52 protein-coding genes and 1 riboswitch (2 of these 53 cut by a window edge) are annotated in these 57,671 nt (G+C 35.8%); of the genes, 15 read left to right on the top strand and 37 right to left on the bottom strand.

Annotated features, from left to right (window positions below):
• Positions 1-122, bottom strand: the 5' portion of a protein-coding gene (locus NST63_RS05565) for a hypothetical protein (RefSeq protein ID WP_341041535.1). The gene continues 46 nt to the left of window position 1, outside the view; 122 of the gene's 168 nt are visible here — the first part of the coding sequence; the start codon lies at positions 120-122; its stop codon lies off the left edge, out of view.
• 209 nt (positions 123-331) lie between these two features.
• Here NST63_RS05565 and NST63_RS05560 point away from each other — a divergent pair, with 209 nt between their 5' ends.
• Entirely contained in the window at positions 332-1,636 is a 1,305-nt protein-coding gene (locus tag NST63_RS05560) for an S-layer homology domain-containing protein (RefSeq protein ID WP_212944716.1), read from the top strand.
• Between the two features lie 99 nt (positions 1,637-1,735).
• Here the strand turns inward: NST63_RS05560 and NST63_RS05555 are convergent, their stop codons facing one another.
• From NST63_RS05555 to NST63_RS05530, 6 genes are all read right to left on the bottom strand, one after another.
• Positions 1,736-3,745, bottom strand: a complete 2,010-nt coding sequence (locus tag NST63_RS05555) for an S-layer homology domain-containing protein (RefSeq protein WP_212944717.1) — start codon at positions 3,743-3,745, stop codon at positions 1,736-1,738.
• Positions 3,746-3,931: 186 nt separating this feature from the next.
• Positions 3,932-4,099 (bottom strand): aspartyl-phosphate phosphatase Spo0E family protein, encoded by a 168-nt coding sequence (locus NST63_RS05550; protein WP_078110326.1) that lies wholly within the window; start codon positions 4,097-4,099, stop codon positions 3,932-3,934.
• A gap of 144 nt (positions 4,100-4,243) precedes the next feature.
• The gene (locus NST63_RS05545; protein WP_341041528.1) at positions 4,244-6,244 is read right to left on the bottom strand and encodes an LTA synthase family protein; all 2,001 of its coding nucleotides are present in this window, start codon (positions 6,242-6,244) and stop codon (positions 4,244-4,246) included.
• A 92-nt stretch (positions 6,245-6,336) separates the two neighbouring features.
• On the bottom strand, positions 6,337-7,068 hold the full coding sequence (locus NST63_RS05540) for an SH3 domain-containing protein (protein ID WP_341041526.1): 732 nt from the start codon (positions 7,066-7,068) through the stop codon (positions 6,337-6,339).
• Between the two features lie 224 nt (positions 7,069-7,292).
• Positions 7,293-8,546, bottom strand: a complete 1,254-nt coding sequence (locus NST63_RS05535; RefSeq protein WP_341041525.1) for a DUF5068 domain-containing protein — start codon at positions 8,544-8,546, stop codon at positions 7,293-7,295.
• A gap of 344 nt (positions 8,547-8,890) precedes the next feature.
• The gene (locus NST63_RS05530) at positions 8,891-11,068 is read right to left on the bottom strand and encodes a 5'-nucleotidase C-terminal domain-containing protein (RefSeq protein ID WP_341041524.1); all 2,178 of its coding nucleotides are present in this window, start codon (positions 11,066-11,068) and stop codon (positions 8,891-8,893) included.
• Positions 11,069-11,420: 352 nt separating this feature from the next.
• Here NST63_RS05530 and NST63_RS05525 point away from each other — a divergent pair, with 352 nt between their 5' ends.
• From NST63_RS05525 to NST63_RS05485, 9 genes are all read left to right on the top strand, one after another.
• Complete coding sequence (locus tag NST63_RS05525; RefSeq protein WP_058003506.1) at positions 11,421-12,020, top strand: hypothetical protein; 600 nt, start codon at positions 11,421-11,423, stop codon at positions 12,018-12,020.
• An 84-nt stretch (positions 12,021-12,104) separates the two neighbouring features.
• On the top strand, positions 12,105-12,872 hold the full coding sequence (locus tag NST63_RS05520; RefSeq protein WP_180212067.1) for an energy-coupling factor transporter transmembrane component T family protein: 768 nt from the start codon (positions 12,105-12,107) through the stop codon (positions 12,870-12,872).
• The gene (locus NST63_RS05515; RefSeq protein ID WP_341041522.1) at positions 12,869-13,729 is read left to right on the top strand and encodes an energy-coupling factor ABC transporter ATP-binding protein; all 861 of its coding nucleotides are present in this window, start codon (positions 12,869-12,871) and stop codon (positions 13,727-13,729) included. The genes NST63_RS05520 and NST63_RS05515 overlap by 4 nt, the downstream gene beginning before the upstream one ends.
• Positions 13,726-14,562: an energy-coupling factor ABC transporter ATP-binding protein gene (locus NST63_RS05510; RefSeq protein WP_445663894.1), complete on the top strand. Its 837-nt coding sequence runs from the start codon at positions 13,726-13,728 to the stop codon at positions 14,560-14,562. Before NST63_RS05515 ends, NST63_RS05510 begins: the two co-directional genes overlap by 4 nt.
• 56 nt (positions 14,563-14,618) lie before the next feature.
• Positions 14,619-14,728, top strand: a riboswitch (TPP riboswitch).
• 115 nt (positions 14,729-14,843) lie between these two features.
• Positions 14,844-15,836 carry an ABC transporter substrate-binding protein gene (locus NST63_RS05505; RefSeq protein ID WP_341041520.1) on the top strand — a complete coding sequence of 331 codons (993 nt, stop codon included), beginning with the start codon at positions 14,844-14,846 and terminating at the stop codon, positions 15,834-15,836.
• A 17-nt stretch (positions 15,837-15,853) separates the two neighbouring features.
• Complete coding sequence (locus NST63_RS05500; RefSeq protein ID WP_058003501.1) at positions 15,854-16,144, top strand: thiamine-binding protein; 291 nt, start codon at positions 15,854-15,856, stop codon at positions 16,142-16,144.
• Positions 16,144-16,917 carry an ABC transporter permease gene (locus NST63_RS05495; RefSeq protein WP_078110335.1) on the top strand — a complete coding sequence of 258 codons (774 nt, stop codon included), beginning with the start codon at positions 16,144-16,146 and terminating at the stop codon, positions 16,915-16,917. The genes NST63_RS05500 and NST63_RS05495 overlap by 1 nt, the downstream gene beginning before the upstream one ends.
• A complete protein-coding gene (locus NST63_RS05490; protein ID WP_212944725.1) occupies positions 16,910-17,650 on the top strand; it encodes an ABC transporter ATP-binding protein in 741 nt (246 codons plus the stop codon). Before NST63_RS05495 ends, NST63_RS05490 begins: the two co-directional genes overlap by 8 nt.
• Positions 17,643-18,419, top strand: a complete 777-nt coding sequence (locus NST63_RS05485; RefSeq protein WP_341041519.1) for a TatD family hydrolase — start codon at positions 17,643-17,645, stop codon at positions 18,417-18,419. Before NST63_RS05490 ends, NST63_RS05485 begins: the two co-directional genes overlap by 8 nt.
• Positions 18,420-18,560: 141 nt before the next feature.
• Here NST63_RS05485 and NST63_RS05480 read toward each other — a convergent pair whose 3' ends face one another.
• The 6 genes from NST63_RS05480 to NST63_RS05455 form a co-directional block, all read right to left on the bottom strand.
• Positions 18,561-19,892, bottom strand: a complete 1,332-nt coding sequence (locus tag NST63_RS05480) for a 6-phospho-beta-glucosidase (protein ID WP_278890405.1) — start codon at positions 19,890-19,892, stop codon at positions 18,561-18,563.
• A gap of 25 nt (positions 19,893-19,917) precedes the next feature.
• Complete coding sequence (locus tag NST63_RS05475) at positions 19,918-20,250, bottom strand: PTS lactose/cellobiose transporter subunit IIA (RefSeq protein WP_212944728.1); 333 nt, start codon at positions 20,248-20,250, stop codon at positions 19,918-19,920.
• Between the two features lie 73 nt (positions 20,251-20,323).
• Positions 20,324-20,560 (bottom strand): hypothetical protein, encoded by a 237-nt coding sequence (locus tag NST63_RS05470; RefSeq protein WP_058003495.1) that lies wholly within the window; start codon positions 20,558-20,560, stop codon positions 20,324-20,326.
• An 11-nt stretch (positions 20,561-20,571) separates the two neighbouring features.
• The gene (locus NST63_RS05465; RefSeq protein ID WP_212944730.1) at positions 20,572-21,921 is read right to left on the bottom strand and encodes a PTS sugar transporter subunit IIC; all 1,350 of its coding nucleotides are present in this window, start codon (positions 21,919-21,921) and stop codon (positions 20,572-20,574) included.
• Between the two features lie 158 nt (positions 21,922-22,079).
• On the bottom strand, positions 22,080-22,382 hold the full coding sequence (locus tag NST63_RS05460) for a PTS sugar transporter subunit IIB (RefSeq protein WP_071975123.1): 303 nt from the start codon (positions 22,380-22,382) through the stop codon (positions 22,080-22,082).
• Positions 22,383-22,406: 24 nt separating this feature from the next.
• Complete coding sequence (locus NST63_RS05455) at positions 22,407-23,855, bottom strand: glycoside hydrolase family 1 protein (RefSeq protein WP_341041516.1); 1,449 nt, start codon at positions 23,853-23,855, stop codon at positions 22,407-22,409.
• A 186-nt stretch (positions 23,856-24,041) separates the two neighbouring features.
• Between NST63_RS05455 and NST63_RS05450 the strand changes: the two genes are divergently transcribed.
• Positions 24,042-24,773: a MurR/RpiR family transcriptional regulator gene (locus tag NST63_RS05450; protein ID WP_212944731.1), complete on the top strand. Its 732-nt coding sequence runs from the start codon at positions 24,042-24,044 to the stop codon at positions 24,771-24,773.
• A 64-nt stretch (positions 24,774-24,837) separates the two neighbouring features.
• Here NST63_RS05450 and NST63_RS05445 read toward each other — a convergent pair whose 3' ends face one another.
• From NST63_RS05445 to NST63_RS05415, 7 genes are all read right to left on the bottom strand, one after another.
• A complete protein-coding gene (locus tag NST63_RS05445; RefSeq protein WP_212944732.1) occupies positions 24,838-25,485 on the bottom strand; it encodes an SGNH/GDSL hydrolase family protein in 648 nt (215 codons plus the stop codon).
• A gap of 123 nt (positions 25,486-25,608) precedes the next feature.
• Positions 25,609-26,583 (bottom strand): bile acid:sodium symporter family protein, encoded by a 975-nt coding sequence (locus NST63_RS05440; RefSeq protein WP_373312659.1) that lies wholly within the window; start codon positions 26,581-26,583, stop codon positions 25,609-25,611.
• A gap of 192 nt (positions 26,584-26,775) precedes the next feature.
• Positions 26,776-28,266, bottom strand: a complete 1,491-nt coding sequence (gene argH / locus NST63_RS05435; protein ID WP_341041514.1) for an argininosuccinate lyase — start codon at positions 28,264-28,266, stop codon at positions 26,776-26,778.
• A gap of 22 nt (positions 28,267-28,288) precedes the next feature.
• Entirely contained in the window at positions 28,289-29,974 is a 1,686-nt protein-coding gene (locus NST63_RS05430) for an ABC transporter permease (RefSeq protein WP_341041512.1), read from the bottom strand.
• Positions 29,974-31,077, bottom strand: a complete 1,104-nt coding sequence (locus tag NST63_RS05425; protein ID WP_341041510.1) for an ABC transporter ATP-binding protein — start codon at positions 31,075-31,077, stop codon at positions 29,974-29,976. Before NST63_RS05425 ends, NST63_RS05430 begins: the two co-directional genes overlap by 1 nt.
• A gap of 14 nt (positions 31,078-31,091) precedes the next feature.
• Complete coding sequence (locus tag NST63_RS05420) at positions 31,092-32,180, bottom strand: extracellular solute-binding protein (protein ID WP_071975148.1); 1,089 nt, start codon at positions 32,178-32,180, stop codon at positions 31,092-31,094.
• A gap of 13 nt (positions 32,181-32,193) precedes the next feature.
• Complete coding sequence (locus NST63_RS05415; RefSeq protein ID WP_236036534.1) at positions 32,194-33,405, bottom strand: ROK family transcriptional regulator; 1,212 nt, start codon at positions 33,403-33,405, stop codon at positions 32,194-32,196.
• Between the two features lie 320 nt (positions 33,406-33,725).
• Here NST63_RS05415 and NST63_RS05410 point away from each other — a divergent pair, with 320 nt between their 5' ends.
• Complete coding sequence (locus tag NST63_RS05410) at positions 33,726-36,239, top strand: PIG-L family deacetylase (RefSeq protein WP_341041506.1); 2,514 nt, start codon at positions 33,726-33,728, stop codon at positions 36,237-36,239.
• A 301-nt stretch (positions 36,240-36,540) separates the two neighbouring features.
• On the opposite strand, the gene NST63_RS27765 is transcribed toward NST63_RS05410, so the two are convergent.
• Positions 36,541-36,627 (bottom strand): hypothetical protein, encoded by an 87-nt coding sequence (locus NST63_RS27765; RefSeq protein WP_373312662.1) that lies wholly within the window; start codon positions 36,625-36,627, stop codon positions 36,541-36,543.
• 124 nt (positions 36,628-36,751) lie between these two features.
• On the bottom strand, positions 36,752-37,465 hold the full coding sequence (locus NST63_RS05405) for a GntR family transcriptional regulator (RefSeq protein WP_071975150.1): 714 nt from the start codon (positions 37,463-37,465) through the stop codon (positions 36,752-36,754).
• Between the two features lie 167 nt (positions 37,466-37,632).
• Between NST63_RS05405 and NST63_RS05400 the strand changes: the two genes are divergently transcribed.
• Entirely contained in the window at positions 37,633-38,229 is a 597-nt protein-coding gene (locus NST63_RS05400) for a DUF624 domain-containing protein (protein WP_180212048.1), read from the top strand.
• Between the two features lie 10 nt (positions 38,230-38,239).
• On the opposite strand, the gene NST63_RS05395 is transcribed toward NST63_RS05400, so the two are convergent.
• The 4 genes from NST63_RS05395 to NST63_RS05380 form a co-directional block, all read right to left on the bottom strand.
• Entirely contained in the window at positions 38,240-39,118 is an 879-nt protein-coding gene (locus NST63_RS05395; RefSeq protein ID WP_139254813.1) for a carbohydrate ABC transporter permease, read from the bottom strand.
• Position 39,119: 1 nt separating this feature from the next.
• Complete coding sequence (locus NST63_RS05390) at positions 39,120-40,004, bottom strand: carbohydrate ABC transporter permease (protein WP_071975152.1); 885 nt, start codon at positions 40,002-40,004, stop codon at positions 39,120-39,122.
• Between the two features lie 145 nt (positions 40,005-40,149).
• On the bottom strand, positions 40,150-41,454 hold the full coding sequence (locus NST63_RS05385; protein ID WP_341041503.1) for an ABC transporter substrate-binding protein: 1,305 nt from the start codon (positions 41,452-41,454) through the stop codon (positions 40,150-40,152).
• A 183-nt stretch (positions 41,455-41,637) separates the two neighbouring features.
• Positions 41,638-42,573, bottom strand: coding sequence for a glycoside hydrolase family 113 (locus NST63_RS05380; RefSeq protein WP_341041502.1), 936 nt, complete (start codon positions 42,571-42,573; stop codon positions 41,638-41,640).
• Positions 42,574-42,711: 138 nt separating this feature from the next.
• Between NST63_RS05380 and NST63_RS05375 the strand changes: the two genes are divergently transcribed.
• A complete protein-coding gene (locus NST63_RS05375) occupies positions 42,712-44,061 on the top strand; it encodes an MATE family efflux transporter (protein ID WP_071975155.1) in 1,350 nt (449 codons plus the stop codon).
• 15 nt (positions 44,062-44,076) lie between these two features.
• Positions 44,077-45,294: an AGE family epimerase/isomerase gene (locus NST63_RS05370; RefSeq protein ID WP_341041500.1), complete on the top strand. Its 1,218-nt coding sequence runs from the start codon at positions 44,077-44,079 to the stop codon at positions 45,292-45,294.
• Positions 45,295-45,328: 34 nt separating this feature from the next.
• On the opposite strand, the gene NST63_RS05365 is transcribed toward NST63_RS05370, so the two are convergent.
• The 11 genes from NST63_RS05365 to NST63_RS05315 form a co-directional block, all read right to left on the bottom strand.
• Positions 45,329-46,207 (bottom strand): ROK family protein, encoded by an 879-nt coding sequence (locus NST63_RS05365; protein ID WP_341041499.1) that lies wholly within the window; start codon positions 46,205-46,207, stop codon positions 45,329-45,331.
• A gap of 80 nt (positions 46,208-46,287) precedes the next feature.
• On the bottom strand, positions 46,288-47,679 hold the full coding sequence (locus NST63_RS05360; RefSeq protein WP_212944741.1) for a glycoside hydrolase family 1 protein: 1,392 nt from the start codon (positions 47,677-47,679) through the stop codon (positions 46,288-46,290).
• A 38-nt stretch (positions 47,680-47,717) separates the two neighbouring features.
• Positions 47,718-49,958: an alpha-galactosidase gene (locus NST63_RS05355; RefSeq protein WP_341041498.1), complete on the bottom strand. Its 2,241-nt coding sequence runs from the start codon at positions 49,956-49,958 to the stop codon at positions 47,718-47,720.
• Positions 49,951-50,904 carry an acetylxylan esterase gene (locus tag NST63_RS05350; RefSeq protein ID WP_341041497.1) on the bottom strand — a complete coding sequence of 318 codons (954 nt, stop codon included), beginning with the start codon at positions 50,902-50,904 and terminating at the stop codon, positions 49,951-49,953. The genes NST63_RS05355 and NST63_RS05350 overlap by 8 nt, the downstream gene beginning before the upstream one ends.
• A 484-nt stretch (positions 50,905-51,388) precedes the next feature.
• Complete coding sequence (lacD, locus tag NST63_RS05345) at positions 51,389-52,381, bottom strand: tagatose-bisphosphate aldolase (RefSeq protein WP_212944743.1); 993 nt, start codon at positions 52,379-52,381, stop codon at positions 51,389-51,391.
• A gap of 25 nt (positions 52,382-52,406) precedes the next feature.
• On the bottom strand, positions 52,407-53,342 hold the full coding sequence (gene lacC / locus NST63_RS05340; RefSeq protein WP_341041496.1) for a tagatose-6-phosphate kinase: 936 nt from the start codon (positions 53,340-53,342) through the stop codon (positions 52,407-52,409).
• 21 nt (positions 53,343-53,363) lie between these two features.
• Complete coding sequence (gene nagA, locus NST63_RS05335) at positions 53,364-54,512, bottom strand: N-acetylglucosamine-6-phosphate deacetylase (protein ID WP_341041495.1); 1,149 nt, start codon at positions 54,510-54,512, stop codon at positions 53,364-53,366.
• Between the two features lie 847 nt (positions 54,513-55,359).
• Positions 55,360-56,208: a PTS system mannose/fructose/sorbose family transporter subunit IID gene (locus tag NST63_RS05330; protein WP_212944745.1), complete on the bottom strand. Its 849-nt coding sequence runs from the start codon at positions 56,206-56,208 to the stop codon at positions 55,360-55,362.
• Positions 56,198-56,995, bottom strand: coding sequence for a PTS N-acetylgalactosamine transporter subunit IIC (gene agaW / locus NST63_RS05325; protein WP_071975165.1), 798 nt, complete (start codon positions 56,993-56,995; stop codon positions 56,198-56,200). Before agaW ends, NST63_RS05330 begins: the two co-directional genes overlap by 11 nt.
• A gap of 27 nt (positions 56,996-57,022) precedes the next feature.
• Positions 57,023-57,511, bottom strand: coding sequence for a PTS N-acetylgalactosamine transporter subunit IIB (agaV, locus tag NST63_RS05320; RefSeq protein ID WP_341041494.1), 489 nt, complete (start codon positions 57,509-57,511; stop codon positions 57,023-57,025).
• 50 nt (positions 57,512-57,561) lie between these two features.
• A protein-coding gene (locus NST63_RS05315; RefSeq protein ID WP_341041492.1) for an SIS domain-containing protein crosses the window boundary here: on the bottom strand, positions 57,562-57,671 show its 3' end. It continues 1,051 nt past the right edge of the window; 110 of the gene's 1,161 nt are visible here — the last part of the coding sequence; the start codon falls outside the window, past its right edge; it ends in the stop codon at positions 57,562-57,564.

The following is a 57,671-nucleotide window of genomic DNA, read 5'->3' as shown; positions in this document are numbered from 1 at the left end:
TAGAATTCACCTTTACACGGGAACCTTTGTGCGCGTTTCATTACCGAGAAGATGGAAATCACCTGTGCACGGTAACTAATGAGAGGGTTTGATTCACCTGAAGGTAGAAAATACCGATTCATATAGCTAGTCCCCTATCATTCCACGAGAAAAGAATTAAAAACTCTTAAGACCTCTCTGAATCCTTTATTTGGTGTAAAACATATAGTTGGGCTTTGACAAAAGCAACAAACTATAAAATTATATTTCTGTATTTTTAAAAAATTAGAGGACTTTAGTACTTTTGTCGCGAAATATTACATTCGAATCTATTATATAGGGGGAGATATTTTTGAGAAAAAGAATATGTAGCAGTTTATTTGCTTTATTGCTTATGGTAGGTATGCTTTGTTCCCCATCTTATGCTTCTTCAAAACAAAAATTGGATTATCTTGCCTTAGGAGATTCCTTAGCCGCGGGTCAAACACCTAATAAAGGAATAGATAAAGGATACGCTGATTTTCTAGCCCAGCAACTCGATGAAGTTCAATTATTAGGAAGCTTTGATAAAAGATTCGCTGTGCCAGGATATACAACAACGAATGTTCTAGAGGATATTCAAAATAATATAAGCAAACCCGATTTATCTGGGAAAGAAGCAAATATCCAGAAGATGATTGCCGATGCCGAAATCATTACGATTGATGCAGGTGCAAATGATTTATTAAAAGAGATAAAAGTAGATTTTTCTAAAGGTACTTTAGAATATGATCCTGAGAAATTAAAAGCAGCCATTACAACTGTTGGAACAAATACCGTTCAAATCATTAATCAAATTCGTGAGCTAAACTCCAACGCTAAAATATATGTCATGGGATACTACAACCCATTTCCAAATCTATCTAAGGAACAGACTACACAGCTTTTACAATTATTACAATTATTAAATACAACCATTCAAGAGGCAACAGAAAAATTTGGTGCCATCTATGTGGCAACGGCAGAGGAATTTAATGTACATGCAAAAGACTATCTACCAAACCCTGCAGATATCCACCCTAATAAGGATGGCTATCTTGTTATAGCAAATTCTTTTTGGAAATCATTTGAAAATAATGGACAAACGATATCGTTTAAAGATACAGTGCCAAGTTGGGCAGCTGATGAAGTGATCTATTTAGCACAAAAAGGGATTATTGCAGGATATGATAATGGAAAATTTGGTGCTAACGATCTTATTCAGCGTGTACATTCTGGTTTATTAATCAAACGATCCATTATATTTGACGACACCATTGCTCCTGATCCAAACTATAAGGATGTAACCAAGAATACCTATGGCTATACTACCATTGCAAAATTAACTGAAAAAGGAATCTTCTCCGGTAATAATGGCTATTTCTATCCAAGTCAATCATTAACGAGAGGAGAAATGGCAAAAATTTTAGTAGAAGCATTCCACTTAAAGGGCTCACTTCAACATACTTTTAATGATGTAAATAAACACTGGGCAAATGAATATATTATGATTTTACAAGCAAATCAAATTACCCAGGGATATCCTGATGGATCATTTAAACCTAATGAGAAAATTACTCGTGCTGAATTTTCAACCATGCTTGCCAGGATGATGAATACGGATTTTAGAACAAAATAAACAAAAAGGGCTGAAAATGTGAAGGAAAACTTCGACATTCTCAGCCCTTTTATCTATGGCAATTAACTTCAATACAATTATCAAAGTTAATGCAGTCTCTTATTTCAATGCTCTTGTTAAGAACACACTAAACTCAGCTCTTGTAATTGAGTTATTTGGTCGATACGTTCCATCTGGATAGCCTTCAGTAATTTTCAATTTTGCAATTGAGTTGATTGATTGATAGGCAAAATGTGAACTAGGAACATCTGAAAAATATTTATTATTTTCATATGGTAATTTAAATGCACGTTGAATGAGAACTGCCATTTCGGCACGTGATAATTTACCATTTGATACAAATTTGTCCTTTTCACGACCTTTAATTAAACCTGCATTTGCAGCCGCTGCTATTTCTTTGTAATACATATCAGTTTTCGAAACATCTTTAAATCCTGGATCCTTCACATTGCTTGTATCCAATTTTAACGTTCTAGTCAGCATGACAGCTGTTTCGCCACGACTAATCGTATTGTTTGGTTTAAATGTCCCATCTGGATACCCCGTAATAATTCCCTTTCTCACTAATTCTTCAATTTCTGTTTTCCCCCAAAAGGAATTACTAACATCTTTAAAGGATGATGTACTATTATCAGCTATCTCAATATTTACAGTTGTACTAACATTCCCGTATTTAACTTTAATCGTACCCTTTCCAGGCTTCTTAGCTGTAAATGTATTGCCAGAGACAGAACCTAATTTATTGACATCTTCTAAAGATAAATCACTCTCTGAAAGTTTAACAGGATTATAGTAAGTATCTACAGCAGTACCCGGTAGAATTTTAATAGAGTCACCAACATTTAGTTTTCCCTCTTTAGACTTCTTCACTGTAATTGAGCGAACTTCACCTTTAGGAGCTGTGGAAACAGCCATTAATATCGTTGATACTGTTCTTTCCACTCCGTCAGACGGTTTATTAGCTAGACGTACTGTGTCAGTACCAGGATAACGAACCGCCATTGTTGTAGATCCACCACCATCAAGATTTAATGCACGATCAGCACCCATACTTACTAGGTAGTTTGCAAACTCTGTTAAATTCATTCCTGTACTATAGCCGCTTTGTCGTCCATCTACAGTTACAAAAAAGACTTTATCACCTGTTTTATTAATAGCGACAGCAGTTCTCGGCGCTCTCGTTACAGCTTCCGAACTGTTTGGATTCATCGAAAGGGACACACGTCCATCTTTTACAAGCATCGGACCACTAGCGACCATAAATGAGGAATCCTTCCATTTCGAATCAATATCGATCGAAAGGGTAATACTATCTCCCACCATTACATCTTTTAATTGGTCTGAGCCTTTTCCATTCCCTGAAATAACGACACCATTTTTCGGGATTATTGTTTTTGTTTTATCTCCTACATTGCGTACCTGTTCAACTGTACCTGTTACTTGGCTACCAAATTCAAGAGTAGGTGCTTCAGGAAATGTAACAACTACCTCTGTTCCCCATTCATTTGTATTTGTTGTTTCACTAGGGAAATATGGGGTATATAAAATAGTATTATTTGTTGATCGTTCTTTATTTGTACTAGTAATCTTGTATGTTTTCCCATTATGTACATAATTCATACTAAGGTCATAATGATCAATTTGACCTTTGCCATTACTATTCATTCCAAATGCAATTGGTTCATTTATGTATTTGTCTTTGCTACTTGATATCGTTCCTGCATGAACCAATTTATTATTTTGTGATACTAGATTAATAGGTGCTCCTAGATGAAAAAAGGATGCATTAATTGCGCCAACAACTAGATGCCCATCATAATGATGCTCTAATGCATGTGTCGTTGTCTTTTTGAGTTTATTCATAATACTAGATACGCCAACTTCGACATTTGTGTATGGATCATTAACATTTACCTCCATGACACGTACGGCTTGTTTTCTAGTAGATTCAGATATTCGAAAATCTGTATAATTAACTCCAGAAGATACTTTAAATTGTTCATTTACTGTGGCTGCTGAGGCTTTTAGTGGACTACCAGTCGAAAATGCCCATAATAAAAGCAATCCGACTTGCATCATACATGCTATTTTTATAATCCGAGATTTCACAAAAATTTTCTCTCCTTTCACATAGTTGTTAAAAGTTCCCTATTCTATTATAAACTTGTAAACTAGTAAAACCAATATGAAACTCGAAAAATAGCGAAAAAGAGAAAAAGGTGCTAGATGTCACCCAGTTTATGGGTAACATCTAGCACCTTTTTTGAACTTTGCATCAATAAGCAAACACTATAGTTAATTCATACTTTTCATTTGATAATGATAAATCAATTTATCAAGCTCTTTACTAAAAAACAAGGTCTCTTGATCTTGGAACCCCTTTTTCATTCCACGTTCAATCATTTTCTTTCTCAAAGATTCTATCTTCTCTTTTAATTGGAAATACGTGTTTTCACCTATCATGCATATTTCACCTATTTTCTTCTAGATTTAGGAAGTAGATAGTTCTTTTGTATTATTATGTACAATCCTGCGATAATTTAAAATAGTTTCGACAATACTTCTATTGATATTACAATTTTCTACACTAACAAAAAAAAGATGGCATCATTTGCCATCTTTTTTGAATAATTTTATTAAATTTCCTTTTAATATTGCGTCTGATATTTCTAATTGATCGGTCGCTTCCTCATAATCCTTTTTGCATGCGTCTAAAGTTGTTTTATTTTTCGTCTTTGTATCAAAGCATGTCCCATTCTCAAATTTACCATCAAGGGATGGTTGATAATAAACATGATTAGTCGTATATGCCCCCGTTCTAAAGACAACTAATCTGTTATCTTCTTGGAACAGAGGTGTACCCATCATATATTTTCCTTTCGGTGATATACCTAATAAATGCATAATTGTTGGGGAAATATCAATTTGCCCGCCAACCTGCTGATAAACTCCAGCTTTTTCGTTACCAGGTAAATGTATAAACATTGGAACTTCTCCCTTCATTTGATTGAAGGTAAGATCCTCACCTTTTGCACCGCCAAATTGAGCAATTTCACTATCTGCTTTCATTAGTCCACTATCGTGGTCACCATAGAAAATAACAATTGACTCATCCCATAATCCATCTTTCTTTAATTGTTCAATAAATGTCCCGATTGCTTTATCTACATAGTGGACAGACTGTAAGTAATTTTTAAACGTACCGTCTTGGTATCCATTTAGATCTAACTCTTGATAGTTGGACGGTAAATTATATGGATGATGACTGGATAACGTAATTAAGAAAGAGTAAAACGGACTTTTTAATTTCACCATTTTTTCAGCTGATTGTCGAAGCATCGATTCATCTGAAATAGACCATCCTAATTTTTCATCCTGCTTAAATGTATCTAGACTATAAAAAGTATCAATTCCAATGGTTTTATACATTAGATAACGATTCCAGAAGCTTGGCTTATAGGCATGAAATGCTGCTGTCTCATAGCCATTGTCTTTCAAGGTCTCTGGTAAAGCAGTAAATGTATTACCAGAATAGTTAATATAGGCCGACCCTGTATACAAAGGATAAAGAGAAGTATTATTCAAAAACTCTGCATCCGATGTTCGCCCAGAAGCTGTTTGATGATAAAAATGATTAAAATACATGCTTTCTTTTTTCAACTTATTTAGATTTGGCGTAATTTCTTGGCCATTCACCTTTTTATCAATGAAAAAGTTTTGGAATGCCTCGACTTGGACCGTTATGACATTTTTCCCTTTTGCTATACCATAATAGGGAGTTTTTTGGGAAATTTTCTTTTGATGATCCGTAAACCATTCCTGTATATGATTCTTTTCCTTTTCACTAATTGTATTTTTATGAAGGACATTTTCATTCACAAATTTATAAAGATCAAACCCATGAAAGCCTAGTAGACCCGTTACTTCATAAACTCTCATATTTGATAAGGTTTTTTCAAAAAGATAGCCTCCCCCTTTTGCAATAAAAACCTTCATCGGATAGGCGACTAGTAAGTATCCAACTGCAAATATGACAACTGCGCTAGCAGCTCTAGTTATTCGTTTCTGTTTCGATGCTTTTGTTCTTTTTACTTTTTTGAATACAAAAATCGTAATAGGAATAAGCACAAGAATATCAATAAAAAATATCCAATCAATTCCTGAAAATAAATTAGAAATACTATTTCCTAATGCACCAACTTGTCCAATTTGTAGCAGTACATTCGCTGAAATCAAATCTTCAAAGTAACGGAAATAGATTAAATCAGCAAATATCATAAAAGTAATCAAGAAATTGAGTATGACTAAAGATAAAAATCTCGCTCTTCTCGGCAAAAAGAGAATCCAGAATGATAGGAGCAGTATTGCACCTAAGCTGATCATGACGATTCCTTTTCGAAGTAGATCTAGGCTATCTCCATTCCAATGTAGGAGCCAATCGAAAAAAGTCGATAAATATTGAACTGTTCCTTGTTTTACAAACACTGTCCCCGTTAAGCGAGCAAATAAAAATAGTTTAAAAGTAATTAGAAATAGAAACAAAATGTAATCTATATAATGAAGGAAAAAATTGGACAACGCTTTCAAGATATTTTTCAAATACTTCAATGGCTCTTCACACCCCTTAAGCAAAAATTATTCGATAAAGAATAGTATAACACATCTTTTTTTGCTATAAGAGGGGTGGATTGAGCCACCCATTAATCATTAAAATTTCGTTCGTATTTATAAACCTTCCAGTTTTCTTTTGTGCTTTCCTTAAGTAGATACAGTGTACTTGTATGATTTCCACTGAGTTCATCGACCATAAATTGGGATACTTCAAGATATTCCTTCCCATTTTTTTTATAATACTTGATGGTTGGTTTTTTCGGTTGGTACTCTAGTTTCCAGTCAATCGTGTCAAGAGAATAGCCCCAAATTTCTGTTTCAATGACATGAAATAGCTGATTCCCATTTTTATCTTTCCCCGCTGTTCTCATTTGTTGCTTAAAATACTTATCTATGTATGAAGTCGTGTAGTGTGGAGACATCATGGCATAGATTTGTTTTTTTGTGTAGTTTTTTTCCCACGTTTTTCTTTGTGCTTTAATAACTTTATCGGTAATTCCCTTTGCTACAGAGGAATTCATTTGTAAGTGTACACGTAAGTACTGGCTAGAAACATAGCTTTTCTTTTTGTTATACCTTATTTCGGACCAGCCATTTTTAGTTTGGTAATAAACGGTAACAGTTGCCCCATTTTTCAGAGCACCAATACGTTTATATTGTATTCCTGGTCCACTCCTAACATTTAATGTTCCACTTTCTAAATCAACTGTTCCAACTTGAAGTGAGGCTGCCTTTGGATCACCTGTAAAAAAGAGCATTCCAATCAATGGAAAGGTTAAAACAGTACAAATTACCAACTTAAACAATCTTGAAATCTTCATTATTACCTCCACTTTACAAAATTAACATTGTGATTACTTATTTGTATTCGTGGAATAAATAAATGATTACTATATAAAAAATATAGGCTAATTCAAATGTGAATGACTTACAAATTTTCCCCAGTACAAAAGTGCCTTTCATAAAAAAAGCAGCTAATCTGTTTTTTCAAAGATTAGCTGCTTTTTAACAATGATTCTCAAAGCCTATTTTCAATAGATGTTTTTTATCGAGGTAAAGTAAATGTTACTGTCTTATCCTTAAATAAACCTTTTCCATCCTCCCCATAAAAAGGACCAAATTCTAAATCAAATTTCTTAAATATACCAAATTCATCTTTATTAAATAAGAAGACATGAAGCTTCTCGCCTTTTTCACCGGCTTTTATCTCTTTAGGGTTACTAGGCTCTACCATCCCTTGAGAAAAAACAGTTGCACGATTTTTATCAATTCTTAATTTCGAACCAATATTCCAAATGGATACTGGTTGATTGGATTGATTATCTATATTTAATTTCACGGTTAATGCAACGATACCACTTTCATTAAAATTTCTAAAACGTTCTTTGCTGGCTGCAGTTGGCGTAATATCCGTATATTGAACACCTTCAAGAGTCACTTTTACATCTCCAAGCCGCAAGGTTTTATCAATACCCGTTTTTTCAAAAATCATCTTTTTATCCGCCATATTGTCCATTGTTAAACGATCTTGATAAAATTTTGGCTGAGTAGCAATTGCTTTCTTCTGCTCACCACTATAAATAAAATCATATGCGGGAGAATCCCCTCTGAAGCTTCCTTTAAATTGGTCGTTATCAGCAACTCCGCCCTCGATAATATATTTAGGTTTTACTGTTTTCATTGTTTCAAATTGTTCATTCGTAAATAAGAAATTTAATAAACCAGTAACTTTCTCACCTGCTGCAAATAAAGATACTTCATCCTTTTCCTTTTTAATCGTATTAATTTGTTGATCTTCTGAGACAAAGGATTTCCAATTTGATGAAACATAATCATATTGATCAGTCAATTGAATTCTATGAAAATTTGTATAATACATTGGTTTACCTGTATTATTTTCTAGGGTTACCTTTGCTGTTACGACATATCCATCCGTTTGATCTTTAAATGGAATGGTTACATCAGGATTCATATCTGTTACCTTAACAATTTGATATTCTTCCACATTTACCTTGAAGCCATCCATTTCATGGCTAAAATTTGGTTGATTATTCGAATATACTACTTCAACATTACCTTCTGTTTCCTTAGCAATCGCTGGGTTTAAAATCTCTCCTGAGTCTTTAGACTCTTCTTCTTTATCTACGCTTTCCTTCTCTTTCTTCTGTATATCACTTTTTATTTCCGTAGTTTTCGGCTTCGTTTCTTTTTCTTTTGAAGCCTTTTCACTGCTTCCACATGCCGCAAATAAAAGCATGGATGAAATAATTGCCAGTGTTAAAATTACTTTTTTCCCCATACAGCTTACCTCCATAATCAAATCAATATTTTTGATTATAGAGGAAAAAATAGGTAGTTACTAGAATAAAAAGGAAGCGTTTATAGAATTAGGAAAATTAACCCAGTACTTTTGTAATCATATTGGCAGGAATGAAGTAAACACTACCAGTCATGAAAATTATTCATTGCAAATGCTGATATATCAGAGGTAAATAAAAGGAACCTTTGTTACCGAATTTGATATTAAGGTGGATGATCCGATGTATCAGATTCTTTTTACTCTATCTACTAACAAAAATATAGAGCCTTTAAAAAGAAAAAAGGGGCACCTAAGCCCCTTCTTTCTATCAATCTATAAATATTCTATGGCTTTGTAATATCAATTATCCTACCATCTGTCTTTGGTTCAATCGTTTTGTTTGGTTGAGAATCTAAGTATTCCTTAAAGATTTCCCAGTCTACAAAGCCAGGTTCACTTAATCGTCCTTCAGATGATGCTTTTTCAAATACAGTAAAGCCATCTCCACCTTTAGCCGTAAAAATATTAGTAGCTACATAATAGTTTTGTTTTTCATCTAACGGGACAAATTGCCCGTTTTTGTCTTTCACCTCAATGGATACAACTTTTTCTCCTGCATTTTTACTGCTGTCATATGTGAACTTTAAACCAGCTACTTGTAAAAAGCCACCGAATGGTTTAGGCGCATCTTTCACACTATGCTCTAGAGCCGCTTTTATCTCAGCACCTGATAGATTCAATATTCCTAACGAGTTTCCAAATGGGAGAATTTCAAGAATTTTTGCCACTGTTATATTACCTGCGTCCACTGAAACACGAACATTTCCTCCATTATGGAAAGCAATCATAGTATCCGGATTGATCTTTTTGGCCTTTTCCAAAATTCCTTCAGCAATAAAATCGCCTAAATTCGTTTCCATTGTCCGTGCAGCTGGATTTCCTCCTACCAATTCAACATTTGTTTTTCCAACTACAAGTTCCTTCTTTGCATCTACTGCTGGCTTATATTTCGTTGCTAAAATTTCAGCAGCCTCAGGATCATCCTTAATTACATATTGATCATCCTTCTTTTCATTAAGGTCTAGAAGCTTTCCAGCATATCCAATAACCTTTCCTTTTTCATCAAACTCTACATCAAGAGTTCCTAGGAAATTACTATATTCATTAGCTTGAACAATGATGGTCGGTTCAGAGCCCGTTGTATCCTTCACCGGTTCTGCTAGTTTCGTATGTGAATGCCCACCGACAATGACATCGATCCCTTCTACTTCTTTTGCCAATGTCAGGTCATTGTCACCACCGCCATCATCGAAGCCGATATGGGTAAGAGCAATAATTTTATTAATTCCTTGGCTTTCGAGCTGTTCAACCGCTTTTTTTGCTTCTTCAATATAATCTTTAAACTCTACATCCCCAGGGCTTGAAATATCCTTTGTTTCAGCTGTTGTTAAGCCGAATATCCCTACTTTTTCCCCATTGATTTCTTTAATTATACTATTGTATATTTCCCCATCATTCGCAGTAGTAGCTAACTCATTATGGTATCGATCCTTTAAGTTGACATCTTTTGAGAAATCAGCATTGGCACTAACAAACGGGAACTTTGCATTTTTTACGAATTCGGCTAAAGGCTTTGTTCCTTGATCAAACTCATGATTGCCAAATGTCATCACATCATAGCCTATAAGGTTCATAAACTCTAAATCTGCCTGTCCTAGGTATTCATTAAAATAGAGCGTTCCAGAGAAGACATCACCTGCATCTAGTAATAATGTATTCTTGCTTTGTGACCTAACTTCTTTAATTGCTGTAATTCGTTTTGCAATATTATCTAAATGAGCATGTGTATCATTTGTGTGCATTAATGTTAGCTCAAAATTTCCTTCTTTCTTATCTCCACTATTTATTGCACGAATAAGTGCCGTAATAAATTGTCCACGCGTCACTTTCGCTTTCGGATTGAAGACCTTCTCTACCGTAATCCCATTTTCGGCGAGAATGGTGATATCCTCTTGATATTCCTTTCCCGCTTTATTTAAATCGGTTACTTTTATATTAGAATCTTCCACATGTTTTAATTGAAAGGCTTGAACTAATATCTTTGCCATTTCCTCACGTGTTAATATTGCTTTATATTGAAGATTATCCTTCCATCCAGAGAAGATACCATTTTTCCTAACCTTTAGGGCATTCTCTCTTAACTCATGATCCTTTGGAAGCTGATCGACATCTTTGAATTGTTGAACTCCTGTCGTATCTACTTCTCCTAGATTGCGTCCTAAAATCAAGACAGCATGCTCACGGGTTAATTGTTGGTTTGGATAAAAATAAGTGTTTCCATTCTTATTTGCCCCTTTGATTAAACCAAGCTCGACTGCCTTTAGAATAAAGTCTTTATATATCCCAAATTGATTTTCATCAGCAAATGCTGATTTATTCTCTGCGGCCAAAGCCGGGGAAATACTTGATGCTGCAATCGCAACTGTCACCGATCCTATTAAAAATTTGTTTCGATAACCCATATATTTATTTCCTCCCATCAAAATTTAGAAATAGAATCAATTAATGTCTATTAATCTACTCTATTTCTCTTAAAAATAATATTTCAAATTGTCCTAACTTTTGCAACCACCTAAAGAAGGATTTACAAAAAATTTACACAATATAAACAAAACCAATCATCGAATGTCCAGATCCATTCTTGCATATTCTTTATTAATCAAATCCTTTTCCTATTCATAAATATCATACACTCAACAAAAGTTTTTTACTAGTGTAAAGACACTTGTCGTATATTTTTAAAAAGTGTAGTAGAATTAAATCGTCTTATTTTAGTAGATTATTTTTTCAAACATTTATAAGGGGGAAAGAAACATGAAAAATAGTATGTGGTCTTTAAAATTTTCAACTGCTGCACTAGTTCTCATTCCAGCAGCTATAGGGATTAACTATTTAGGTAAATTATTCGCTGGCCTGTTAAAACTGCCATTATGGTTAGATGCGATTGGCACAGTACTGGCAAGTATGCTTGCTGGCCCAATAATTGGGGCAATCTCTGGAATTGCTAACAATATCATTTATGGTTTTACCCAAGATCCAATCTCCTTTGTCTATGCCATAACGAGTGGAGTTATCGGTCTTATTGTTGGTATCATGGCATACAAAGGGTGGATTGCTAATATAGGGAAGGCAATTATGATTGGAATTATAGTCGGTGCGGTCGCAGCAACGATTTCCACACCGTTAAATATGATATTTTGGGGAGGACAAACGGGAAATGTATGGGGGGATGCACTGTATGCTTACTCTATCGCTCATAACCTACCTCAATGGCTTGCATCATTTTTAGACAGTATCGTTGTTGATGTCCCAGATAAAATCGCAACAGTTATTATTAGTTATCTTATTTTCAAAGGACTTCCGCAAAATTTAACAACAATCTATAACAATCAGAATAAGATTGAATCATTATAAAGTTGACAATGGATATGGCTGTCTATTAAGGTGTCTACTCTTTAATAGATGGCCTCTTCTATCATGCATTTTTGGAGGGATACTATGAAATCTATGACACTGTATGTTGAGAGAAATTCTCTCATTCATCACATTGATCCATTGACTAAGCTCTTATATGTTTTCGTATCAATTGCAGCCACATATATTATCCCTGATCTTAGAGCTGCAATCATCACAACTTTTATCAGTATCCTTTTACTATTAATAGGAAAGGTGTTTCGAAAAATTTTACCCATTCTAGGGGTCAGTTTCTTATTAATTCTTTCGATCATTATCGTGCAAAGTTTATTTCACCCCAACCGTTCTACACCTTTCGTTGAAATTGGAGGATTTACTATTTACAAGGAAGGAATCTCCTATGCATGTCTTTTGGTCCTGCGAATATTTAATATGCTCTGCGCCTTTGGATTACTCATTTTAACTACAGAGCCAGATGAATTAATTGATTCTTTAGTAAAAAAAGGCATGTCGCGGAAGATCGGTTATGTATTCTTGTCTGTCTTACAAATTATTCCTCAAATGCGTGCGACAATGGGGAAGATCATCGATGCACAAAGATCTCGGGGGATGGAAACAGAAGGACATATATTGGTTCGTTTAAAGTCCTTTTTTCCTTTAATTGGTCCTGTCGTTCTTAATTCACTTAATGATACAAAGGAGCGTGCAATTGCCCTTGAAGTCCGTGGATTTAATGCAAAAGGGAAAAAAACTCATTTTAAAAAAGCGAGGAAATACCCCTATAGTAAAAGCTTGAAATTCACCTTATTTTTGGCCTTTATCCTAATCATTGTTGGGAGGTTAACCATATGAATAAAATACGTGTAAACGACTTGAAATATCGATATCCTCACTCAGAGAAGCTTGCACTTAATGACATTTCATTCGAAATCAAGCAAGGGGAATTCATAGGGATCGTTGGAAAAAATTCTTCCGGAAAATCCACCCTTTGCTATGCGCTAACAGGACTCGTCCCACACTTTTTTAAAGGGGCCTATGGTGGACAGGTTTTCATTGATGATTTAGAAGTCATGAATACTGAAATCTGTGATCTTTCATTGAAGGTTGGACTCGTTTTTGAAAATCCATTTTCTCAAATTACTGGTTCAAAATTTACGGTAATTGATGAAATCGCCTTCGGGCTGGAAAACATGGGAATAGAGCGCGAAGAAATGAAGACTCGCATTGAGGCGAGCTTAAAATTATTAGATATTGAACATATAAAAGAAAAAAATCCCTTCAGCCTTTCCGGAGGTCAAATGCAGCGTGTAGCGATTGCAAGTGTACTCGCAATGCGACCAGATATATTAATATTAGATGAACCAACTTCCCAGCTGGATCCCCAAGGTTCGGATGAAGTCTTTAAGGTAGTTGAAAGCTTAACTAAAGAAGGAATGACAGTCATTATGGCTGAACATAAGATGGAGAAGCTCGCTCAGTATTCGGACAAAATCCTCCTATTACACGAGGGAAAGCTCATTGATTTTGACACCCCGAAAAAGATATTTTCCAAAAAAGATATATTGGATTACGGGGTTTCTCCTCCTATTTTCACAAAAATTGCTCGGGCTTTAAATATTTTTAATAAAGAGGATAGTTTACTTCCTGTGACATTAAATGAGATCTTAACAATCGGTCATATCCATAGTGAACGGGGTGAAAAAAAATGATGCGAATAATTATTAAAGATCTTCATTTCTCCTATTCACTTGAATCTCCTATTTTTCATGGGATAAATCTCGAGATTTCAAATCAAAGCACAGCTCTGATAGGTCAAAATGGAGCAGGGAAAACCACTCTTGTAAAATTATTAAAAGGATTATTGACTCCAAGTTCAGGTGAAATTTTAATTAATGGCATCAATACGAAAGAGCAGACTGCTGCAAAATTAGCAAAAACAATTGGGTTAGTCTTTCAAAATCCTAATGATCAAATTTTTAAAAATCGAGTAATGGATGAAGTGATGTTTGGGCCATTAAATATAGGACAATCAGTTAAAGAAGCAAAACAAAATGCAACAGAAGCACTTGAAATGGTTGGACTCAATGAACATGCAGAACGAAATCCTTATGACTTGAGCCTTTCACAACGAAAATTGGTAACGATTGCCTCTGTCCTTGCAATGCGAACAGATATCATAATTTTTGATGAACCGACTATGGGACAGGATCATGATGGAAAGGAAAAGCTTAAAAGAATTATACGACATCTAATTCATGAGGGAAAACTTGTCTTATGCATTTTGCATGACATGGATTTTGTAGCAGAAGTATTTGAACGGACAATTATTTTTAACCAAGGAAAAATCCTTTTAGACGGCGATACACGAACCGTTTTTTCCAACGAAGAAATACTAAATATAGCTTATCTAGAACAACCCTATATTACCCAATTAGGTAAACAGCTTGGCTTTACTGAAACATTCTTAAATGAAGATGAACTTATCGCACAGTGTAAGGCACGATACAATAATATTTCTATTGAATCGCTTTTTCACTTGTAAAAAATAAAAAGGTATGGCATAGTAACGTTGAAAGATTGAAAATTGAATATCTACTATTTAAGTTGTAGGGGGACCAGTGTTGCTGGTTGAGATTGTATCCGTAAGATACTGACTCTTTGAACCTGATCTGGTTGAGACCAGCGGAGGGAACATATTGAATATATTTATTTTGTATGTTTATATGTGCCCTAGGTTAAAAACCTAGGGCTTTTTATTTGAAAGACTAGTCTCTCAGCTACCATCCTTTACAGCTTAGTACAATCTAACAAGGAGGAACTCAATTGAAAAAGTGGTTAATGATTATTGTTAGCTCATTGCTTTTATTAACAACAGCTTGCAGTAATAACAATGATTCAGCAAACAGTAAGAAAAAAGGATTAAAGCATGTGACTGTAGTTTTAGATTGGACACCAAATACCAATCATACAGGATTATATGTGGCAAAGGAAAAAGGATATTTTAAGGATGAAGGCTTAGATGTTGATATTATTCAGCCTGGAGAAGCTGGTGCTGATCAGCTTGTTGCTGCTGGAAAGGCACAATTCGGAATAAGTGCACAAGAAAGTATTACAGAAGCACGAATACAAGGTGTACCGATTGTTTCAATTGCTGCCATCATTCAACATAATACATCTGGTTTTGCTTCTCCAAAGGAAAAAAATATTACTTCACCAAAGGATTTCGAAAATAAAACATATGGTGGCTGGGGTGCACCCGTTGAAAAAGCAGTCCTTGATTCTTTAATGAAAAAAGAGCATGCAGATGTAGAAAAAACGAAGATCATTAATATGGGTGAAACGGACTTTTTTACCGCTGTAAAAAGAGATATTGATTTTGCCTGGATATATTATGGATGGACTGGGGTCGAAGCGGAACTTCGCGGCGAGAAAATCAATATGGTCTATTTAACCGATTACTCTAACAAACTAGATTACTATACACCTGTATTAACGACGAATGAGAAAATGATAGAAAAAGATCCAGAAACGATTAAACATTTTCTTGCTGCGACTTCCAAAGGATATACATATGCCATTGATCATCCAGACGATGCAGCAGATCTATTAATAAAAGCCGTTCCTGATTTAGATTCAAAACTTGTGAAAGCTAGTCAAAAATGGTTATCACCAAAATATCAAGATGATGCCGCGCGTTGGGGCGAGCAAAAACAAGAGATTTGGGAAAACTATGCTAGCTGGATGTATGACAATCATCTATTAGATAAAAAACTAGATAGCAAGAAAGCATTTACAAATCAATATTTACCAAAATAATAGAGGAGTGATTAAGAATGGCAAATGCATTATTAAGTATTCAAATAATCCCAAAGACAAAAAACGGTGAAAATGTGATACCTTACGTAGACGAAGCGATTTCAATTATTGACCGTTCAGGAGTGAAATATCAAGTAAATCCATTGGAGACGACAATGGAAGGAGATTTGACTGAGCTATTTGCGATCGTTGAAAAAATGAATCAACGAATGATCGAGCTTGGCAGTCCAAATGTCATTTCACAAATTAAGGTTCTTTATCAACCAAATGGGGCTTCAATGGATCAATTAACGGAGAAATATCGCTAATGAAGGCGTTACTTCAGAAAGGATGGCGGCCAATTTTGGTCATCATCCTTTTATTCATCATCTGGGAATCAATTACAAAAATATTTGCTATACCAGAATGGCTTCTTCCATCTCCAACACAAATTTTACATGAAGGGGTAACTGGTTGGGATGGGTATTCTCATCATTTACTATCAACCATTCAATTAGCCATTTTAGGTTTTATTATCGGTAGCAGTGTTGGCATTCTTATTGCCATTGGCTTGCATCTTGTTTCATTTTTTAAAGAGGCTTTTTATCCGTTATTAATTATTTCGCAAAATATTCCGATCATCGTCTTAGCACCTTTACTAGTCATTTGGTTTGGCTTTGGGATGCTACCCAAAATCATTGTTATTACACTTGTTTGCTTTTTCCCAATAGCGGTTGCTGCGCTAGATGGCTTTAGGCAAACAAGTCAGGAGTTAAAGCATTACATGCAAATGGCAGGTGCATCAAAGAGGCAATTATTCTGGAAAGTAGAGTGGCCACATGCACTGCCATCCATTTTTTCAGGATTGAAGATTTCTGCAACCTATAGTGTCATGGGTGCTGTTATTTCTGAGTGGCTTGGAGCTAATAAAGGAATTGGTGTTTACATGACCTTGGCTTCATCTTCGTTTCGTACGGATCGTGTGTTTGTAGCAATTTTCATTATTATCTTTCTCGCACTACTATTTTTTGCCTTCATCGTTCTTATCGAAAAAAAAGTGGTTAAATGGCAGCCAAAGGAAGAGGGAAACCATCATGAGTAAATTAGACATACAAAATCTAGCAAAATCATTTGGTGATCTTCAAATAATAAAAGATCTTTCTTTTTCAATCAATGAAGGCGAATTTGTTTCTATTTTAGGACCATCTGGAAGTGGCAAAAGTACTCTTTTCCAAATGATCGGGGGCATTAGCTTACCTGATTCTGGTTCTATTTTAATAGAAGGCCAACAGGTGAATGGGAAACGTGGGGTCATCAGCTATACCCCTCAAACCCCTTCCCTCTTACCGTGGAGAACAATTTTGCAAAATGTTTTACTAGGGCAAGAAATAGCAGGAAAAATCAATAAAGAAAAAGCATTAGAAATGATTGAACGTGCAGGCTTAAAAGGATACGAACATGTCTATCCGCATGAATTATCAGGAGGGATGAAACAACGTGTTTCCTTTATTCGCAGTATGCTTAGTCCTCAATCCATCATCTGTTTAGACGAGCCATTTTCCGCTTTAGATGAATTTACCCGACTCGAAATGCAAAAATGGCTGCTATCGATTTGGTCTGAGTATAAACGCTCCATACTATTTGTCACACACAGTATTGAAGAGGCAATCTTTCTATCTGACCGAATTATTGTTCTTTCCAGCAAACCAGCTACGGTGCAGAAGGAATTCATTGTCCCTTTTAAGCGTCCTAGACTAGAAGATTTGCTATTAACAGAGGAATTTTTACAATGGAAAAAAATGATCTATCAGGAATTGAGGGGTTCTCATGAATAAGCCAATCATAGATGCCCATATCCACTTGGATATGTATGAGGATACAGATGGTATGCGGATAGTAAAGGAACTGGAAAAGTATGGAGTAGAATCACTTATTTCTGTTTCACAGCATTTATCTTCTGCTCATAAAAATTTAACATTGGCACAATGGGATGGGAGGATAAAACCCGCCTTCGGTTTTCATCCCGAGCAGGCTATACCAAAGGATAGTGAAATTGCTGATCTCCAACATTTCATTGATAAACATTTCAATGAAATGATTGCTGTTGGTGAAGTTGGCTTGCCATATTATTTAAGACAAGAGCAAAAGAATATTCCACTTGAACCGTATCTTGAAATATTGCAGTTATTTATTCAGCAAGCCGTTGCTTTGGATAAACCTATTGTTCTACATGCTGTCTATGATGATGCGCCACTCGTTTGCGAATTACTCGAAAAATATTCATATAATAAAGCCCATTTTCATTGGTTCAAAGGTGATCAAAAAACAACTGAACGGATGATAAGCAATGGTTACTTTATTTCGATCACACCCGATATTCTTTATGAAGGAGAAATTCAGCAGCTAGCAAAACAGTATCCATTGTCACAACTAATGGTAGAAACAGATGGACCATGGCCATTTGAAGGACCGTTCAAGGAACAAATCACTCATCCAAAAATGATTCATGAATCGATTCGGAAAATCGCAGAATTAAAACAGATGGACGTTGAAGAAGTTTATCTTGTTTTGTATGAAAACACGAAACGGTTCTACTCCTTATAGGAGATGGAGGATAACGGCGAATTATTCGATTTATCTGCGGGTTTTATAATATATCTGCGAATTACTCGATTTATCCGCGATTATTTGTATTTATCCGCGAAAATCCAGATATATCCGCGAATCCCCAGAAAGCAGCCTTGTTTAAGAAGGCTGCTTTTCATGTAAAAATTGCGGTAGGTGCTCTTTATGCGCTTCCAGCATTTCATCCAAAATTTGTTTTGCCACTGTATCAGATGGTACGAGTGGATTAATTGTCATTGCCAATAATGCCGTCTCATAATTACCTGTTACTGCTGCTTCTGCCGCTACTCGTTCAAATGATTTTATTTGTTGGACTAATCCCCTTACCGCTACAGGTAAATCTCCTACGGAGATCGGTTTAGGGCCATCCTTTGTAATAATACAATTGACTTCTACTGCTGAGTCATTGGGAATACTAGCGATTGCACCATTATTTCTCGTATTAACTGGCTGAATGTCACGTTTATCATTATATATCGAGTTGATTAGACTGCAGGCAGCATCACTATAATAGGCACCCCCACGTTTTTCTAATTGAGGTGGCTTTATGTTCAAATCCGGACTCTTATATAATTCAAATAACTCTTTCTCTAGCTTTTGAACGACCTCTGCGCGTGTTCCTTGTTTTTCTGCTGATTCAAGCTCTTCAGCTAGCATTTCACTCGTTTTATAATAATATCGGTGATAGCCACATGGAATTACACCAAGACCTCGTATAAAGTCAGGTTCCCAAGTAAGTCCGGCAATATTTTTCATAGTCATTTCATTCTTTGGATCTGCCATGCTTTCAATGACCTTATCAAGAATGCTTTCCCCATCTAAGTAAACATTCAAGCCGAATACCATATGATTAAGACCCGCAAAATCTACATGGACTCGATTAGGTTCCACCTTTAATGCTTTGGCAATTCCCATGCGCATTCCAATCGGAACATTACATAATCCAACCACTTTTTTAATATTGCTATAACGTAATACTGCCTCAGTCACCATCCCTGCTGGATTAGTAAAATTCACTAGCCAAGCATTAGGGCATAATTCCTCTATGTCCTTGCAAATTTCCAAAATAACAGGTATTGTGCGCAAACCTTTAAATAATCCACCTGGCCCATTCGTTTCTTGACCGATCACATGATATTTTAAAGGGATTCGCTCATCTTTCGCACGAGCATCCAATGAGCCCACTCTAAATTGTGTCGTAACAAAGTCCGCATCCAATAACGCTTCTCTTCGGTCTATTGTGAGATGGACCTCTATGGGTACCCCTGCCTTTTCGATCATCCGCTTTGCTAGCTGGCCAATAATCTCTAATTTTTCTTTTCCTTCTTCAATATCTACGAGCCAAAGTTCTTTAACGGGAAGCTCATGATAGCGATTAATAAATCCTTCAATTAGTTCTGGGGTATAACTGGAACCTCCGCCTATCGTAACAATTTTTATTCCGTCTTTCATGGTATCCTCCTCAACTTTTAACGTTTCATTTTGAATAAGTGCCCTTTAATGTGTTTATCTCTTGATACATCCGAATCATTTCTTGAACTAAATCACTCATTATTTCCGCACTCATCATCTGATCTTCAGCATGCATGATTAATAAGGAAAACGGCAGCTGAGTGCCTGACGCTTCTTTTTGAATTAATTGTTGATGGGAATGATGTCCTTCGGTTAAAAACTTTCTAGATTCTATTAATTTATTTTCTGCTGCCTTATATTCCCCTTCTCGTGCAGCATATAGGGCCTCCATAACCAAACTTTTCGCTGTTCCCACATTGCTTATAATATGAAAAGCAGCAAGCTCCATTCCTTCCATATACGATCACCCTTTATCAAGCTAATATATTTAGGTGATGGCCTAAGCACATCACCTACTCTTTATTAGTGATTTATTCCACTATTTGAACAGTAAAGTGCAATGCCGAACCAATAGGTGAGTGTTTAAATGTATTTTTAATATGCTTGATCATTTCCTCTTGTGGTAAATCTGATACAACATCCAGTACAGCTCTAATTCTTTCAACAGATTTTAGAGATGTTTTTATCTTTTCATCCTTATAATCTTTAAAAAAATCCTGAACAAATTTAATTTGACCGGCCATTATTTGTACGACATAATGATTCATTTTCTCATTCCCTACGCTAATTTTTCTGAATTGGATTGTTCATTACTGCTATTGCTCTTCTCCAATGCTCGATTTGCTGCAATAACAAACGGTAGATATACAAGGGTGGATACGGCTAAACATATGATACCAACAAGTAATGCCACATAGTTTCCACCAGTACCAAGGAAAGCAATGAGTGGCCCTGGTGTTGTCCATGGTACGGCATAAGCAATTGGTGGAATTAACCCTGTTACCATTGCAAGATAACCAATGATAATATTAACAGCAGGTACAAGGATAAAAGGAATAATTAAAATAGGATTTAATACGACAGGCAATCCGAAAATAACCGGTTCATTGATGTTAAAAAGTCCTGGACCAATGGATAATTTACCAATATCTCGATAATCCTTTCTCCTAGAGGCAATAAAAATTGCAATTAATAAACCTAATGTCATTCCTGAACCACCATAATTAGCAAAGGCATCATTTAATGCCCAAGTAACTGGATATGGTGCTCCCCAAGCGGTTCCATGTTCAGCAACAAAATTCAGGTTTTCCAGATTGGCCTCAGCAAACATACCTTCCCGGATGGCGGCAATTGTATTAGGACCATGAATCCCAAATACCCATAATAAATTAGAGACAATCGCCAATATAACGAGTGATACAATATTAGTTCCTAGATGTTTTAAAGGTGTTTGAAGTACTTCATAAATAAATTGATGTATTCCTTTGGGGTAAAAAGCATTGATGATACCGTTTCCAATTGCAAAAAGAACAACAATAATAATGATTGGAAACAATACTTTAAACGAACGGGAAACAGCTGGTGGTACTGATGGATGCATATTAAATTGGAGCTTCTTATATTTTGTTAATCTACTAAAAAGTTCACCGACAATTAATCCAACAATGAGAGCAACAAATAAACCTTGTGCACCAACCCATTGTGTTGTTAAAAAGCTTCCTCCATCCACCACTTTATATGGAGGATAGATAATAAAAAATGCAGATAATCCTGTTAATCCACATAATAATTCATCTGCTTTCATAGAAATAGCCAAGTTTCTTGCTACAAGAAAGACGATAAACATAGAAAGAATATTTACCGAACCATTAATGACTGGCGAAAACACCGATTGCAAATCGGCTAAATTTGGAAATAATTTATGCAAAAATAAAATTTTTGCAATAAACCCATCTGGTGCCAATATGGCGAAATTTAATAAGAGTACAAGCGAACCTGCCAATGTAATTGGAAAAGACAAAATAAACGCATCTCGTATGGCGATGACATGCCGTTGCGAATTAAGCTTAGAAGCAATTGGCACTAAAGCTTTTTCCGCCACCCTTTCAAACGTAGTCATAAACCCCATGAATACTCCCCCCGCAATATTAAATTAGGCTTTTTTCTTAAACTTTGTTGTTGCTATTTAGGTAATGTTTTAACGTAAAGATAGCTTAAAGATCGACAATTCCTTCATTCCACAGCCTTAAATTAATCTTTAAATGCCCCTTTGTTCGAGTTCATGCATTATGCCATTAGGCTTAATGCTTTTTCCAATACTGCCATTCCATTCATTGTTCCATAATCCCTCATATCAATGACTTCCACCGGAACTCTGCCATCAATAATTTTATCAACCTGTGGTTTTTGATATCGCACTTGTGGCCCAAGTAAAACAATATCTACCTCACTTGCGACACTTTCACATTCAGAAACTGGCAAGGCAAATATTTCAATTTCTATTCCTTTTTCCTTTGCCGCATCATTCATTTTATTTACTAATAGACTAGTAGACATTCCTGCCGCGCAAACCAAAAGAAGCTTTTTCAATACAAATCCCCCTTGATTTAGTCATCATGACTTAAAAATAGTCTGACCATTACTCGCAATGACTTCTTTATACCAATAAAAACTTTTCTTCTTTATTCGACGGCTGTCTTTTTCTCCATGTTCGTCACGATTAACATAGACAAAACCATATCTTTTTTGATAACCATTTAACCAACTGAGTAAATCAGTGAAAGACCAAGTACAATAACCTATTAAATCAACACCATCCTGTATTGCTAGCCCACAAGCCTCCACATGTGAACGGAGAAATTCAATTCGATAATCATCATGTATTTGATCATTTTCTTCCAGTTTATCAAACTCACCTAAACCATTTTCGGTAATAAGTATTGGTAGTTGATAACGACTAGTTAACCGGCGTAGACCAATTCTTAAGCCTACTGGATCTATTTCCCAATCCCAATTTGTTGCCTCTAAATAAGGGTTCTTCCTTGTTTTATATTGGCCGGGAATACCATGATCCTTCGTCGTTCCTTTTTTTCCGGTCGTATTCATCGATCCCTTGCCAATCCCCCCGATCAAAGGATTCCTTTCAACTGTACCTGTTCGATAATAGTTCATACCAAGGAAATCTGGACGCCCAAATTTAAGTAACTCAAAATCTCCGTCCTCAATTGTTGGTGTGAGGCCTTCCCTTTCCAAGTAGTTCCATACAGTTTGAGGATAATGCCCCCAACAATAGATATCTAACCACCAATGGCTAGTCATTTCTTCAGCCGCTTCAAAGGCAAGTATGTCTTCTGGATGACTGCTAAAAGGATAACTTGGTGTGTATGCAAAACTAGGGCCAATTTTACCATTTGGAACAAATTTTCTAAATGATTGAATGGCTTTAGCATTTGCTAAATTAGCAATATGATTTGCTTCATACATTCGTTTAGGGTCTTGAACACTTGGAGGATGGGTACCAAGATCATACCCCATTTGGATGAAAATATTTTGCTCATTTAACGTGACCCAATACTTCACACGATCCCCATAGTGTTTAAAAAGGGTTATACAGTAATTATTAAAATCATCAATTATTTCACGTGACTCCCACCCGCCATATAAATCCATAAGGGCCTGCGGTAAATCCCAATGGTACACTGTAATAATAGGCTCAATATCATACTTTATTAATTCATTAATTAAGTTGTCATAAAACCGTAAACCCTCTTCATTAATTTTCCCTCTACCTTCAGGATAGATACGGCTCCATGCAATAGAGAAACGATAGGCCTTCAATCCCATTTCATTCATTAAAGCAACATCTTCTTTATAACGATGATAATGGTCTACAGCAACATCACCATTTGTTCCTTGAAATGTTTTCCCCGGAATTTTTGTAAAGGTATCCCATACCGAAGGACCCTTTCCATCTTCATTCCACGCCCCTTCGATTTGATAAGCAGCTGAAGCTGATCCCCATAAAAAATTTTGGGGAAAGTTGATTGTTTTTTGATGACTCATTTAATCCCTCCTCTTATCCTGCATTGTACACGTTTTCATTTTTAATAAAAGACGAATTTAAAATTTAGGATTTAATTTCGTTTAATGGCATTTGTTCCATTTTTGAAACAATCTGTTTTTTATTTATTTTTTCATGTTATGATAGTAGGAAAAAAGGACTGAATTTTTAGTATAAGGGGACTTATTATGTTCACGAATGAAATGATTACTTCCTTTAATGAATTAGAAATTTCTTTATATAACTACATCATTAAAAATAGTGAAAAGGTCATCTATATGCGAATTAGAGAGCTAGCTGATCAAACTCATGTTTCAACCTCTACGATTCTACGATTTTGCCGAAAAATAAATTGTGATGGCTTTTCCGAGTTTAAAGTAAAGCTGAAGCTCTACTTAGATAGAAAAGAGCAAAACAATTTAAAATCTACCAAGTATTTTCTATCAGAATTTGTGGAAAGAACGTTGAAAGGTAATTTTGAAGCTTTCATTCAGGATACTGCAGAACTAGTGGCTAAGTCAGGAAAAGTAATCTTTTTCGGAACCGGAAGCTCTGGAATATTAGCTGAATATGGGGCTAGGTACTTTTCTAGTTTAGGTAAATTCGCTTCCTTTATTAAGGACCCTTTTTACCCAATAAATAGTAAAGACCTTAAAGACAGTACAGCAATTATTTTATCAGTTTCAGGAGAAACCGATTATACCTTAAAACTAGCAAATTTATTAAAAAGTGAAGGCAGCAAGATTGTCAGTATAACAAATAGCAAAAATTGTACGCTAGCAAAAATATCAGATATAAATATTGCCTACTATGTGACAGAAGTATATTTAGGTGAGGCAAACATTACTACGCAAATCCCTGTCATCTATATTCTTGAGGAGACCGCACATACAATTAAAAGAATTTATGAAACAGATTAAAACGGTGCCTGGCACCGTTTGTGGATAATAGTTATTCGTACTATAAACACTTTCTTATTAAACGTTACATGATTAATTTTCCTTCATTTTTTTCAAGCATTTGTTCTACTGCATTGAGCCAAGTATTTGCCATTAATGTATTCCCTATAGAGGTCATATGAACCCCATCTGTTGTAAGTTTATATTCCTTGTTAGATCCTAAATATTGAAGGAATGCCTGATGTGTCAGTACAATTTTAGCATCAAACTTATCTGCGATTAGATGGACAATTTCAACATATTTTTTTAACATGCGATTTCCTATCGACTGTGTATCTTCATCAATAATGGTAGGTTCCATCAGGATGATTTGTGCCTTTGTTTCCCGCTTCACTTGACTTAACAATTGATCATAATAATTTTCAAATTTCTCTGGATCAATTTGTTCCATTTCAGGGCGATCAAGTTGTCTCCATACATCATTGATTCCGATTGAAATAGATAAATAGTCCGGCTTTAGATTAATAACATCTCTGTCCCATCTTTCTGCTAAATCACTTATACGATTCCCACTGATCCCTCTATTAATTATCTGGTAATTGATATTTTCATAGTTAGTGATAAAATAATCCCGTATCATTCTTACATAACCAAAGCCTAAACCTTCACTGTCCTCATTTCTAGCACCATCTGTAATACTATCACCGATGAATAAAATTTTTTTCGTAATCAATGCTAATCCCCCATATCGAATATAAAATTATAAAGTTACTCTATTATGATTCGATTTCTAAAGGGGCATTCCTGCCTACATACATTAAATTATTTTAATTAGACTAATTAAACACCCTCTCTATTAAGCGATTGACCTTTTCTCATATTTTGTTTGTTTTGAAAGCTTATCTAAAACACTACCAAATAACGAAGCAAGGACTTGCTGAAACAGCATTCCTATAATAACAGGTGTCGCAACACTCGCTGGAAAATAGGTGACCGCAATAACTGCTCCTGCACTAATATTCCGCATTCCTCCAAGAAATGTAATGGCAACAGTCGTTTCTCGATCTCTCTTCAATATTCTGCTAATCAATATGGAAAATAAATACCCTGTAAATGCGATAAAAAACACAACAATACCGATCCAAATCAGTTTTAGATTAATATGTTTTAAATGTGGTGCAATAACTGCTCCATTAAGCATTACAACTAGACCTAGAGCTAGTTTGGAAAAAGGTGCTAATTTGGCTCCTATAATCTCCTGTACCTTCCCTTTTGTCATTTGGTTCAATATCATCCCTAAAATCGAAGGAACTACTACCATCCACAATAGACCATTCATTATGCTAATGATATCCATCTCCACCTTTTGACCGACAAATAAAGACAAGGTGAAAGGAACAATAAATGGTGATAATAATGTATCAATTAAAATAATAGAAAGCGTAACGGCCATATTTCCTTTATAAATAGACACCCAGATGACACTTGTGATTCCTGTTGGAATAATCATTCCTAGTACAAGACCTGTAATTGTATGTGCATCCCCACGAAAAGATAAATGGCCAATTCCAAATGCCCATAACGGCATAAAAATATGTAAAATAACCATAACTATAATCATTGAAAAAGGGTGGAAAATTGCTTGTTTAAGTGATTGAAAATTCGAACTGAGACTGCCTGAAAAGGTCATGAATGCAAATATCCAAGGAATCAGAAAAGAAAAATCTTTTATATATGTGGTTAATAACACACCAAGAATCACACTTGTTGGTGTAATCAGAGGCATTGCTTTTTGCAATTGTGTATTCAGCGTTTGTAGCAACGAAAACATCTCCTAGATAATCAACTTCTCATTATTCTACAGAAAAATAACCGATATATAATGATTTTATTGAATAGATGATTGTTTTTCGCCCTTTATGGGGAAACACAGTAATAAGAATAACAACAATCTTTAAGAAATGGAAAGACATAAATAAGCACCCTTTCATTTTTTTAGAAAAAAAGAAAGAGGTGCTTTCCTTTATAATTGATAGGTAACTAGATGCTCTTTATTTTTATTTAATTTTGCTTTTATTTGCTGAGCATTCCACTTGCTATGTGCTAACTGCTCTTCCCGTTGAAGAATCATTCTTTTAACTTCTTGAGGATTCGGTCCTCCCTGAATGTTTCTGATACGAACAAAATATTCAGGTGAAATGATCTTCTTCCATTGCTTAGATGTTAAGGTGGCATCAACAAAATGATTAATCATATGATTTATATCTTGAATTTCCCAATCCTTCAGTTCTTTCTTTGCTTGTATCGTTTGAGTAGATAGATAGCTGGCAATTTTATGAGATTTTCTAAAGGAAATATTGTATTCACGTGCTAATGTGTCTGCTAATTCGGTAATTGTAATGCAGGACCTTTCTGTCATTTTTTTCAAATGATCCTTATTTACTCTTAACGTCGTAATGACTGCATACATTAGTTTTAGCACTCGATTAGCGTTATTAAAGGCACGATATAGATGGGGTTGGAGATCATCCTCTGTATCAACAATATCACCAAAAGGAGTGTTATGAATCATATTGATTGCAGCTAATGCCTCTCCATATGCGCTGCTTGCAATAGAGCGTGAATGTTCAATTGATACTGGATTCCGTTTTTGAGGCATGATGCTACTAACCTGCACATACGGATCAGCTACAAGAAAAGAACCGAATTCTCGCGTTACATGCTGTAAAAAATCTTGAATCCATCTCCCAGTGTTTACCATCAAAGTGATAAGGGCGGTGGACGTTTCTAATAAGTAATCTGCACTTGCAATCGAATCATAGGAATTCTCAATCACTTGATCGAACCCGAGCAGCTCACAGGTCCGCTCACGGCTAATGGGAAATCCCGTTGTCGTTAACGCAGCTGCACCTAATGGAGATTGATTCACTGCTTGATACGCGGATTCTAATCGCTTTATATCTCTTTGTAGCACATCATAGATTGCCAACAAATAATGACCTAAGGTCGTCGGCTGAGCAGGTTGTGTATGTGTATATCCTGTCATATAAGTTTCTAAATGCTGATCAGCTTGAAACAATAATACCTCACTTAGTCGATAGGCATTTTCAATCGTCGTTACCAGATGTTCCCTAAGAACTAAACGATACATCGCCACCCCCATATCATTTCTGCTTCTGCCAATATGGATTTTACCTGCTAATTCAGGTCCAATCTCTTCGCCAATTTTGGCCTCCATCATGAAAAATAAATCTTCATATTCTGGTTGGTAGGTTAAAGATTGATAGTCAGTTTTTGCGATCTTATTTATTCCCGCTAACATCTTTCGCGCTTCGGTTATCGGGATAATTTTCTGTTCAGAAAGCATAATCACATGTGCCCGATGAATATCGAACATTACATCAAATAAATAATCCCTTTGATCATTGAAAACGGGTTTTAATAATTCCTCCACATACGTTTTCCCCGGAAACTGTGATCCTTCTGATTCGATAAAATCATTGATTGATTTCATGTTATCTCTCCTATATGCAGGTTTACAAAGATTGCTCGGCCTTCACTCCAAAAAATTTATTCGAAATAAATAGTACGATAGCGATTAAAGCAATTTGGAACATTCCATAAGCAGCTGCCTGCCCCATATTAAACATTCTTAGCTGGTTCATAATCTCAATCGAAATCGGTCGATTTGCTAGTGTGTACAATAATACCGAGGTTGGGAATTCACCGACCGATTCAATAAAGGCAAGCAATGTACCAGATAGTACACCTGGCATAATAATCGGTAATATGACCCTTCTAAACGTATAAAACCATTTTGCACCTAAATTTCTAGAAGCTTCCTCCAAGGAATCATCCAATTGCTCTAATACAGCATTTGTTGATCGAACAACTAATGGGATGTGGCGAACAAAATAAGCTAATGGCAATATCGCGAATGTCCCCACAAGAATATGTCCAAATGAAAATATATTCGGTTCGTTAAAGGCAAAGATTAAATTCATGCCGATAACTGTTGCAGGCAATGCCCAAGGAATCATTACTAATATATCAACAAAGCTTTTGCCAATAAATTTCCTTTTTACTAATAAATATGAAGTAAACACACCAAACACAAAATTTCCGGCAGTAGCAATGATGGCAAGCAACAAGCTATTTTTAATTGGCTTCCATATATTAGGATCATCTAATAATAGACGATAATTTTCGATATTAAATACGGTTGGATAGGTCTGCCATGTCCATGTTCCATTCGGTACTAATGAGAGTAATAGAATGGTAAGGTGGGGTAATAATAAAATTAATACACCGATCACTCCACAAACGACCATCACCCACTTAAGAAATGGATTTTTTACTTCACTACGATGTGCACCAATCCCTTTTGTTGCCATGCGGTAATCTTTGCGATTCTGATACCATCGCATGAATAGTAAGAAGCTTATCGATACAATGGAGAGAATGACAGATTGAGTAGCTGCAATTTCCATATCTCCATTTATTTTAGAAAAATATATTTGTAAGCTAAGTACGCGGTATCCACCAGCTAATAGGAAGGGGGCACTAAACGAAGCCATTGAAATCATAAATACTAATAATGATGCAGCAACAATCGCTGGTGTTAACAATGGAAATGTCACTTTCCAAAATACTTTAAACTTACTTGCTCCTAAATTATAAGCAGCTTCTTCTAAACTCGGATCAATTTTATTAATGGCAGATGAAACAGTCATATAAAAATACACATACATAGTATAGGCGTGAACAATTAAGATTCCGGATACCCCACCAATACTAAAAGGTACCTTTTCTAATCCAAATAAATCCTTTATTGCATTAGGAATTAGACCCGTTTCTCCATATAAAAACATAAAGGCCATTACACCAACTAAAGATGGCAGTACAATTGGCATAATCGCAGCTGATGCAAAAAAGCCGCGACCCGGAAATTGATAACGATTAAAAATAAATGCAAGCGGGATGCCGATCAATGCACTGGCAATCACACTTAAAACTGAAATATAAACAGAATTCCAAAGCGCTTCTAGGTTGGTTTTCGATTCTTGTACAAAAAAGTCCGAGTAATTCGCAAGTGTATATATGCCATCCTTTTGCAAGCTTTCGATTAATGTCTTTATGGAAGGATATAAAACATAAGCAATGAGTATGAGAAGAATTGGGATTAATAGATAAATAGTCAACCGATGATTCCTATTTTTCATCATAATCGATCACCGCTTATCTTAGGAATTAAGCGAATCCGATCAGCCGGCAACTCCAGCCAAACCATCGATTCTTTCTTTAATACAGATAAATCAGCTGGATTTAACAAGTTTACCTTTAATGTTATATCCTTTACCTTTACTAGAATCTCAACAGCGGAACCAAAAAACTGTAAACTCTCTATCTTCCCTTCTAACACATTTTCTCCTTCCATTGCTTGGGTTGATAGTTTAATGGACTCAGGACGAATGGAAAGAATCAGCTTTTCATCCATGGAAAATTCTACATCATTAAATGGTATACGCTTGACAGATAAGCTTTGATTACCTTGAAAAATCCGAACCTCAATTTTTTCTTCCTTGATTTTATCCATTTCAAACGGAATAAAGTTTATTTCCCCAATAAATTGCGCAACAAAATCATTTGCAGGTTCATTATAAATTTCAAATGGTGTCCCTATTTGGTGACATACCCCATGATTAAATACAGCTATTCGATCACTCATTGACAATGCTTCTGCCTGATCATGAGTGACGTAGATTGTCGTTATATGATAATCGCGCTGTAAGCGTAAAATTTCTGTACGCATTTCATCACGTAATTTCGCATCCAAATTGCTTAAAGGTTCATCTAATAAAAGGATTTCGGGTTCAATCACCAATGCACGAGCCAATGCCACTCGTTGTTGCTGTCCCCCACTTAATTGGCTCACTTGACGGTTACTGAATGTATCTAGGCGAACTTTTTCTAAGACATCATGAACGCGATTTTTTATCTCAGTAGAAGGGATTTTTCGGACTTTTAACCCGAAAGCAACATTTTCAAACACCGTCATATGAGGGAATAGGGCATAGTTTTGAAAAACCATGCCCGTATTTCTTTTTTCAGGAGGAACACGTGTCATATCCTTTTCTCCAAAGCGAACAATTCCTTTTGTTGGGTAATAAAATCCTGCAATCATTCGGAGGGTTGTTGTTTTTCCACAGCCGCTCGGTCCTAGGAAAGTGAAGAACTCCCCTTCCCTAATCTGTAAATTAAGCTGATCTACGGCAATTACCTTTCCGAAAGTCTTTTGTACATTTTCAAGGTTAATGGAAGCCATTCCTCGTTCACTTCCTATTCTTTAATCTGTTTATCACCATTTTTTATATTTTCATCCCAATATTTCATCCACACATCCGATTGGCTTTCAAATACATCCCAATCGATATCCATTTCTTTAATTTCTGTATTTTTAATCCAATCTGGTAAATCCGTTACATCATTTCTCGTTGGAATTCGATAATGCTGTTCAGCTAAAATCTTTGCTGCTTCAGGTGTATTAACAAATTCATAAAATGCTTCAGCTGCCTTCGGATGTGGCGCCCCCTTCACAATTGCAATTCCTTCAGTTAACACAGGAGTACCACTCGCAGGAATAATAAAATCAAACGGATAATTCTTCTGTTCTTTTAACATTGCAACATCTGGCATTCCCCATACAGAAAGTAGCCCTTCACCTTTGGCAACCTTGTTATACATCATCTCCGGATTCGCTGAATATTCTTTCGTATTTGCATCTAATTTCTTTAACCATTCATAACCAGTATTAGGATCCCCTGAATCTTTAAAGTCACGATAAATCATTGCTGAAAAAATCGTTCTCATAGTTCCAGAAGCTAGAGGATAACGAATGATAATTTTATCCTTCCATTTCGGATCAAGAAGTTCATCCCAGTCCTTTGGTACCTCTTCTTTTTTTAGAAGCTTAGTATTATACATAATCACTTCGGGCGTTTGACTCGTTCCTGTCCAGTACCAATCAGGCTCATGGAACCCTTCATCAAGAGTAGCAGAATAGGTTGGTTCATAAGGATCTAACAAGTCCTCTCCTTTTGCTTGTTCAAAATTAGTGGATGGAGCCCCCCACCAAACGTCTGCTTGTGGATTGTTTTTCTCTGAACGAATGCGGTCAAGCACTTCCTGAGAACCCATATCTAGCCATTCAACATCAATGCCGTATTTTTCTTCAAACATCTTCTCAAATTGACCAAGAATGTCCTTTCCATGTGGAGAATAAATAACCACTTTATCCTCTAACTTGTTATCAGACTCCTTCGAGGTTTCTTTCGAATCCTTTTCTCCGGAAGAACTACACGCTGATAAAATCATCGTAGCGGACAAAGTCAATACCCCAAGCAAGGACACCATTTTCCTTTTCTTCATCTTTCTCCCCCCATTATGAATGTCTTATTATGCTTTCATGTTCCCGTAGGAATAATGAAACAGCTCCCAAAACCCCCGCATTATCGCCTAATTGTGATGGATAAATATCAACTGAACTAGGAAGGTATTGATCCACAAGTTTACGCACATGAAATAATATCTCCTCAGCTGATTGGGAAACACCACCTCCTAAAATAATTACCTCTGGATTTAACAGGCAAGCAGCATTAACAATGCCAAACCCTAAATGTTCTATTGCTTCATCAATCACTTGCCGTGCAAGTAGATCTCCTGATTTTGCTAGAAAAAAGGCATCCTTTGCCGATAGCTCTGTTTCAGTTGCTTTTTTAAATAATGGATGTTCTCTATTCTTTTGGAGTTTCATCGTTAACTGTTTACCAATAGACTTTCCGCCTGCAACACTTTCCAAATATCCATAACGTTGAAACAATGGATGGAAATTTTGCCTCATATCATTTTTGTTGGTGACCATATACCCCATTTCACCTGCTGCATTTGTAGTGCCTCTGTATAGTTGATTATCAATAATGATTCCACAACCAATACCTGTTCCTACGGATATGAAAAGAACATTCCTTTTATTCTTGGCTCTTCCTAACCATTGTTCGCCAAGTACAGCTACATTCACATCATTATCTATATGAATAGGAAAGGAGAAATACTTCTTTGCCTCACTAATAAATGGGTAGTTCATCCAATTTAAGCTAGGAGCATCCACAATTAAGCCGTTCACTGTATCTGTTATTCCCGGGACTCCAACCCCCATCCCCAATATTGCTTCTTGTTTAATCCCTGCATGTTTGACCAAGTGATTTAATTTATCACGAATCTGAATCATTAAGCCTTGTTCTAAATATTGATTGGTTGGGAAATTACATTGAGAGACTATTGTTCCAGATAAATCACTGATTACCATTTTTACTTTTGTCCCACCAATATCTATTCCTGCTACATATGCTGCTTGTTCATCGAAATATAATTGAATCGGTCGCCTTCCTCCCTGTGAGGATGCTTCACCATTCCCTTTTTCAACCACCCAATGCTCTTGGATAAGTTCATCGACCAAAATAGAAACAGTCGGTTTACTTATAGAAAGCTTGGCAGAAATTTCTGCCCTTGATATAGGTGCATGTTCCTGTATACATTGAAGCACCCTCTTTTTATTAATTGATTTCATCTGCATCGGCGTTCCTTTAATATCCATTCCATCACTGCCCTAATTATTTTGGTTAGTTAAGTTTACTAATTAATGTAGAATATTATGACCTATTAAAATAAAACCTTTTTATAAAACTATGGTTGTACCCCCTTTAAGGATAAATAGAATATGTTAACAGGATGTATTTTATTCTGACTTTTCCAAAAATAATAGGTATTTACATTACTTCAACTCCATGCTATTTATTATTTAAGCACCGTTTTCTATGTTGGTTAGGAAAATAAACTAACCTACTAATTTCCTAGGTCGAAGGGAGGAATATTAGAGTCATACTAAAAAACACAAATAAGAAAGGGGTTACACGATTGAAAAAGCTCTTATATGCTTTTCTTGCCATTCTTTTAGTTGCAGCATTCCTTCCGTTTAAAGGTCGTGCAAACGATGAAAACAATAAGGTGGATCTTGATTTATGGAATGCGGTAAAACCTCTTGAAACTACTGTGACCTTCTTAAATACTGGGGCACATCCTGATGATGAACGCAGTGATTTTTTAGCTTATTTATCAAGAGGTTTAGGTGTAAAAACCTCAAGCCTCATTGCCAATCGTGGTGAAGGTGGGCAAAATGAAATTGGAAATGAGCTTGGAAACGCCTTAGGAATTATTCGGTCGCGTGAAATGATCGAAGCGGCAAAAATTACTGGAGTAAAAGCCTATCATTTAAGTGAAACAACCTCTGATGCAATATATGACTTTGGTTTCTCTAAATCTCCTGAAGAAACCTTAAAAAATTGGGGAGAAGATGTGACCTATGAACGACTGATTCGATTTATCCGCACATACCAGCCTGATATTGTCATGCCTTCTTTTAGAAATGTTGATAGCCAACATGGGCACCACCGAACGATGGAAATATTAAGTGAAAGAGCATTTAAAGACGCTGCCGATCCAAAGGTGTTTCCAGATCAACTAAAAGAGGGTTTATCCACGTGGCAGATTAAGAAATTTTATTTACCGTCCGGTTCAGATGATCCTGTCACCACAACTATTGAAATTGGAGATTATGACCCAATCTATGGAATGACTTATCCACAGCTTGGAGAACAATCACGCTATATGCACAAAAGCCAGGGTATGGGATCCGATATTCCAGCAGAACCAAGACAAGTAAAATTAGAACTCCTCTTTTCAACTAAAGATGCCAATGATAGTAGCTCCTTATTTGCTGGTATTCCATATAACTTTGCAGAATGGGCACAAATACTTCCACCAACTGAAAATGATCTTAAAGTCCAATTAGCAAAGCTCCAACAAAACTTAAATTCAATTACCGAATCCTATCCAAGTCGTGCGTCTGTTTTTGATAAAACACAAAAAACACTAAAAGATGTCCGGCAACTACAAAAGAAAATAAAAAAGGCAAATTTGAAGGAAGATCTTCAACTAGATTTACTTCATAAACTTTCAATAAAAATCGATCAACTTGAAACCGTTAGTTTTATCTCTTCTAACCTAGAGGTTAAGGCAACTGCTGATTCAACAATATTAACAAAAGGACAAAAAGCGAAGGTTAATGTAAAGGTAAAAAACAACGGAGAAAACAAACTAAATCATCTTGATATCGCCTTAATTACTCCGAAAGGTTGGAAGACAACTTCAAGTAAAAAAGCCGATTCGCTCGCCCCTGGCAAAACATTGAACTTAGCTTTTGAGGTGAATGTTCCGAATAATGCTGAAGAATATCATGCATACAAAGAACCAGCAATTCAAGCATCGATTACATTTAAACAAAATGGAACCGAAACCACCTATGTTCAAGAATTAGAAGGAACGATTGCAGTACTACCGGATATTAGTGCCACTTTATCTCCTGAAAATATTATCGTTAACACAGCAGACATACAGGATGAAATTCCTGTTACTGTAAAGCTAAAAAATTACCATGAAGGGAAAGTAACTTCAACCGTTCGCCTAAGTATTCCTGTCGGATGGGATGTTCATCCACGTTCTGCTAATGTGAGCTTATCGAAAAAACTAGAAGAAAAAGAAATCACATTTAAGGTCTCACCACCTAAGGAGATTTTAAAAGGAGATTTTCAACTTTCCGCCAAAATTAGTTATGATGGCAAAACATTTGATTCTACTGTACAGGAAATAAACTATGATCATATCGGAACCTTTTATTATCAATATCCGGCTATGGTAAAGGGGGTTGCCTTTGAGCTATTAAAACCTTCAAAATTAAAAATTGGTTATATCGATAGTGGATTTGATAAAGTTGCTGATTATTTATTGAATGCTGGATTTGACATCACAAAACTAACAGAGGCTGATCTTGCAACAGGTGATTTAAATCAATACGATACAATAGTTACTGGCATTCGTGCCTATCTATCACGAGAGGATTTATTAAAGAATAATGCACGATTATTAAAATATGTAGAAGATGGTGGACATTTAGTTGTACAGTATCATAAACCTGGTGACCGTTGGGATCCACAAAAAACCGCTCCCTTTAAATTGAAAATAGGAGATCCTTCGATTCGTTGGAGGGTAACCGATGAAAATGCAAAAGTAACAATATTAAAGCCAGATTCACCTTTATTCAATTATCCGAATAAAATTAGCGATGATGATTGGAACCATTGGATTCAAGAGCGCGGTCTCTACTATCCAATGGAATGGGATGATCAATATGAAACCTATGTCAGTATGGCCGATCCAAATGAAGATCCATTTACTGGTGGCATATTAATGGCTAAGTATGGAAAGGGAACATATTTATATACGAATTTAGTCTTCTATCGCCAAATACAGGATCAAGTTCCTGGGGGCTACCGAATCTTTACTAATTTGATTAGTTATGATGGGGAAAAGTAATATTATAGAAGATACAGGAATCAGAGCCTAGGCTTCATCTATTACTAGACAAAAAGGGAGGTTGCAAACCTCCCTTCACTATTGAGATATGATGTAATAGTTAGCACAATAAAAGAGTTGTAAGAATACGGAAAGAAATAACTACTTTACCCCCTTATCGTTTGAACGTACGAAACTATGGTTAGTTTTTCTCAATGGATTTTCGAAAAAGAGTAGATTTCTTCTTTTTTACTTTGGTTTTTCTACATTATGTAAATTAATCAAATGAAGCTGCCTTTATCCATAGTTTGGAGTTTCTTTTTTACCGATGAGCAACAATCACATCACAAGAACCAACAATGTTAAATGGACCAAATCCAACAGGGATAATCAAATGAGTACCTTTCATAAGCAAATAACTTCATTATTAAATTAAAGCTTAGCCTCCCCACTAATAACACTTAGTAGTATTTTAAATATGTTAACAAAACAGGGATTGGTATCTAAATACCAATCCCTGTAAATTTATTTCTTTATCTATTAACAGTTACCGAAGAAAATACGAATTTGTCATAACGATGTCTTGAAAATGAATATTCAAATGGAACACCTGTTTGTAAGAAGGCAATTTGCTCCACTTCTAAAATTGGATCATCAACCTTACAATCTAAATACTCTTGATCTAATTCATTCGATTTCGCCGCCCTTACCTTTCGATGGGCGCCACCAATTTTTAATTCTAAGGTCCGGTTTATATGATTATATATGGACGACTGTAAAACTTGTTCATTGATTCCAGGTATTAATTGAGAAGGCATATAAGTCTCTTCAATAACATACGGCTCATCATTTACATTTCGTAAACGAATAATATGATAGACAGGAGCATCTTTATCAATCATAAGATTAGCTGCTACTTCCTCTGATGGAAACTGTATTTCAAAAAGAATGACTTTACTTGTTACTGTTTTATCCTGAACAAGATTGGAAAGACCTATATTTATTTCACTAATCACATTTACTTTGCTTTCTTGCATTGCTGATTGAATAATAAACGTCCCATGCCCACGTTTTCTTAAAAGCAACCCTTCCATCACTAATATATCCAATGCCTTTTTCATCGTTACACGACTACAACCAAATTCCTTTGAAAGACTATATTCATCTGGAATTGGCTGATCAGTTGGATAATATCCATTTTTAATTCTTTCTTTCATTTCATTTGATATTGTCTGATATTTAACCATGAATTAAACCACCCTGCCAATATTTAATGCTATTTTCCCTTATATCAATTATATACATTTCAAAACAAAAGTGTCTATTTATATTTTACACCAATAAAGTTTTCTCTTGAAAAACTAGTCTTTTATATGTATATATATAATTATAGAATAATATTAGGGTGAGCATTTTGAAGAATAAGATAATACTTTTTATTAATCGTTTTTCGCAATACGCTATCTCAGGATTTTACTTTTGGATATTTCTTATACGCGGAGGGATTATTTACGGCTTTGTTCCGGCAGCAGTAGGTCTTATTAAATGTATCCATGAAATACAGCATAATGATGAACAGTCACTAAAAACCATTTATGCTGAATCTTATAAACAAAATAAACATCATAAAGGGCTGTCCTTTACCTTATTCATCTTATTAGGATTGTCCATTATGAGTCTATGTATCCCCTTATTTTCAAAGGATCCCATCATTGGATTTTTTCAATTACCTTTAATTATTTTTACTTGTATTTTGTGGACAATTTCAATCTATTATGTTTATTTCTTGTCCGAAGCAAACAAAAAGAAAGGTGATATGAAATGGATCGCAGCTTTATCCTTTGTTACTTGCATAAAGCATCCACTGAAAAGCTTGATCATTTTAATCACCATGCTTGTTTTATGTTTCTTAATCAAAATAAATTTAGTGATTTTTATTTTCTTTGTACCACCAATTTTTATCCTTTCAACAAACAAAATTGTAACTATTCCTAGCGTTCTCAAACACTAGGAATAGTTTTTTATTTTACCGATCCCGAAACTCCATTATAAATATACTTTTGTAGAACAAGAAAAACAATTAAAATTGGTAAGATAACAATCATGACACCTGCTAGAATAACTGGCCAGTTTGTTCCATAAGGACCTTTAAAGGCAAATAATGCCGTAGATATAACCTTCAAGGAAGGATCAGGCATATATAAGAAAGGATTGTAGAAGTCATTATAAATTCCTACCCCGCTAATAATTAGAACAGTGATCATCGGCGCCTTTAATAGTGGCAAAATGATTTTTCTATAAATTTGGAAATAAGAGGCTCCTTCCAATATAGCAGCTTCATCTAATGATACTGGAATCCCTTCCAAATATTGAAGAAATATATACACAGCAATGACATCTGTTCCTAAATTTAAGACGATGACCGACCATATACTATTAAATAAGCCTAACCCGTTGATAATTTGGAAGGTAGCAACCTGGGTTGTAATAGCTGGAATCAACGTGGCTATAAGAAATAGTGCCATAATCCCTTTCTTTAATTTAAAATCAAAACGGTTTAATACATAAGCAATCATTGTTCCTAATAAAAGTTTCCCCACAATAGAAACAATAAAAATAAATAAAGTATTTCTAAATCCCGTAAGCATCTGTCCATCAACAAAGGCTGTTATATAGTTTTCTAGTGAAAAACTTTTCGGTAATTCAAGTACTCCCGTTTTAAGGAATTCCTCCTTCGACTTAAATGAACCGATTACTACAACGAGGACAGGTATGATTGCAATTGCTGCTCCGATTAGAAGACTACCATACTTTACAAGCCAACCGAGGTATTTTTTTATATATCCCACTGAAGGGTTTGTATCTGTTTGTTTACTAATGACGGTATGCTGCGGTTCCATATTAGGCCCTCTCCCTTTCTCTCGTCAAAAATCTTTGTATTCCGGTTACTACTAAAACTATAATTAATAGGATGACAGCCATCGCGGAAGCTAATCCTAGCTTGTGATATTTAAAAGCAGTATCAACTGTTTGAATAACAAATGTTTTCGTACCATTTGACCCACCCGTCATTATATAAGGAATATCGAAAACGCTAAGTGAACCACTCACACCTAAAATAATATTTAAAAAGACAATTTGCTTAATGCTTGGGAGAATAATATAGCGAAATTGCTGCCAGCGATTGGCACCATCAATTTCTGCAGCTTCATAGATTTCAGGACTAATTGATTGAATCGCCCCTAGGAAAATAATAAAATTAAATCCCATATACCTCCAAATAGAGGTAAACGCCATTGATATATTATTAATAGAGCGATCCCCTAGCCATAAATGGATTTGATCTTCTAATCCTAAAAAGGTTAGTACTGTATCTAATGTACCTCCACCCTTGTAGAAGTATAAAAATATAAATCCGATTGCTACTCCATTTAATAAGTATGGAAAAAACAAAATACCTTTCCATAGGTTAGCTAGTCGAACCTTAAAGGTTAGCAAAGTGGCAAAATATAGAGCTACTCCTAATTGAATGAAAGTTGCGAAAAAATAATACAGACTTACTTTAAATACAGAAAAATATTCAGGAGTTGTAAAGACCTTTAGATAATTTTTCATCCCTTCATATGTTTTTTCAGGACTAATCCCATTCCAATCGGTAAAACTATATTGAAGCATTTTAATTAATGGGACATATGAAAATAATAATAATAAGCCAACAGGTAAGGAAGAAAATAGAATAATTATCAATCTTCTTTGTGCTTTATAACTTAAATTTAATTTATTCATGTCTCCTACTCCTCTTATTTATAGACTGCAAATGATTATGAAACACTCTATCTAATAAGAGTAACCGAAAGACCAATAAGGGATGATCCTTATATATGGCCCTCCGGCTAGATAGAGATTAGATTTTAACTGGAGAGGGACTTTTTTATTCAGTCACTTCTTTTACTGCATTTCCCCATTTTTTATTTAAATCCTTCATAATATCAGCAAAGGATTCTTTTGTATTTCCTTTTGCAGCATCAACAATTCGTTGTTTTGTTGCATCGGTCGTATCTACACCTATTTCTGATGCATTATTAATATCACTAAATAAAGATTCTTTTCCTTCTGTTGCTTGTTTGGCTTCAATAAATTGCACACCAGCATCTTTCATCGCTTGAAGCGCTTTCGGATAATCTCTTCCTTTTACAGCTGAAATGGCGCCGGTTTCTTCTGCATATTTGGATTCATTAATAAACCAATCTAGGAATTCTCGAGCAGCCTTTTTATGTTTACTGTGTACATTAATGGCTATATTGTAGTCTGGTCCAATAGACATATATTGTTTCCCATCTTCGGCTGTCATAGGAAAGGCAACAAATTGGATATCATCCGGATTTTCCGCTAATGCTTGTACTTGCTCAATGGCCCAGCTTCCTAATGGCATGACAGCAATTTTTCCATCTGCCATATCTTGCTTCGACTGTTCCCAATCCGTTGTAGAAGGATCTGCTTCAGTTAATCCTTTTTTTACTGAATCATATAAAACTTTATAAATAGTATTCATAACTTTCCCATCTTCAAATGGAGCTTTATCTAATGTCATTTTGTTTGTGTAGTCTGGATCACCTGATGCACCTATACGGACAAAGTCCCAGTTAGCCATGGTCCACCCGGCTGCATAGTTTGTATAAAGAGGAATGATATCTGCGTTGTTATCTTTAATTTTTGTTAGTGCCTCAATAAATTCATCAGGTGTTTTAGGAAACTCTTCAATACCTGCATCTTTAAATACTTTCATATTCACCAAAAGCCCACTTGTATTGATTGCAATTGGTAAACCATATGTAGTCCCTTCAAATGATTTATTAGCGATTCCCATATATTTTTCTTCTAATTCATCCTGCTTCCCAATAGGTTCAACAAAATTTTCGAAGTCTTGAGGCTGTACAGTATCCGGTAACATAAAAACATCACCATAATCTTCAGAATTCATTCGAATCTGCATCTGCCCAGCATAATCAGTTATCGTTTCTACCTTCACTTTAATATCAGGGTGTTTTTTATTGAATTCTTCGATGTACTCATCCCATTTTCCATTACCCGTCCAGTCCGTTTTATGATTGATAAAGGTAATCGTTTCTTTTCCACTCTTATCCCCGTCCGTATTTGCCTCTTCTTTCCCACACGCACTTAAAATTAGAGCAAGTGCGCTAGCAACTACTGACATTCGAAATAGTCTCTTTTTCACCTTTTTCTTTCCCCCTTAGTTTGATAGAAATAAATAAAAATAGATTAACAGCAAACGCTTACAATGGTATTTTAACACTTTGTTTTTTTTTGTATATACTTTTATTTATTAAGTTAATACTTTATTTTAAATTTCATCTATGTTTTATAATCACTTTTTATTTATGAATTTACACTACTTAAATTAGGCAATATCACGATAAAATTGGTTAATAATCGTCTCTGCTGGCTTCCCATATACCGCATAATCTTGATTTTCCTCGGCCATTTCAATTGGATATAGCTGTGCGTTCCAATCCCACATTGCAAATCCTCTAACCCAATCTCTTTTACTAGTAGCTCTGAACATCTCTTCATACCAACGTTTTTGAACATCAACATTCACTTTCCCACGTAGAGTCCAATCATTCGGAAGAAACTCTCCCCCTTCCCAACTAGGGCAGCCTGCTTCACAAAAGAAAAATGGCTTGTCATGCTTTAATACAACTCTCTCAATTCGATCCAATTGTTCTTCCCATGCATCAATTGGATAGTATCCGCTCGAAGAAATGACATCTACAGCATCCCACCATTTTAATACATCCTCTTGATATTTATCACAATTGTATGTAATTAGACCACTGTATTGCTTTCTTACTCTACTTATTAAATGCCGCCACTCTTGTTCTCTTCGATCCGCATTAACCATTTCACAGCCAATGACAAACATATCACATTTCAACTTTTCAGCAATTTTAGCATAATGAAGAATGAACTCATTATATGCTTCAAACCACTCGGACCATTTGGGTTCACAGGGAACATCTGTATCAAAGAAATTAATATGTGCTCTCCATGTTCCATCCGAAACATTGACCATTGGCTTTAATATAACCTTAAGATCTAATGACCTCGCATATTCTATCATACTTATTATCTCATGATCACTGACCACATTCGGATGATTCCTCCAATGAATGCTAATGGATTGTGGATGATCTTGTTCAGCTACAACAGTTAGGACAACATGATCAATCGCACAACGTTCTTTTAGTATCCGGAGTGATTCCTTCGCCTCATCTGTTTCCCATTCCCCTCTTTTACTCATATAACCGAAGCTAAAACCTTTTATAAAATCCAAATTAATCACCTCATCTTCTAAACTTATAACACTTAACATTAATTAGCATTTGTATATACTTTTGTTGGAAAGTATTATATATTTATAAATATTCTTAGTAAAGTGATTTTTTAATCTTTTTAGAAAGAAAGTGAGAAATTGATTGAAAGTAAAAAAGAATATTATCAAAAAATGCTATATTTTGCTGTCCCAATCACCATTCAACTCTTAATTACATCTAGCTTAAATATGATAGATTCGATTATGGTTGGGAGATTGGGAGTTGATAGTATTGCAGCTGTGGGGGTAGCCAATAAATTTTCGCAAATCCCTACTGTTCTATTTCAAGGATTCGCAAGTGGTGCAACCATTTTTTGTGCACAATACTGGGGAACTCAAAACAAAATTGGAATTAGTCGCTCAATCATATTCGTAAGCATAATGACAGCTGTTTTCTCATTGCTATTTTCACTGACCACGCAATTTTTCTCGTATCCAATCTTAGGTATTTTTTCTTCTGATCTATCTGTCAGGCAAATAGGTAGCAGTTTTTTAAGTATTATTGGATATAGCTACATATTTACAGCACTTTCTATGATATTTGTCGTGGCATTAAAAACGACCGGTGAAGTTCGCCGACCAACGCTTATTAGTATATTCGCACTCCTATTAAATACTGCTTTGAACTATCTATTGATCTATGGGAATATGGGTATGCCAAAAATGGGAGTAGAAGGAGCAGCCATTGGGACACTTATTTCGCGTATCGTTCAGACAGGATTGCTCTTTTACCTTTTAGTACAGAAAAAATTTCTCTCCTGGAAAATTTTCAGGGAAAATATCGATGTGTTTCGCAGTTCCTTTAGTAGAAGTTATTTTAAAATCACCTTGCCATCAATTATTAATCATGCGACCTGGACTATCGGAGACACGATGTATTTTTGGCTATATGCAAAAATGGGAACCGCACAAACTGCAGCAATTTCATTAATTGATCCGATAATCTTTATCTTCACCTGTGTTTTCACAGGAATTAGTGATGCATCTGCTGTTATGGTGGGCAACGAAATTGGTGCGCGCCGTAAGGAAAAGGCTGTTCAATATGCTAAGGATTTCATCAAAATTACCATTGTATTATCAATCTTGATTGGAGTTTTGATTCTGATAGCTTTACCTTCTATCCTCTCTCTTTACGAGGTGTCTAAAGAGGTTGAAACACTTGTTCATAGCTTAATGATTGTTTATATTACTATCTCCATTGCGAAAAACTTAAACTATATAAATAATGTAGGTATTTTACGAGCAGGTGGAGATACCAAATATGTGATGTGGCTGGATACGATAGCTGTATGGGGGTGGGGATTACCTTTAGCAGCATTAAGTGTGTATTTTCAATATCCATTATTTATTGTTTACTTATTAGCTAATTCACATGAAGTGATTCGAGCGATTTTAGGAATTAAACGCACATTAACAAAGAAATGGATGAGAGTGGTAGTCGATACTTAATAGGAGGATTCGGTAGTGAATAAACGAGATTTTCTTAGAGAACTAGATGAAAGAATATTACCTTTTTGGATGAAATTACTCGATCATGATAATGGGGGATTTTACGGGACTGTTGATATCCAATTAAACATTCAGCCTGAAAGTCCCAAAGGCGGAGTGATTAGTGCAAGACATTTATGGTCCTTTTCGAGAGCCTACTTATTAATGAAGGAAAAACCATATTTACAAGCAGCCGAACATGCCTACCATTTTCTTAAAACAAAACTATGGGATATGGCAAACGGAGGAATTTATTGGTTAGTAGATTACACGGGTGCACCCCTTAATTCATCCAAACATATTTATGCTCAAAGCTTTGCATTATATGGATTAAGTGAATATGTAAAAGCATCAAATAATCATGAAGCTCTTAAAATAGCTATCTCTATTTTTCATATGATTGAAGAAAAGTGTTTTTCCCATGAAGATGATGGCTACTATGAAGAATTCACCATTGATTGGAGATTAAAGGATAACGAACTATTGAATGAAGGAAGGGGTACTATTTTTACTACTAATAGCCATCTTCATCTTTTAGAGGCCTATACAAATCTCTACGAAATTTGGCCAGATTCTTTTCTTTTAAAGAAAATTGAGTTTCTACTTGATGTGTTTTATACAAAAATTTATGACAAGGAAAAGCATTATTGCCATGTAGCCTTTGACCGAAATTGGACGACATTAAAGGATACCTTTTCCTTCGGGCATGATATTGAAACAAGTTGGTTGCTAACAGAAACATTAGAGATTACAAAACTAAAACGACTAGATATTTTGGAAATGAATAAACAGATTGCAAGAAAAGTAGCGAATGAGGGCATCGCTAACGATGGCTCATTATTAGATGCGCGCATAAATGGTATAGTCCATCCAACAAGAGTATGGTGGGCACAGGCTGAAGCGGTGATTGGCTTTTATAATGCTTATCAGTTAACAAACGAGGAAAAATACCTTACCCATTCTAAAAATGTGTGGAAATATATCAAACAATTTGTTCATGATCCCCGTCCTGGTGGTGAATGGTATTCACGCATCGATGAAGAAGGTAAGCCTATTTCTTCAATTTTGAGTGATAAATATATGACCCCAGAACATATTGCTGATTCCTGGAAAGGGTTTTATCATAATTCAAGAATGTGTTTTGAATTAATTAAACGCTTACCAAATGAATATAAGAGACAAAAAACTACCTGAGTATATAGCAGGTAGTTTTTTATCGTTTAAATATTTATGTTTGATAGCTCATTTGATAGTGTCGGACTGCTCCTATTAAATTGGCATCATTTTTATATTTGCACAGGGTAATTTCAGGAATAAATGGTGCGATGCCGACCTTTTTCACAATCTCTTCAAGCTTGATATTAAGCTGTGGGATTAAATCTTCCTTACTCGATACCCCACCACCAATAATAATCTTTTCTGGATCAAAGCTGTATTGTAAATTATATATCCCTAAGGCCAAGTAATGATAAAAAGCTTCAACTTCTACTTGCGCGATAGGGTCCCCTTGTTCCGCCAGTTCAAACACTTGCTTTCCGCTTAATTGACTCTCATGAAGATTCTTTCTTTTTGCTACACGTTTAGCCATATGGACTGCTGTCCCTAATTCGCTAAACGTACCGTTATCAGTTAGAAGCATGTAACCAAATTCGCCACCAAAAAGATGTTTTCCACGCCATATTTTCCCGTCAACAATGACAGCACCACCAATTCCCGAACCGACAACAACAAATAAAACTGTTTGCAGCCCTTTTCCCGCACCATTCCATACTTCAGCTAAGGCGGCGCAATTGGCATCATTTTCTACTGCTATTGGACATTCAAAAACCTTTGACCATTCTTGGAAAATAGGAAAATAGTGAATATACGGGACAGCACTTGAACCCTCAATGATACCTTTCTCCTGATTTACAGCACCAGGAGAGCTAATTGCGACACCTTCTATTTCATAACGTTCAGTGAAACCGACCTTCAAATTTCTAAATTGTCGCTTCATCTCATCCCAAGTTGACGGTGTCACCATTTCCGCTTTTTCTAAAAGACCTTCATTTTCCCATATCGCGTATTTGACCGACGTTCCCCCAATATCAAGTACTAACAGCGCCATGCTCATCCTCCATTCAGTGCCTGTCACTTTTTATATTATTTATGCAACAACGTTTCGTGGCAGGTACTATGTCATATTGCTCATAAGAATCCATTATTTTTACTTACTTCTTTGATCCAATAACCGGATTTCTTAATCGTCTTAACTTGAGTATGAATATTATTTGAAATAAAACCATATCGATTTCGATAAGCATTTTTCCAAGACCAACAATCAATCGGTGTCCATAAATGATAGCCAAAGCAATTAGAGCCCTCTTCAATCCCTTTATGGAGCCATTCTAAATGTTCTTTAATAAAATCAATGCGGTAATCATCCTCAATGACACCCGAATCGTTTAAAAAGCGCTCCTCTTTCGAAACACCCATCCCGTTTTCGGAAACAAACCATTTAATATTTTTATAATTATCACGAATATTAATAGCAATATCGTATAAGGCCTGTGGATAGATTTCCCAGCCTTTATCAATATTCATTCTTCTTCCTGGCATTTCGTATTGATCATAATAGCGATCCGGAGTCCAGTCAGCCGTACTATTAGGTGAAATATCGGGGGCTTTTACCCTTGATGGGTGATAGAAATTCACCCCCAACACATCAATCGTATTATTCTTAAGAATATTCAACTCTTCGTCGGTAGATTCCCAAATGACTTTATCCTCTGTTAATAATTCTACCAAATCCTCAGGAAACTCACCGTATATTGCAGTTTTCAAAAACATTTCATTGCGCCATAAATCAGCAATCCGTCCTGCCTTAACATCTTCTTCACTCTGACTAGCCGGATAGGATGGTGTAAGATTTAAAATAATGCCTATCTGTGCATCCTTCCTATGCATTCCTAATTCCTTAAAGACCTTAATCGCTTTCGCCGAAGCCAAATTAAGATTATAGGCTACTTGAACCGCTTTTTTCCCATCAATAACATTTGGATAATGGAATTGATAAAGATATTGACCATCAACGATGACCATTGGTTCATTAAATGTAAACCAATGCTTTACACGATCACCAAATAGTTCAAAGCATTTTCCGGCAAATTTGGCAAATAACTCAACTACATGTTTGGACTCCCAACCACCATATTTGTGATAAAGTTCAACAGGTAAATCAAAATGATGTAAGGCCATAACAGGCGTAATTCCTTGCTTAATGAATTCATTAATAACTTTATTATAATAGTCGACACCATCTTCATTGACAGTAGCTGATTCAAAATCATCGATTAATCGTGTCCATTGGATAGAAGTCCTGACAGAATTCAACCCAATTTCCTTCATTAATTGAATATCATCTACATAGCTATTATAAAAGTTGGATGCTGTATCGGGTCCTATTTGACCATAAAACTCCTCTGGTTCAACCTCATACCAATAATCAAAAACATTAGCGTGCTTTTTATTAAATCTTCCTTCACTTTGAGGTCCTGATGTTGCAGCACCCCACCAAAAATTTTGCGGAAAACGTTTCATTGTTGTCCATCTCCTTTTTTATGTATGTCCTAAGCGGTCTAGCATTTAATTTCCTTTAAATAAAATAGTTTACTATTGTAATCCTTGACTTTTTCTTTCGCCCAATATTCATTCGCTTTACCAATAAAGTTTTCACCAAATATTAATCCAATTTGCATTAGATCATCCCCATATCTTGCAATATCCGTGTCATTTATTTGGTAAAGCTTATCGTCCGCTAATCCTTTTAGTCTTAAACGTTCATAAGGTCGATTCGGTTTAGCTAACACTTCATAATGTCCAATAATCGCCTCTGATTGATCTTTGGACACTACCATCCATGCTGTTTCATTATTGGTAAATGGGCTACTTATGCGAATAAATGTCCCTTGCTGAAAAAGCTTCCGATGCATTTTATAAAATTCAATATCCTGTTTTATTTGTTCCTTTTCTTCATTCGATAATACCGATAGATCTAATTCATAGCCAAATGTTCCAAAGTAGGCAACATTAGTTCTCATTTCCAAACTAGTTACTCTTCCTACTTGATGATTTGGAATAGCTGATACATGACTTCCGATACTTGATAATGGATACACCATTGATGAACCATATTGTATTTTCAATCTTTCCACTGCATCTGTATCATCACTAGCCCATGCTTGTGGAGCATAATATAACATTCCCGGATCCAATCGACCTCCACCACCGGCGCAAGATTCAAATAAAATATGAGGATATTTTTCTATTAATTTTTCATATAATCGATATACCCCTAAAATATAACGATGATATATCTCACCTTGCTGCTCTGGTAACAAATCATTAGAAAAAGCCTCGGAAATATAGCGATTCATATCCCATTTAATGTAATCAATCTCGCTATCAACTAAAATATCATCCATTAGTTTAAAAATATATTCGACTACTTCATTTCTAGAAAAATCTAAGACAAATTGGTTCCTTCCATGAGAAAACCTTTTTCCGGGAACATGAATGATCCAATCGGGATGCTCTTTGTACAATTTTGTATCTTTACATATCATTTCAGGTTCAAACCAAAGTCCAAACTTCAATCCTAACTCATGAATTTTCTTAGATAATCCATTGATTCCTTCAGGTAATTTATCCTTATTAACGAACCAATCCCCTAGTGAAGAGGTATCATCATGACGTTCTCCAAACCATCCATCATCAAGAACAAAAAGTTCAATTCCTAAATCCGCCGCATTCTTAGCTATATTAAGTATCTTCTCTTCATTAAAATCGAAATATGTAGCTTCCCAATTATTAATTAAAATTGGTCTTTCCCTGTCGCGCCATTGTCCTCTTGCAAGTCTTGTCCGGTATAGTTCATGGAAGGTTTGACTCATTCCATTTAAACCTGAGTCTGAATAAACGATCATTGCTTCAGGGGTTTGAAATTCCTCATTCGGCTTCAATTGCCAGGAAAAATCAAACGGATTAACTCCAATCATTGCTCTTGTCACTTGGTAGGTATCTACTTCAACCTGTGCAAGAAAATTCCCACTATAAATTAAACTGAAGCCATACACTTCCCCTTGATGCTCTGTTGTATCGGGACGAACTAAAGCAAAAAAAGGATTATGAGCATGACTACTTGCTCCCCTCGTACTCCCTATCGATTGGACCCCTGTAATGACTGGCTTCCTTTCTAGTTGATTTTCACGTGCCCATGCCCCGTTAAGATGAATGAATTCAAAATTTTTATCAGGAAAATCGATATTAGCACTCATCACTGATTTTAGGTAATAGTCCTCTTTACCATGGTTAATAAACTTGGCACTTCTTGCTATCGCATCATATTCTGCAAAGATCGTATAGAAAAGATGAAGAGCCATTTCCGAATAGCTGTCCTTTAAAACAATTTCTAATGTTTCCGCTTCATCTGGATCCTCAACATATGTTGCAGGTAATCCTTCTAATAGTGGCTTTCCTTTAAAAACTTTAAAATGATCATATTGAAAATCCGATATTCGATCACCTTGGGGATATCGAATCTGATGCGCTGGATAACGAAAATCAGTTGTTCCAAATGCAGGATATTCCTGCTTAATATGTTCGAACGAAGAGGTGTGATCTCCTTCGAAAAGATTATTAGACGGGCGAACTTCACGTTCAAGTAGATATTGGAAATTATCTCGATGATTAATCTTTTTTCCAAAATATAAATGTTCTAATTGATTGCTTTTTTCCATTACACGAAATAAATAGCTAATTTTTCCGTTCGTCAAGTGGAATTCAAGCGTATCTTTATTAATTAAAATTTTTTTAGTCAAGAAAGAACCCCCTTACTTTATCACCTAATTTAGGTAGGTATTCATGTCCGTACTCAGGAAAAATAATCAATTCTTTTGGAGAATGAATTTTATTATAAACAGCAAATTGAGTAGCAGGATAACAGATACCATCTTCCAATCCCATTGCCCAAATAACTTTGGCTTTGATTCTTGAAGCCAAATGCTGAATATCTATGTATTCTAACGTATGAAAAAACTCTTTTTCCTTTTCATGCATCGGATCACGGAAACGAAACCAGTAATGCAACTCCTCGTAAGCGGATGAAGTAATATCAAATTCGAATGTTTTCCGATAATCACTGAGGAATGGATATTGTGCGAATACTTTTTTTACCCTCGGTTCTAAAGCTGCACAAACTAAGGCTAATGCACCTCCTTGTGATGCTCCTTGCACAACAATCGATTCTTCATCTACTTCCTCCATGGCCATCAAAATTCTTGCTGCCTGTACAGTATCAAGAAATACGGATCTGTAATAAAGACTTTCAGGTCCTGATTCTACGCCCCTTATTATGAACCCCTTTAGTGTCGTTCCTTTTACTATTGTTTGATCCTCTGATAAACCACCTTGTCCCCTACAGTCCATTGCTAGAACAGCAAATCCTTCCGCGACCCATGATAGCTTGTCAGTAAAATCACCGCTATCACAATGATATCCATGGAACATCAACATTCCCGGGATTTTTCCATTCATTTGCTTTGGGCAAATATATTGACATCTAATTCTAGCTCCACCTACACCCATAAAATATAAATTATAGAAATTAGCAATATTAGATGGGATATGTACTTTTTCTAGTTCAAAATTCATAGGTAACTTATTCAACTCATCTAATGCATGCTCCCAAAATTTATCAAAATCAGATGGCTTAACCCCAAGCCCCATATAATTTTTATATTCATGAACTACACTTTCCGTTTTCATCCTCACACCCCTATACATGTTATCGCTTTCATTATAATGTATATACTTTGTTGTGTAAATGTATATATTTAATTTCGATTTGTAAAATCATATGATTCTATTTACTATTTTTTCAGGTTATTGTTTTTCATTTTGAATTGGGATATGTACCAAACTCGGTAAATAATTCATGTTGCTTTAGCTCGTGTGGTAGTAGAAGGGGGAACGTATGGGATATAAAAAAATCAGAGAGTAAATAATGCTCTCTGATTTTTTCAATCTAATCTATTCAATTGAGTTTTTTCAATGCCAAATGTGTTCGGCATGCATTAAGTTACTTATGATAAAAATGGGTACACAACAACTGTATAACAGAGAATTTAATAGATAATAAGTACGCTATTTATGAAAAACATCAGATTTAAAAATAGGAAACTAAGGCCCGCAAACATGATGAATTAACCTACTTTTCCACACATATTGATCTAGTAAATAGATACTTCTACTATTCTTCTTCCACTTTCTCCATCCAAGATTTCGCTGTTCTTTTCAACACAGAATTTAATTCTGTAATATTATTTTTCCCTTCATTCTGCATCCATTCAACACCTGCATCTTCACCTTGTTCTGCAAAAGGTTCGACACCATTTTTCCATGTTGCACGGCCACATAGGACTCCGTTAAAATCCGCTCCTGCTTGGGCTGCAAATTCTAGTGTTTCACGGAATAATTGTGCACTAACACCGGCACTTAAATAAATATATGGTAAATGTGTCGCTTCACTTTGCTCTTTAAAATACTGAGCAGCTTGTTCCCTCGTATAAATGAATTCGCCTTCTGTAAAGCCTTCGACAAAATTCATATTAACAGGTACTTCTACCTTCAATACATCTACTTGATATCTTTCCTTAGAGAACTCTTTCATCATATCATTGACTTTATGTGGTTTTATTTTCGCATAGTCATGACCTTTAACATCCTCAATATTCGCATCATATGAAACAAGTTCTAGGAAAAAGGGGATATCTTCCGCTACACATTCTGAGCCTAGGCGTTCAACAAATGCGTGTTTCAAATCATTAATCTCTTTAGCTTCATCTACATCATAATATAGTAGAAATTTAATCGCATCTGCGCCTTCTTCTTTCAATCTTTTAACTGACCATTCATCTAATAGATCTGGCAAACGTCCAGGTTTTGTTGCATCATAGCCTGTTTTCTCATAGGCTAGCAGCAAACCAGCTTGTTCATCTCTTGCCTTTGCAGCAGGCAATCCGTATTCTGGATCTAATAGAATCGAAGAAGAGTATTTCGTTAACTCACGACTAACGACCTTTTTAAATTCGATAATCCCTTGATCCCCAATCTCATTTGTGCTGGCATTATTTATCATCTTCTTTAATGATCCACGTTGATCAATCGCCAATGCGCCGATAATTCCATTTTCATCAGATAATCGTTTCATCGCTGCCATTTTATTTTTCGTTAATTTTAACATCTTTGTTTCTCCCTCTCTGATGGTTTTAATCTACTTTACATATTTCAATCTCATTAAAAATTTGCTCAAATTTTTCACTATTGACGTAGCCTGTTTGTGATTCCATCGTATTTAAAACCCCTGCTGTCATCGCTGTTTTCATTAACTCCTCGCGAGATTTCTTTTGTAAAATAGATACCGCCATGCCAGCAACCACAGAATCCCCAGAGCCGACAGGATTTACCACATTGATCTTAGGTATCTTTACTAAAAAATGTTCTTGATTGTGCTTTACGAAAGCTCCTTGTGCTCCCATTGAAACGACAAGCCATTGGATCCTCGCAAATAACGGATGTTCGAGGGCCTTTTTCAGTTGATCTTCACCCGTTATCTTTGTATCTAATAATTGATTCAACTCATCGATATTAGGCTTAATTGCAAATGGCCTGGCTTCTTGAAATTGCAATACGTCCTTCAATACCCCACCAGAACAATCGAGAATGACAGGAATTTGTTTCGTCTCTGCTAATCGAATCATTTCGCAATAAATGGATGCATCTAACCCTTTTGGCAAACTGCCTGAAATTGTTACAACCTCTGCCTTCTCTAACAATTGTTGATAATGGTTTAGAAAATCATCACCTTCATTACGAGAAAATTGTGGTCCCGCTTCTAAAATTTCCGTTTGATTCCCCTCGTGAAGGATCGCTATACAGTTTCTAGATTCTTGATCTGTTTTTAAAAAATGATGATCGATCCCATCCTGATCTAATTGATTTTCAATGAATGAACCAATCGTTCCACCTAACATTCCTGTAGCGATTACAGGGGAATGCAATAAATGAATGACCCTCGCAACATTCAACCCTTTGCCACCGGCTGTTTTCATGACATTTGAAACACGGTTAACATCATTTAACTTAAAATCATCTAATTTATATGAAATATCTACAGACGGGTTCATCGTCACACTGACTATCATTGCATGACTCCTTTTTGTCTTTTATATTTGGTATTTGCATACACCATTTATATAGGTAGCTTCTAGTTCCATATTTTTATTTAAAACGATAAAATCTGCTTCCCTACCTGGAAGTATCGAGCCACATTGATCATCTATATTGCAGCTGACCGCCGGAACTAACGAAGCCATTTTTATCGCTTCCTCTGGTGTAGCAATTCCCCATTCCACCACATTACGAATCGCCTCATTCAGTTTCAAAATACTTCCTGCTAGGCTACCACTCTCTAATGTTGCTGTACCGTTTTTCACAATTACAGGGAATTCTCCTAATGTATAGTTTCCATCTGCCATCGCTCCGGCACGCATACAATCGGTAATCATCGCTACACGATCACGGCCCCGAACATCCATTAGTATTTTTGCCGCTAAAGGATGGACATGATGGCCATCACAAATTAATTCAGCAAATACTTTTTCCAAAGTCATGGCCGCTCCAACCATTCCAAGCTCCCGAGACTTCAAAGGACTCATTCCGTTATAGGTATGAACAAAGACAGAAGCGCCGTTTTCTACAATCGCTTTCACCTGTTCATAGGTAGCGCTACTATGACCTAAGGCAACAACCACTCCTTGTTCCGCCACTTTCTTAACAAATTCGGCCACTCCTTCTCTTTCAGGAGCTAAAGCAATTTTTTTAATAAATCCTCCAGATAGCTGTTGCCACTTTTCAAAAACCTGTATATCAGGATCAGAGAAATAGTTAGGATTTTGTGCCCCTTTATGTTCTTCTGTAAAAAAAGGGCCTTCTAAATAGATCCCTTGAATTTTTGCACCTGTCACCTTTTGATAATGTTGTCCAATTGTTTCAACAACTTGGTTAATGAGCTCAATTGGAGCGGTCAACGTTGTAGGTAAAAAAGAAGTAACTCCACAAGCTAAAAGCCCTTCAGATATCGCATTAATACCTGCAAAATCATTGTCCATGACATCATGGTTTAGTAATCCATGAATATGTGTATCTACTAAACCTGGTGCAATCCATTTTCCTTTATAATCTATGATTTGAGATGGATCATTTGGTGGTATTTTTTGATAGCTTCCAAACCTTCCATCAATAATCTCTAAATAGCCTTCGCCTTCAACAGAATCCTTAAAAAAGAATTGATCTGCATGAATATAGCTTTTCATTTTTATGCCTTCTTTCATTCTATAGAAACTAAAAAAGCATTCTTCTTTATGATTTGATTACCGCTTTATTGTTTTTTCTCGTACTAGGGAATTATGCGCTCGCTTTGGTTACCCTAAACACTCGTTTCCCTCTATTTTGGGTACCATTCCCTCCCTTTAATTACCCTAATCACTTGTTTTCCTCTTTTTCGGGCACCTTTCTTCCTCTTTCGTTACCCTGATCACTCGTTTTCCTCTTTTTAAGGAACCTTTCACTCGCTTTGGTTACCCTACACACCTGGTTTCCTCTTTTTAAGGAACCTTTCGCTCGCTTTGGTTACCTTACACACCTGGTTTCCTCTTTTTAAGGAACCTTTCGCTCACTTTAGTTACCCTACACACCTGATTTCCTCTTTTTAAGGAACCTTTCGCTCACTTTAGTTACCCTACACACCTGGTTTCCTCTTTTTAAGGAACCTTTCACTCGCTTTGGTTACCCTATACACCTGGTTTCCTCTTTTTAAGGAACCTTTGGCTCGCTTTGGTTACCCTACACACCTGGTTTCCTCTTTTTAAGGAACCTTTCACTCGCTTTGGTTACCCTACACACCTGGTTTCCTCTTTTTAAGGAACCTTTCACTCGCTTTAGTTACCCTACACACCTGGTTTCCTCTTTTTAAGGAACCTTTCGCTCGCTTTAGTTACCCTGAATCGGCGCTTTCCTCTATTTCGGGTTCCACCCCTCCTTAGTTACCCTAAACCCACGCTTTCCACATCTCGGGGATATTCATCTACCCGTTTTAGCAACAGTGACATCTCACCTTGTAAAAAGGAAAAGACCTATCATCTTTTCCTTTTATAAGTCCAATTAGAATAGTTTGAAAAAGCTTCCTACTAGACCAATAACGACGGTTACAGCGATTAAAGTTAACGGTGATTTTCCTTTTTTCAACATCCAATAACAGAAGAAGGTGTAAAGTAAAGGTAATAATTGAGGCATAATTTTATCTAATACGCCGTCCTGCAAGGCTACTTTAATATCTCCGGCATGGATGGTGACACCTAATTTGAAATTAATATAGGTTGCCACCAAGGCCCCTATTACCGTCAATCCGACGATTGATGCGGCACGTGAAATTTTCTTCGTGCTTTCTTTCAATTTCACAATTGCTTTCGTTCCCGTATTGTATCCATAATGCATTAAACCAAATACAAGACCGAAGTGAACAATATTAAAGGCAATGATAAACAATAATGGTCCTAGTAGATTGCCATCTGCGGCTAAGGAAGCACCAATACCAGCGGTAATTGGAAGCAATGTTAACCAGAATAACGCATCCCCGATTCCTCCTAGTGGACCCATCATGGCGATCTTAATTCCGCGAATTGTGTCACGGCGTTCCTTATTTTCTTCCATCGCTAAAATGACCCCTTGAACAAAAGTCACTAAAAATGGATGAGTATTAAAAAATTGCAAATGGTCCAATAGAGAAGACTTTAGATCATCCTTATTTTTATGTATCTTTTTAAGGCCAGGAATTAAGCTATATGTCCAGCCTCCACCTTGCATCCGTTCATAGTTAAAGGAAGCTTGTAGAAATAATGAACGCCATGCCATTTTATTGAGATCTTTCTTCGTTAAGACTTTTTCGACGGTAGGATCATGATATTCATTTTGGATTAGTAACTCTCGATTAATTTCTTGTTTAGATGCCATTGCTATAATCCTCCTCCAAGTCTTCTTTTATAGGTGCTGAGCTCCCTTTATCAGAGTCATCTGATTTTCCACTTGCAATAAAGAAGTCATATGCTGCAATTGCTATTCCAATAACGGCAATTGCTAGAATTGGTAGTTTTAAATACGCTGCAATAATAAACCCGATTGCAAAAAATGGAGCGTAAGAAACTTTCCACATTATTTTTAATAACATTGCGAAACCAACAGCTGGCATAATTCCTCCAGCAACACTTAACCCATTAATCAACCATTTCGGTAATGCGTTAACTACTGCCTCTGCTTGATCTGCCCCAAAATAAATTGGTAAAAAGGAAATAATGAAATAAAAAACAAATAAGATAATTGGACCCAAGTAATTGAGTCGATCGATCCCCTTCGTATTCCCCTCTACTGCCAACTGATCCATTTTGTGCATGATTGGTGAATAAGCAGTAAAAAGCAAAGTGATTAAACCTTGTACGGCAACTGCAAAAGGTACGGCGACCCCAACAGCAATACTAGCTTCTTGATGTGCTAAAATCGCAAAAGCCGTTCCAATAATCCCACCAATAACTACATTCGGTGGCTGTGCGCCTGCGAGCGGTACCATTCCAGCCCAAACTAATTCGAGCGTTGCCCCTGCCATTAAACCTGTTTGCCAATCTCCTAAAATTAAACCAACCACTAAACCTGTAAAAATAGGCCGATGAATATGAGTTAATCCATTATACAGATCAATCCCTGCAATACCTGCCCATATCCCTATTAACAAGGCTTGAATTAACATGGTTTTTTCCCCCAGTATTTATCAAGATTATACATTCTTCAAAAGATCCATCATATCTCTTCCACGTTCACTTGGAATTCCCCGAACATCTAATTTAATTCCCAACTTATCTAGTTCTTTAAATGTATCGATATCATTTTGGTCCACTGAAACAGTTGCAGATAATTGTTTCTTTCCTTCAGCAAAATGCATATTTCCAACATTAATTTCTTTAATTGGCACTCCACCTTTAACAAGCTTTAAAGCGTCCTGCGGAGTTTTGATAACGAGTAAGATTTTTTGGTGAGGTGCAGCTTTACCAATAATTTTGATTGTTTTTTCAATCGTAAAGAAACGAGCTTGAACAGTATCTGGCAACACCATTTCCATTAAGCTTTGTTGTACTGTATCTGTAGAAACCTCGTCATTCGCAACAACGACAAGATTTGCTCCTAATGTATTTGTCCACGTAACCCCTACTTGTCCGTGAACTAAGCGATTGTCAATTCGTGTGGCTAAAATATTGGGTGTACTCACTGATTATTCCCACTTTCTTTTTATTATTTTTGAAATGAATAAAAAACAGATTATCCTTGATAGTCATGAATCGTAACACCTTTTACTACTCGGTTAACGGTTCCAGTTGCCGAAGGAGTATCCGGTGTATTACCAACTTTTAATGAAGCCATAATCGAAA

The organism is Heyndrickxia sp. FSL W8-0496 (assembly GCF_038007825.1).
Classification (GTDB): Bacteria; Bacillota; Bacilli; order Bacillales; family Bacillaceae_C; genus Heyndrickxia; species Heyndrickxia oleronia.
This window is presented reverse-complemented; position numbering and strand designations above follow the sequence as displayed.

Coding starts and splice junctions, on each gene's coding strand:
- NST63_RS05550 (WP_078110326.1), bottom strand. CDS start 4,099: ATGATAGGTGAAAACACGTATTTCCAATTAAAAGAGAAGATAGAATCT.
- NST63_RS05540 (WP_341041526.1), bottom strand. CDS start 7,068: ATGAAGATTTCAAGATTGTTTAAGTTGGTAATTTGTACTGTTTTAACC.
- NST63_RS05535 (WP_341041525.1), bottom strand. CDS start 8,546: ATGGGGAAAAAAGTAATTTTAACACTGGCAATTATTTCATCCATGCTT.
- NST63_RS05530 (WP_341041524.1), bottom strand. CDS start 11,068: ATGGGTTATCGAAACAAATTTTTAATAGGATCGGTGACAGTTGCGATT.
- NST63_RS05525 (WP_058003506.1), top strand. CDS start 11,421: ATGAAAAATAGTATGTGGTCTTTAAAATTTTCAACTGCTGCACTAGTT.
- NST63_RS05520 (WP_180212067.1), top strand. CDS start 12,105: ATGAAATCTATGACACTGTATGTTGAGAGAAATTCTCTCATTCATCAC.
- NST63_RS05515 (WP_341041522.1), top strand. CDS start 12,869: ATGAATAAAATACGTGTAAACGACTTGAAATATCGATATCCTCACTCA.
- NST63_RS05510 (WP_445663894.1), top strand. CDS start 13,726: ATGATGCGAATAATTATTAAAGATCTTCATTTCTCCTATTCACTTGAA.
- NST63_RS05500 (WP_058003501.1), top strand. CDS start 15,854: ATGGCAAATGCATTATTAAGTATTCAAATAATCCCAAAGACAAAAAAC.
- NST63_RS05495 (WP_078110335.1), top strand. CDS start 16,144: ATGAAGGCGTTACTTCAGAAAGGATGGCGGCCAATTTTGGTCATCATC.
- NST63_RS05490 (WP_212944725.1), top strand. CDS start 16,910: ATGAGTAAATTAGACATACAAAATCTAGCAAAATCATTTGGTGATCTT.
- NST63_RS05485 (WP_341041519.1), top strand. CDS start 17,643: ATGAATAAGCCAATCATAGATGCCCATATCCACTTGGATATGTATGAG.
- NST63_RS05480 (WP_278890405.1), bottom strand. CDS start 19,892: ATGAAAGACGGAATAAAAATTGTTACGATAGGCGGAGGTTCCAGTTAT.
- NST63_RS05475 (WP_212944728.1), bottom strand. CDS start 20,250: ATGGAAGGAATGGAGCTTGCTGCTTTTCATATTATAAGCAATGTGGGA.
- NST63_RS05470 (WP_058003495.1), bottom strand. CDS start 20,560: ATGAATCATTATGTCGTACAAATAATGGCCGGTCAAATTAAATTTGTT.
- NST63_RS05465 (WP_212944730.1), bottom strand. CDS start 21,921: ATGGGGTTTATGACTACGTTTGAAAGGGTGGCGGAAAAAGCTTTAGTG.
- NST63_RS05455 (WP_341041516.1), bottom strand. CDS start 23,855: ATGAGTCATCAAAAAACAATCAACTTTCCCCAAAATTTTTTATGGGGA.
- NST63_RS05450 (WP_212944731.1), top strand. CDS start 24,042: ATGTTCACGAATGAAATGATTACTTCCTTTAATGAATTAGAAATTTCT.
- NST63_RS05440 (WP_373312659.1), bottom strand. CDS start 26,583: ATGTTTTCGTTGCTACAAACGCTGAATACACAATTGCAAAAAGCAATG.
- argH (WP_341041514.1), bottom strand. CDS start 28,266: ATGAAATCAATCAATGATTTTATCGAATCAGAAGGATCACAGTTTCCG.
- NST63_RS05430 (WP_341041512.1), bottom strand. CDS start 29,974: ATGAAAAATAGGAATCATCGGTTGACTATTTATCTATTAATCCCAATT.
- NST63_RS05425 (WP_341041510.1), bottom strand. CDS start 31,077: ATGGCTTCCATTAACCTTGAAAATGTACAAAAGACTTTCGGAAAGGTA.
- NST63_RS05420 (WP_071975148.1), bottom strand. CDS start 32,180: ATGAAGAAAAGGAAAATGGTGTCCTTGCTTGGGGTATTGACTTTGTCC.
- NST63_RS05415 (WP_236036534.1), bottom strand. CDS start 33,405: ATGGATATTAAAGGAACGCCGATGCAGATGAAATCAATTAATAAAAAG.
- NST63_RS27765 (WP_373312662.1), bottom strand. CDS start 36,627: ATGAAAGGTACTCATTTGATTATCCCTGTTGGATTTGGTCCATTTAAC.
- NST63_RS05405 (WP_071975150.1), bottom strand. CDS start 37,465: ATGGTTAAATATCAGACAATATCAAATGAAATGAAAGAAAGAATTAAA.
- NST63_RS05395 (WP_139254813.1), bottom strand. CDS start 39,118: ATGGAACCGCAGCATACCGTCATTAGTAAACAAACAGATACAAACCCT.
- NST63_RS05390 (WP_071975152.1), bottom strand. CDS start 40,004: ATGAATAAATTAAATTTAAGTTATAAAGCACAAAGAAGATTGATAATT.
- NST63_RS05365 (WP_341041499.1), bottom strand. CDS start 46,207: ATGGCGCTGTTAGTACTTGATATTGGGGGAACGTCGGTCAAATACGCG.
- NST63_RS05360 (WP_212944741.1), bottom strand. CDS start 47,679: ATGAAACGTTTTCCGCAAAATTTTTGGTGGGGTGCTGCAACATCAGGA.
- NST63_RS05350 (WP_341041497.1), bottom strand. CDS start 50,904: ATGAAAACGGAAAGTGTAGTTCATGAATATAAAAATTATATGGGGCTT.
- lacD (WP_212944743.1), bottom strand. CDS start 52,381: ATGTTAAAATTAACGAAAAATAAAATGGCAGCGATGAAACGATTATCT.
- lacC (WP_341041496.1), bottom strand. CDS start 53,342: ATGATAGTCAGTGTGACGATGAACCCGTCTGTAGATATTTCATATAAA.
- nagA (WP_341041495.1), bottom strand. CDS start 54,512: ATGAAAAGCTATATTCATGCAGATCAATTCTTTTTTAAGGATTCTGTT.
- NST63_RS05330 (WP_212944745.1), bottom strand. CDS start 56,208: ATGGCATCTAAACAAGAAATTAATCGAGAGTTACTAATCCAAAATGAA.
- agaW (WP_071975165.1), bottom strand. CDS start 56,995: ATGTTAATTCAAGCCTTGTTAATAGGGATATGGGCAGGTATTGCAGGG.